This window comes from Metabacillus sp. RB-C-LZQ-3-1, assembly GCF_058315175.1.
Window position 1 is genome coordinate 1 of the sequence record NZ_JBZFLI010000025.1, and the last position, 53473, is coordinate 53473.

Annotated in this window: 49 protein-coding genes and 1 other annotated feature; of the genes, 14 read left to right on the top strand and 35 right to left on the bottom strand. The window is 36.5% G+C overall.

From position 1 onward, the window contains the following. Positions 1–108: 108 nt before the first annotated feature. The 5 genes from pepF to mecA form a co-directional block, all read right to left on the bottom strand. Entirely contained in the window at positions 109–1935 is a 1827-nt protein-coding gene (gene pepF, locus AC4GZ8_RS23605) for an oligoendopeptidase F (protein ID WP_491084374.1), read from the bottom strand. Positions 1936–2075: 140 nt separating this feature from the next. Beyond that, positions 2076–2246 carry a hypothetical protein gene (locus AC4GZ8_RS23610; protein WP_491084331.1) on the bottom strand — a complete coding sequence of 57 codons (171 nt, stop codon included), beginning with the start codon at positions 2244–2246 and terminating at the stop codon, positions 2076–2078. A gap of 72 nt (positions 2247–2318) precedes the next feature. Then, a complete protein-coding gene (locus AC4GZ8_RS23615; RefSeq protein ID WP_491084332.1) occupies positions 2319–3503 on the bottom strand; it encodes a competence protein CoiA in 1185 nt (394 codons plus the stop codon). 138 nt (positions 3504–3641) lie between these two features. Continuing rightward, complete coding sequence (cls, locus tag AC4GZ8_RS23620; RefSeq protein WP_491084333.1) at positions 3642–5153, bottom strand: cardiolipin synthase; 1512 nt, start codon at positions 5151–5153, stop codon at positions 3642–3644. A 361-nt stretch (positions 5154–5514) separates the two neighbouring features. After that, positions 5515–6186 carry an adaptor protein MecA gene (mecA, locus tag AC4GZ8_RS23625; protein ID WP_491084334.1) on the bottom strand — a complete coding sequence of 224 codons (672 nt, stop codon included), beginning with the start codon at positions 6184–6186 and terminating at the stop codon, positions 5515–5517. A gap of 540 nt (positions 6187–6726) precedes the next feature. Here mecA and AC4GZ8_RS23630 point away from each other — a divergent pair. After that, positions 6727–7395, top strand: a complete 669-nt coding sequence (locus AC4GZ8_RS23630; RefSeq protein WP_491084335.1) for a TerC family protein — start codon at positions 6727–6729, stop codon at positions 7393–7395. Positions 7396–7618: 223 nt separating this feature from the next. On the opposite strand, the gene spxA is transcribed toward AC4GZ8_RS23630, so the two are convergent. From spxA to AC4GZ8_RS23665, 7 genes are all read right to left on the bottom strand, one after another. Then, positions 7619–8014 (bottom strand): transcriptional regulator SpxA, encoded by a 396-nt coding sequence (gene spxA / locus AC4GZ8_RS23635; protein ID WP_491084336.1) that lies wholly within the window; start codon positions 8012–8014, stop codon positions 7619–7621. Positions 8015–8261: 247 nt separating this feature from the next. Further along, complete coding sequence (locus AC4GZ8_RS23640; RefSeq protein ID WP_491084337.1) at positions 8262–8840, bottom strand: GNAT family N-acetyltransferase; 579 nt, start codon at positions 8838–8840, stop codon at positions 8262–8264. Positions 8841–9186: 346 nt separating this feature from the next. Continuing rightward, on the bottom strand, positions 9187–10125 hold the full coding sequence (locus AC4GZ8_RS23645; RefSeq protein ID WP_491084338.1) for an ABC transporter ATP-binding protein: 939 nt from the start codon (positions 10123–10125) through the stop codon (positions 9187–9189). A 1-nt stretch (position 10126) separates the two neighbouring features. Beyond that, on the bottom strand, positions 10127–11170 hold the full coding sequence (locus AC4GZ8_RS23650; RefSeq protein WP_491084339.1) for an ABC transporter ATP-binding protein: 1044 nt from the start codon (positions 11168–11170) through the stop codon (positions 10127–10129). A gap of 21 nt (positions 11171–11191) precedes the next feature. Continuing rightward, entirely contained in the window at positions 11192–12214 is a 1023-nt protein-coding gene (opp3C, locus tag AC4GZ8_RS23655; protein ID WP_491084340.1) for an oligopeptide ABC transporter permease, read from the bottom strand. Next, positions 12214–13143, bottom strand: coding sequence for an oligopeptide ABC transporter permease (gene opp3b / locus AC4GZ8_RS23660; RefSeq protein WP_491084341.1), 930 nt, complete (start codon positions 13141–13143; stop codon positions 12214–12216). The genes opp3C and opp3b overlap by 1 nt, the downstream gene beginning before the upstream one ends. A 146-nt stretch (positions 13144–13289) precedes the next feature. Continuing rightward, positions 13290–14978: a peptide ABC transporter substrate-binding protein gene (locus tag AC4GZ8_RS23665; RefSeq protein WP_491084342.1), complete on the bottom strand. Its 1689-nt coding sequence runs from the start codon at positions 14976–14978 to the stop codon at positions 13290–13292. 405 nt (positions 14979–15383) lie between these two features. On the opposite strand from AC4GZ8_RS23665, the gene AC4GZ8_RS23670 reads away from it, so the two are divergent. Together AC4GZ8_RS23670 and trpS are read left to right on the top strand one after the other, a co-directional pair. Continuing rightward, the gene (locus AC4GZ8_RS23670) at positions 15384–15746 is read left to right on the top strand and encodes a DUF3899 domain-containing protein (RefSeq protein ID WP_491084343.1); all 363 of its coding nucleotides are present in this window, start codon (positions 15384–15386) and stop codon (positions 15744–15746) included. A 49-nt stretch (positions 15747–15795) separates the two neighbouring features. Continuing rightward, positions 15796–15999, top strand: a binding site (T-box leader). Positions 16000–16058: 59 nt separating this feature from the next. Further along, positions 16059–17051, top strand: a complete 993-nt coding sequence (gene trpS / locus AC4GZ8_RS23675) for a tryptophan--tRNA ligase (protein WP_491084344.1) — start codon at positions 16059–16061, stop codon at positions 17049–17051. A 146-nt stretch (positions 17052–17197) separates the two neighbouring features. Here trpS and AC4GZ8_RS23680 read toward each other — a convergent pair whose 3' ends face one another. The 4 genes from AC4GZ8_RS23680 to AC4GZ8_RS23695 all read right to left on the bottom strand — a co-directional run bounded on the left by AC4GZ8_RS23680 (position 17198) and on the right by AC4GZ8_RS23695 (position 21314). After that, positions 17198–17950: a YjbA family protein gene (locus AC4GZ8_RS23680; protein ID WP_491084345.1), complete on the bottom strand. Its 753-nt coding sequence runs from the start codon at positions 17948–17950 to the stop codon at positions 17198–17200. A 144-nt stretch (positions 17951–18094) separates the two neighbouring features. Then, a complete protein-coding gene (locus AC4GZ8_RS23685) occupies positions 18095–18889 on the bottom strand; it encodes a DUF2268 domain-containing putative Zn-dependent protease (protein ID WP_491084346.1) in 795 nt (264 codons plus the stop codon). A 103-nt stretch (positions 18890–18992) separates the two neighbouring features. Then, entirely contained in the window at positions 18993–20234 is a 1242-nt protein-coding gene (gene fabF / locus AC4GZ8_RS23690) for a beta-ketoacyl-ACP synthase II (RefSeq protein ID WP_491084347.1), read from the bottom strand. A gap of 147 nt (positions 20235–20381) precedes the next feature. Beyond that, positions 20382–21314 (bottom strand): beta-ketoacyl-ACP synthase III, encoded by a 933-nt coding sequence (locus AC4GZ8_RS23695; RefSeq protein ID WP_491084348.1) that lies wholly within the window; start codon positions 21312–21314, stop codon positions 20382–20384. Between the two features lie 238 nt (positions 21315–21552). Between AC4GZ8_RS23695 and AC4GZ8_RS23700 the strand changes: the two genes are divergently transcribed. After that, the gene (locus AC4GZ8_RS23700; protein ID WP_491084349.1) at positions 21553–21870 is read left to right on the top strand and encodes a hypothetical protein; all 318 of its coding nucleotides are present in this window, start codon (positions 21553–21555) and stop codon (positions 21868–21870) included. Between the two features lie 244 nt (positions 21871–22114). Here AC4GZ8_RS23700 and AC4GZ8_RS23705 read toward each other — a convergent pair whose 3' ends face one another. From AC4GZ8_RS23705 to AC4GZ8_RS23720, 4 genes are all read right to left on the bottom strand, one after another. After that, positions 22115–22297: a ComZ family protein gene (locus AC4GZ8_RS23705; RefSeq protein WP_098798711.1), complete on the bottom strand. Its 183-nt coding sequence runs from the start codon at positions 22295–22297 to the stop codon at positions 22115–22117. A 211-nt stretch (positions 22298–22508) separates the two neighbouring features. After that, positions 22509–23462, bottom strand: coding sequence for a BMP family ABC transporter substrate-binding protein (locus AC4GZ8_RS23710; protein WP_491084350.1), 954 nt, complete (start codon positions 23460–23462; stop codon positions 22509–22511). A 78-nt stretch (positions 23463–23540) separates the two neighbouring features. Next, positions 23541–24290: a hypothetical protein gene (locus AC4GZ8_RS23715; RefSeq protein WP_491084351.1), complete on the bottom strand. Its 750-nt coding sequence runs from the start codon at positions 24288–24290 to the stop codon at positions 23541–23543. 116 nt (positions 24291–24406) lie between these two features. Beyond that, the gene (locus tag AC4GZ8_RS23720) at positions 24407–25141 is read right to left on the bottom strand and encodes an alpha/beta fold hydrolase (RefSeq protein ID WP_491084352.1); all 735 of its coding nucleotides are present in this window, start codon (positions 25139–25141) and stop codon (positions 24407–24409) included. 285 nt (positions 25142–25426) lie between these two features. Here AC4GZ8_RS23720 and AC4GZ8_RS23725 point away from each other — a divergent pair, with 285 nt between their 5' ends. After that, entirely contained in the window at positions 25427–25627 is a 201-nt protein-coding gene (locus tag AC4GZ8_RS23725; protein WP_491084353.1) for a YjzD family protein, read from the top strand. A gap of 234 nt (positions 25628–25861) precedes the next feature. Here AC4GZ8_RS23725 and AC4GZ8_RS23730 read toward each other — a convergent pair whose 3' ends face one another. Further along, positions 25862–26041 carry a YjzC family protein gene (locus AC4GZ8_RS23730; protein ID WP_026561040.1) on the bottom strand — a complete coding sequence of 60 codons (180 nt, stop codon included), beginning with the start codon at positions 26039–26041 and terminating at the stop codon, positions 25862–25864. Between the two features lie 165 nt (positions 26042–26206). Between AC4GZ8_RS23730 and AC4GZ8_RS23735 the strand changes: the two genes are divergently transcribed. Then, the gene (locus tag AC4GZ8_RS23735) at positions 26207–26989 is read left to right on the top strand and encodes an undecaprenyl-diphosphate phosphatase (RefSeq protein ID WP_491084375.1); all 783 of its coding nucleotides are present in this window, start codon (positions 26207–26209) and stop codon (positions 26987–26989) included. Between the two features lie 61 nt (positions 26990–27050). On the opposite strand, the gene argF is transcribed toward AC4GZ8_RS23735, so the two are convergent. From argF to AC4GZ8_RS23780, 9 genes are all read right to left on the bottom strand, one after another. After that, positions 27051–27986, bottom strand: a complete 936-nt coding sequence (argF, locus tag AC4GZ8_RS23740) for an ornithine carbamoyltransferase (RefSeq protein ID WP_491084376.1) — start codon at positions 27984–27986, stop codon at positions 27051–27053. Positions 27987–28023: 37 nt separating this feature from the next. Beyond that, the gene (carB, locus tag AC4GZ8_RS23745; RefSeq protein WP_491084354.1) at positions 28024–31113 is read right to left on the bottom strand and encodes a carbamoyl-phosphate synthase (glutamine-hydrolyzing) large subunit; all 3090 of its coding nucleotides are present in this window, start codon (positions 31111–31113) and stop codon (positions 28024–28026) included. Beyond that, positions 31106–32176 carry a carbamoyl phosphate synthase small subunit gene (locus AC4GZ8_RS23750; protein ID WP_491084355.1) on the bottom strand — a complete coding sequence of 357 codons (1071 nt, stop codon included), beginning with the start codon at positions 32174–32176 and terminating at the stop codon, positions 31106–31108. Before AC4GZ8_RS23750 ends, carB begins: the two co-directional genes overlap by 8 nt. Positions 32177–32278: 102 nt before the next feature. Continuing rightward, positions 32279–33439 (bottom strand): acetylornithine transaminase, encoded by a 1161-nt coding sequence (gene argD, locus AC4GZ8_RS23755; RefSeq protein ID WP_491084356.1) that lies wholly within the window; start codon positions 33437–33439, stop codon positions 32279–32281. Next, complete coding sequence (argB, locus tag AC4GZ8_RS23760) at positions 33436–34218, bottom strand: acetylglutamate kinase (protein WP_491084357.1); 783 nt, start codon at positions 34216–34218, stop codon at positions 33436–33438. Before argB ends, argD begins: the two co-directional genes overlap by 4 nt. An 11-nt stretch (positions 34219–34229) precedes the next feature. Next, positions 34230–35462: a bifunctional ornithine acetyltransferase/N-acetylglutamate synthase gene (gene argJ, locus AC4GZ8_RS23765; RefSeq protein WP_491084358.1), complete on the bottom strand. Its 1233-nt coding sequence runs from the start codon at positions 35460–35462 to the stop codon at positions 34230–34232. A 106-nt stretch (positions 35463–35568) separates the two neighbouring features. Next, the gene (gene argC / locus AC4GZ8_RS23770; protein ID WP_491084359.1) at positions 35569–36606 is read right to left on the bottom strand and encodes an N-acetyl-gamma-glutamyl-phosphate reductase; all 1038 of its coding nucleotides are present in this window, start codon (positions 36604–36606) and stop codon (positions 35569–35571) included. Positions 36607–36930: 324 nt separating this feature from the next. Further along, the gene (locus AC4GZ8_RS23775; RefSeq protein WP_491084360.1) at positions 36931–37239 is read right to left on the bottom strand and encodes a metal-sulfur cluster assembly factor; all 309 of its coding nucleotides are present in this window, start codon (positions 37237–37239) and stop codon (positions 36931–36933) included. Between the two features lie 93 nt (positions 37240–37332). Next, on the bottom strand, positions 37333–38100 hold the full coding sequence (locus AC4GZ8_RS23780) for an alpha/beta fold hydrolase (RefSeq protein WP_491084361.1): 768 nt from the start codon (positions 38098–38100) through the stop codon (positions 37333–37335). A gap of 409 nt (positions 38101–38509) precedes the next feature. Between AC4GZ8_RS23780 and AC4GZ8_RS23785 the strand changes: the two genes are divergently transcribed. The 3 genes from AC4GZ8_RS23785 to AC4GZ8_RS23795 all read left to right on the top strand — a co-directional run bounded on the left by AC4GZ8_RS23785 (position 38510) and on the right by AC4GZ8_RS23795 (position 39786). Then, entirely contained in the window at positions 38510–39322 is an 813-nt protein-coding gene (locus tag AC4GZ8_RS23785) for a Cof-type HAD-IIB family hydrolase (RefSeq protein WP_491084362.1), read from the top strand. Positions 39323–39441: 119 nt separating this feature from the next. Next, positions 39442–39591 (top strand): hypothetical protein, encoded by a 150-nt coding sequence (locus tag AC4GZ8_RS23790; protein WP_491084363.1) that lies wholly within the window; start codon positions 39442–39444, stop codon positions 39589–39591. Then, on the top strand, positions 39592–39786 hold the full coding sequence (locus AC4GZ8_RS23795) for a DUF3813 domain-containing protein (RefSeq protein WP_491084364.1): 195 nt from the start codon (positions 39592–39594) through the stop codon (positions 39784–39786). Between the two features lie 29 nt (positions 39787–39815). Here the strand turns inward: AC4GZ8_RS23795 and AC4GZ8_RS23800 are convergent, their stop codons facing one another. Continuing rightward, the gene (locus AC4GZ8_RS23800; protein WP_491084365.1) at positions 39816–40292 is read right to left on the bottom strand and encodes a BsuPI-related putative proteinase inhibitor; all 477 of its coding nucleotides are present in this window, start codon (positions 40290–40292) and stop codon (positions 39816–39818) included. A 7-nt stretch (positions 40293–40299) separates the two neighbouring features. Then, complete coding sequence (locus AC4GZ8_RS23805) at positions 40300–41142, bottom strand: YitT family protein (protein ID WP_491084366.1); 843 nt, start codon at positions 41140–41142, stop codon at positions 40300–40302. Positions 41143–41533: 391 nt separating this feature from the next. Between AC4GZ8_RS23805 and AC4GZ8_RS23810 the strand changes: the two genes are divergently transcribed. Both AC4GZ8_RS23810 and AC4GZ8_RS23815 read left to right on the top strand, forming a co-directional pair. Next, a complete protein-coding gene (locus AC4GZ8_RS23810; protein ID WP_491084367.1) occupies positions 41534–42391 on the top strand; it encodes a DegV family protein in 858 nt (285 codons plus the stop codon). Positions 42392–42452: 61 nt separating this feature from the next. Then, entirely contained in the window at positions 42453–42584 is a 132-nt protein-coding gene (locus AC4GZ8_RS23815; protein ID WP_491084368.1) for a DUF3941 domain-containing protein, read from the top strand. A 169-nt stretch (positions 42585–42753) separates the two neighbouring features. On the opposite strand, the gene AC4GZ8_RS23820 is transcribed toward AC4GZ8_RS23815, so the two are convergent. The 3 genes from AC4GZ8_RS23820 to AC4GZ8_RS23830 all read right to left on the bottom strand — a co-directional run bounded on the left by AC4GZ8_RS23820 (position 42754) and on the right by AC4GZ8_RS23830 (position 46375). Then, positions 42754–44406, bottom strand: a complete 1653-nt coding sequence (locus tag AC4GZ8_RS23820; protein ID WP_491084369.1) for a methyl-accepting chemotaxis protein — start codon at positions 44404–44406, stop codon at positions 42754–42756. Between the two features lie 9 nt (positions 44407–44415). Next, positions 44416–45378 (bottom strand): BMP family lipoprotein, encoded by a 963-nt coding sequence (locus tag AC4GZ8_RS23825; RefSeq protein ID WP_491084377.1) that lies wholly within the window; start codon positions 45376–45378, stop codon positions 44416–44418. A 133-nt stretch (positions 45379–45511) separates the two neighbouring features. Continuing rightward, positions 45512–46375 carry a CvfB family protein gene (locus tag AC4GZ8_RS23830; protein ID WP_491084370.1) on the bottom strand — a complete coding sequence of 288 codons (864 nt, stop codon included), beginning with the start codon at positions 46373–46375 and terminating at the stop codon, positions 45512–45514. Between the two features lie 550 nt (positions 46376–46925). On the opposite strand from AC4GZ8_RS23830, the gene AC4GZ8_RS23835 reads away from it, so the two are divergent. The 3 genes from AC4GZ8_RS23835 to metH all read left to right on the top strand — a co-directional run bounded on the left by AC4GZ8_RS23835 (position 46926) and on the right by metH (position 53466). Then, positions 46926–47417 (top strand): YajQ family cyclic di-GMP-binding protein, encoded by a 492-nt coding sequence (locus tag AC4GZ8_RS23835; RefSeq protein WP_491084371.1) that lies wholly within the window; start codon positions 46926–46928, stop codon positions 47415–47417. 780 nt (positions 47418–48197) lie between these two features. After that, positions 48198–50051, top strand: a complete 1854-nt coding sequence (locus AC4GZ8_RS23840; protein ID WP_491084372.1) for a bifunctional homocysteine S-methyltransferase/methylenetetrahydrofolate reductase — start codon at positions 48198–48200, stop codon at positions 50049–50051. After that, positions 50044–53466, top strand: a complete 3423-nt coding sequence (gene metH, locus AC4GZ8_RS23845) for a methionine synthase (RefSeq protein ID WP_491084373.1) — start codon at positions 50044–50046, stop codon at positions 53464–53466. Before AC4GZ8_RS23840 ends, metH begins: the two co-directional genes overlap by 8 nt. Positions 53467–53473: the final 7 nt, after the last annotated feature.

The following is a 53473-nucleotide window of genomic DNA, read 5'->3' on the forward strand; positions in this document are numbered from 1 at the left end:
TTCTGCCTTCACAGTTCGGGACTCTCACCCTATAGATTGCACCCATGCCAGGCGCACGAAAAAAGGAATGTGCGTTATGTGCACATTCCTTTTTGAGTGTTATCTTTCTTAACTATTCACCTTAGCTAATAGCTCTTCCATTTCATTTAATTTTTCTTCAAACACTTTACATGCTTCTTCAATTGGTGCTGATGAGGTCATATCAACACCTGCTTTTTTAAGGACTTCAATTGGATAATCTGAGCTTCCTGCTTTTAAGAACTCTAAATAGCGGTCTACTGCAGGCTGGCCTTCCTCAAGTATTTGATTGCTTAATGCTGTTGCTGCACTATAGCCTGTTGCATATTGATAGACATAGTAGTTGTAATAAAAGTGAGGAATTCTTGCCCATTCTAAGCCAATTTCCTCATCAACCACAATATCTTCACCAAAGTATTTTTTATTTAAGTCATAGTATGTTTTCGTTAATAATTCAGGTGTTAAAGGCTCTCCAGCCTGTGCTTTTTGGTGAATAATATGTTCAAACTCAGCAAACATTGTTTGACGGAAAACAGTCCCTCTAAATCCTTCTAGGAAGTGATTTAGTAAGTAAAGACGTTTCTTTTCGTCATCGATTGTATTTAATAAATAATGATTTAACAAGGCTTCATTACAAGTTGAAGCTACTTCTGCAACAAAAATTGAGTAGTTTCCATATGGATACGGTTGAGTTTTACGTGTGTAATAACTGTGTACTGAATGTCCAAACTCATGAGCAAGAGTAAATAAGTTGTTTACATTATCCTGCCAATTCATTAAAATATAAGGATTTGTTCCATATGCACCTGAAGAATAGGCACCACTGCGCTTTCCTTTATTTTCGTGAACATCCACCCAACGGTTTTCAAAGCCTTCTTCTAGGATTGAAATATAATCCTCACCTAACGGTTCAAGACCTTTTAAAATATAATCCTTTGCTTCATCATATGTTACTTCCATTTTTACATCTTTAATGAGCGGAGTGTAGAGGTCATACATATGAACTTCATCAAGCTTTAATACTTCTTTGCGAAGTTTCACATAGCGTTGAAGCAAATCCAAATGATTATGAATCGTATTAACTAAGTTTTCGTACACTTCCTCTGGAATATTGTCACTGCTAAGTGCTGCTTGTCTCGCTGATTCGTAGTTTCTTACCTTTGCACTAAAGTTATCCTTTTTGACTGTTCCACTTAGTGTACTAGCAAATGTGTTCTTAAACTCATCATATTTGCTATAAACTGCTTTAAATGCTTCTTCGCGTACTCTTCGGTCCTCACTTTCTAAAAAGCGGATATAACGACCGTGTGTGATTTCAACTTCTTCTCCATTTTCATCTTTAATAGTTGGAAAAGTTAAATCCGCATTATTCAGCATGCCAAATGTATTGCTTGAAGAATCTAAAACCTCTGAAGCTTCTGCTAATAATTCTTCCTTTTCCGCAGATAAAACATGTGGACGTTGGCGATTAATTTCATCTAATGCATGCTCATAAAGCTTAAGCTCTTCTTTCTCTTCTAAAAATTGCTTAATTTTTGCTTCGTCAATTGAAAGAATTTCCGGTACAATATATGAGCTAATACTTGAAGCCTGTGTGTATAAATTTCGAGCACGATCATTTAGCGCCTGATATTTTGAGTTTGTTGTATCCTGATCATATCTCATGTGTGCATATGTATAAAGTTTTCCTAACCGCTCCATTACTTCATCTTGATAAGAAAGTGCTTCATAAAGAGAAGTAGCACTCTCACCTAGCTTTCCTTTAAAATCAGCTAATTTAGGCAGTGCTTTTTGCACTTCATTATACTCTTTCTCCCATGCATCATCTGTAGGAAAAATATCCTCTAATCTCCAAGTATCTTCTACTTTGATGTCATTTCTAGAAGGTAATTTTTTTACCGCTGCTTGCTCTGACATATCATTTCCCCCTTTAACGTTAATAGCCAATGCGGAGCTCGTGTTCATCGAACACATAAGTATTATAGCTGCTAGTAGATTTAAGAATTTGCACTTGTTCATTTCCAACCCTCCCAAAGACCTTTCTCCGCAGAAGCCAATTAAAATTCATTCCTAATATAGTCGAAAGGAGTTTCGGTTGGATTAAATACCTTACTATTTCTATCTTCACCCCGTATAGCTTCTTTTGTCAAATAGTAAGTAGCTGCTCCAACACCTAACATTGAAGCCATCAATACTACTGGATTACTTTTTCTTTTCATATTAAACATATGCCCACCTCTTTATGTTAATATCCTCCTTTTAATTTGTTCAAAAAATAAATTACTATTCATATTCGCCCTTTATAGGGAATTTATTATTTTTGCATCTTCTTTAAGTAACTCCTCGATTTGATTTGTCCATCTTATTTCTTTTACTTTTCTTAGATTTTCTTTTTCTTCAAACACAATAATAGATAAATCAGCCAGCTTCATAAGATATGTATCAATTGCAGAAATAAAGGAAACTGAATTAGTTAGCGAACGCGTCGTAATGAAGCCCTCGTTCATTTTCATCGAAAAATCGTGATATACATTGTGAATACTAAATAAAGTTTGTAAAGGGAGAGAATGAATAAATAAGAGGATCCATCCCTGCCACACATAGACAGGAGAATCAAAAATGTAATTATCAACTAAAGGAAGGAATGCATAGGAAGGTAAATATGATAGCGGAAGCTTTTGTGTCTGATAAAGATAGGTATGAAATCGAGAGGTTTGTTTCGATTGAAAGCCAGGTGCACTGAGACGAAATTTTCTTATTTTTTGAATCCACTCCTTTTGCCAAATGGTTTTATTTTGTATCGGAACTTTCATTACCTCCTGAAGGGATGTTGAAGGTAATGCGTAGTGTTTATGTTCAGAAATAACAAATCGTGAGGAAAATGGAAGGATATTATATAAAACGATCATCGTCCTTGCATCAGGACAATATGAAAATAGATATGGAGCTGTATTTTCTTTTTTTATAATAAAATTCCATTGGAAAGGAGATAGTTGATAGGAACGTGCTCCTACTCTAGTTAAGGTCTTGGCCCCTAAAATCCATAAATAAGGAATTCCCTCCTGTTGGTACTGCTTGGACCTATTTTTCAAGGATCTTGCATCAATTGTTGAACATTGATATTCAATGGCGATTCTTTTTTGATGGTACTCAATTAATAGATCCGGACGCTGCTTTGTTTGTTGTAAATATGGCTCAAGTTTCACTGACTCAATCACGTGCTGTCTTTGAAACCATTGATACAAATCAAGCTTTCCCCTCATATGATAGTCACTTTCATGACTTCCTTTGACTGTAGGACATTCCCCATATTTTTTATGAGCAAAATGTGCTGAAATAATGGTACCGATTCTTAGTTCTAATTCTTGCTTACAAGCCGGGCAGATAAAACTTGTTTCCTCCCTTAGCTTTATTAACCTCTGCCTAGACCACTTTTTTTCGGCTACATTTATCATGATTCCTTTTTGATCAATCGCGACAAACAAATTTTCCCCTCCTTTTTCTTTTCATTATCCACAAGAAAATGGAATTGACAAATCACTAAAATTTAATTTTCTAGTGATGCTTAAAAAATAAACACCTATTTTAGACAACCAGTTTTCACTGATCGTTTAAATTAGGTGTTATAAAAGTGGTGACATAAGCCTTGCTCCAGATTCAAAAAGCTTTACAGGGAGTGAGCGCTTTGAAAACTGTTCTAAAATAATCTCTCTAGAATGGTTAATATCATTCATATATGCATCTACAAGTTTTTGTGTACTACCTGTTCGATAAAGAAAAGCATTTACTTCAAAGTTTAAGTGAAAACTTCTCATATCCATATTTGCTGTACCGATCGATGCTAGTTCATAATCAACAATGATTATTTTACTATGTAAAAATCCTTTTTCGTATTCATACACTTTTACTCCTGCTTCTAATAGTTCGGGAAAATATGACCTTGAGGCATAATAAACAACTTTTTTATCTGGCCGTTTAGGGACAAGAAGTCTTACGTCAATTCCACTCAATGCAGCAACTTTTAATGCAGTAAGGATATCTTCATCAGGAACAAAATAAGGAGATGCGATCCAAATTGATTCTTTTGCAGAAATAATCATCGAAAAAAATAAGTTTTTAATAACATCCCATTTATTATCTGGACCACTCGCGATTAACTGCACTCCGCCAGTTTCCTCCAGTGTCTCTGGTTTTGATGATAAATACATATGTGGCAAAAGCCTTTTGTCCGTCATATAGTACCAATCTTGCAAAAAAATCATTTGTAACGTTCGGACTGCTTCACCTTTTATAAGCAGATGTGTATCACGCCAATATCCAAAATAGGAATTCTTCCCTAAATATTCGTCTCCTACATTTAAGCCCCCAACAAAGCCGACTTCTCCATCAATTACAACGATCTTTCTATGGTTGCGAAAATTAATTTTATTGTTTAAAAACGGAATTCGGACCGGTAAAAACGGAACCATTTCAATTCTTGATTTTCCTAATTCTTTAATATATTCTTTCGATAATTTCCAACATCCAACAGCATCATAAAGAAATCTAATCTCTACTCCTTCTTTTGCCTTTTCAATTAGAACATTCTTTAATTCCTGCCCAACCTGATCATCTCTCACAATGTAATATTCAAGATGGATATGATGTTTTGCTTTTTTTATTTCTTGAAAAATATGTTCAAAGGTCTCAATTCCATCTGTTAATGCTTTCGTTTTCGTAGAAAATGAAATCGGACTATGTCCCAATCGATGAGCAAGCTTAAACAATAATTGCTGATGGTCTCCCATATGATCAATCTTTTCTTGATATGTACTTTGATTCCCTTCTATTTCTAAAAATGCTTTTTCATCTAAAAGTGCTTTTTTTTCAAACAAACGTCTCTTTTTAATATTTCTGCCAAAGAGTAAATAAAAAAAGAATCCTATTAACGGAAACCCTCCAAGTACAACAAGCCATGTGATCGTATGTGAGGGATGTCTATTCTCTAAGAAAATAACAATACAGATAAAAATTATAGACAATGTAAAAAGGACACTGACAGAGCCAACAATCCAATCTCCCCAAAAGTTTTTTGTAATAAGGATAATGGAAGCAATTAGTGTGATAAATAGTAGTAATCGGAATGTAAATTTCATTGACTTTCACCTGTCTTATTTTTTATCTTACTTCCCTTTCATTAAGAAAACGAAACCTTTATCTATGTTACTGTCTGTCATCCCCTTTACAGTTCTCACTATTTTATTACTTAACTTCATTTTTTAACCCTTAAAATCGAAAATAAATAAGAAAAGCGCAAGCGCCTTGGTCAGCCTCGGGCAAAAGACGATTTAGAATAGAAGGTGTTCTTTGCCTTCAATTCTAAATTGGCAGACCCTAGAGGCAGTCTAAAATCGCGACGTCAATCTCCACGATTGCATTTGCACGTCCTGGGCTTCGGGGCTGGACGATAAAAAAAACCGATTCATAAAAATCGGTTTTTTCTTATTAATGATCTATTTAGGAGAAATGCTTTCTTATCACAGTTAAAGCATGATCTTTTGCAATGTTTTGGCCATATTCCTCAAGTCGATGAATCGTCACTCGGGATTCTTGTCCATATTCAAGTAGAATACTTAAAGTGTTCTCAATTTCTTCATCACTTACCTCATCATCAAACTCGATATATAAATAATACTGTTGGTCGAGCGTGTATAAATGATTCGTCATTCCATTTAATAGCGAATATTTAGACAAGGAAATGATATGTTCAAGATCACTAAATTTTAATACAAACTGAAGCTGTTGCTCCATCTCTTCCATGTGATCATCTTGTGAATCACTTGATTTATTAAAATGCTGATCCAATAAGGATTCTATATTTTCATCTATTGGTAATTCTTTAAGCTTTTCATCGGAAATTGGGAGTTCAAGCTTTTGTCCGTCTTTTGACACTTGCGCTTTCGTCACAATGACTTCTAACCCTTTATCAAGTGCCTGAACTTGAATCCAAAGAGGACCTTCAACCATAAACTCTTCTTCTTCATGGACTTCATCCATCATTTCCCAAAAAAGCTCTTCACTTCGATCACGATTATACCATATTTCGTCACGATCAAAACCACGCTCTTCTATATCCAAATACGAAATATAAAATTTTACAGTATTCTCGTTAATGCGTTCGATTTCCATTACTCAACCTTCCCTTCTATATAAGATGTTGAAGGGACAACCCCCCTCAGGGTAGTTGTACTTTACTACACTTTGCCCAAAATTTCAACTATTTAACCGTAAGCAAAGTAAAGTGCCTTTATTCTCCATTGAAAGAGAGATATTTAACACTTATGTTCAAAACCTTCAATATTGAAAGAATCTTGTACTCCTATTTTATGATAAAAAGTCTTTAAAGGAAATAAAAAAACTCTGAATTTACAAAAACAGTTATTTTACCTATATGAATCTTCAAGCATATCTTATGAATGCCTTCATATAATTGTACGAGCACTTAAAAGCGCAACACCTTGATCAGCCTAGGGCAAATAAACGATTTGGAATAGATGACGTTTTTTCCTTCAATTCCAAATTGGCTTGTAACTCGAGGCAGTCTAAAATCGGGAATTCCTGTCGTTCAGACTGCACTTGCACATCCTAACCATCGGAGCTAGACACTAAACTAAGTAAAAACTTTTATACAATTTTAAATTCCAAAAAGCTGAAAAGAGGGTATAAAAGATGGAACAAGATTTTCTGTTATCACTTCTCATGATCATAGGAATTGACCTAGTACTTGGAGCAGACAACGCTGTTGTTATTGCTATGGCATGTCGCAACCTGCCCGATATTCAGCGTAACAAAGCCATTATCATGGGAACCATGCTTGCAATTGTCTTTCGAATTTTTATTACTTTCATTGCCGTCTATTTATTAAAAATACCATTCCTACAGCTTATAGGCGGTGTTTTCCTTCTCTATATTGCTTACCATCTCATTGTCGGGAAAGAAGAAGACACAACAAAAATCAAAAGTCATCATTCATTATGGAAAGCAATTAAGACAATTGTTATAGCTGATTTATTAATGGGATTTGATAATGTCCTTGCAGTAGCTGGAGCAGCACAGGGGCATATGATATTAGTAGCGCTAGGACTGCTTATATCTATACCTATTATCATTTGGGGAAGTAAAATCATACTTGTATTACTTACGAAGTATCCATTTTTGATCTATCTTGGCGGCGGATTACTGGCCTTTACATCAGGAAAAATGATCATCGAAGAACCTAATTTACAAAACCTGTATAGCTCTTATCCTATGATAGAGCAAAGTATCCCGTACTTAACGGTATCTTTTATTTTGCTAGCAGGTCTTATTTATCAGCAATTTTTTTTAAGAAAAGAATAGCTATAAAGTCAAACTTCCATTAGTGGGGGGTTCTTCATCCCTCACTAATGGTTAGTTGAAACAATTCGGACCTTTAAGGGAAGGTACCCTCCCCCACCTTCTATAACTCAGAAGCTTGAGGCGGGGTCTTATTGCCCGTTAAAAGCGGATAAAATAAACAAAGAGGTATTTCTAAAAGATTCAAATGATTAGGATCTTAAATAGAAATTACCTCTTCTTATATTTAATTAACTAAACGTTGTGCTTCTTGTAATTGATACGTTCGAACACGACGTGGAAGGAAACGTCGAATTTCATCTTCATTGTAGCCTACCTGCAGTCTTTTCTCGTCAATGATAATAGGACGACGAAGCAGACCAGGATTTTCTCGAATGAGAGTATATAGATCTTGCAATGGCAATGTTTCCAAGTTAATATTTAACTTTTGGAAAATTTTAGAGCGCGTTGAAATAATTTCATCTGTTCCATCTTCCGTCATTCGAAGGATCTCTTTAATTTCTTGAATGGTTAAAGGCTCAGAAAAAATATTTCTTTCAACATATGCAATATCATGTTCCTCTAACCATGCTTTAGCTTTACGACAAGAAGTACAACTTGGTGATGTATACAATGTAACCATTGACTTTCACTCCTCTAAATATAGAATGAGTAACAAATTTATATCTTTCTAAAATTAAAATTAATTTAATTAAGAACCAATAAATTGATTATACTATAAAAAAGTAAGTATGCATATAGAAAATACATTAAAAGTATGACAAAACCATTACAATCTTGAAAACTCTAGAATGTATATGTAAACAGTGACTTTTTTCGGATTAAGATTCATCTTATTCATCAAAAAAAGTCACTGTCCTGATTCTCAATTAAGTTAACTCATCGAAAATATTTTGGTTGCTTTTATCATTATTCATTATTAAAACTTCATGAACAGGCTGATAGGATTCACCATATAGTTCCTTGTCTTTAAATGTATGAATAAGGGTATAAGTTTGCTGCATTGCCTCAAAAATTTCCTCTTCGGATTCATTATTGGGAGCCCAATATAATATCTCCAGCTTGTTTACTTCATTTGTTGCAAGAGAACGTCTCTCATACCCAATTGATTCAGCATGTATAAATCCTTGTTTTTGATAAAATTTCAAGCGTTTCTCTGAATCAGAATCTTCATAATTGACAGGCTCAACCTCAAGAATAATTGGTTTGTTTTTATCTTTTAGCTTGTTTATTAATTTGCTGCCTAGTCCTTCTCCCCGAGCATCCTTCGAAACAAAGAGGTAATCAATAAAGATAAAATCAGGAAGTTCTGCGTACATTAATACATGATTTTTCCCTTCATCCTTATGATAGATATCTTTCTTTTCTTGAAGCAATGCTTCCATATGCTCCTTTGACTTCATTTCTTCAATGGGAAAATACTGATTTAATTTCTCATACCAGTTCATTCATCTGCTCCTATCACAATTTAATAACTTCTCCCATGCTTATATATACCCTTTTAAACAATTATTAAACATTCTCCCTACAGGAACATTTGTTCTTATTCTATTCTAACACAAAATGCTTAGTCTTGTCTTGAAGTATTAATAAAAATACTCTTCTCTAAAATGTTTGTTGTTTTTAAATAGGTTCTTTGTACACAAACTTTTCGGTTGATTACGGCGGAAAGTGAACATCCTGGAGCGGAAATTAACTAATTTCGAATACTAGTTACAAAACAAAAAAGTTTATAAATAATCAACCAAAATAAAAAGAGACTACACAACGGTAATCTCTTTTTATTTTGGTTGATTAAACATATTCTTTTTTATATTTCTCAAATTCCGCTTGAGAACACATAACAAAATGTCCTGGTTTTACTTCTCTGAATTCAACTTCTTCATCCGGTTGATAATTATGCTGACTAGGATTATAAGTTTTTCTTACACGAGTACGCTCATAATCCGGGTCCGGAAGTGGAATAGCTGATAATAATGATTGTGTATATGGATGAATTGGGTTGTTGTAGAGCTCTTCCGCACTAGCTAATTCTACAAGCTTACCAAAGTACATAACTCCGATACGATCACTAATATATTTCACCATTGATAAATCATGGGCAATAAATAAGTATGTTAAACCTTTTTCCTTTTGAAGCTTTTTCATTAGGTTAACAACCTGTGCTTGAATCGATACATCTAATGCTGAGATTGGTTCATCAGCGATAATAAACTCAGGGTCAACGGCAAGTGCACGAGCAATTCCAATACGTTGTCGCTGTCCGCCACTAAATTCATGAGGATAACGGTTTGCGTGCTCTTTATTTAAACCAACAGTTTCAAGTAATTCAATTACTCTGTCCATTCGTTCTTTTTTCGATTTTGCAAGCCCATGAATGTCAATACCTTCAGCAATAATATCTGAAACCTTCATTCTTGGGTTTAAAGAAGCTTGTGGATCCTGAAAGATCATTTGCATTTTTCGGTTAAATTCCTTTAATTGCGCACGGGACTTTTTGCCATGCACATTTACTCCATTGAATAAAACCTCACCATCAGTAGCATCATACAATCGGATAATTGTTCGACCAGTTGTCGATTTCCCACAACCTGATTCTCCAACCAGTCCTAATGTTTCCCCTTTAAATATATCAAAAGTAACATTGTCTACTGCTTTTACTTCATTAGGCTTGCCAATGTTAAAATATTGTTTTAAGTTCTTAATTTCTAATAATTTTTCTGTCGTTCCCATTTTAGTTTCCCCCTTTTCCATCAGGGAATTGACGTTGGCGTCGTTTTACTGCTAAAGGCGGTTCAACCTTTGGCGCATCTGGATGAAGTAACCATGTGGCAGCATAATGTGTATCAGACACTTTAAACATAGGAGGTTGCTCCTCCAGGTCAATTTGCATCGCATACTCATTACGTGGCGCAAATGCATCACCCTTTGGCGGGTGTAATAAATCAGGTGGTGTACCTGGAATCGCGTATAGTTCCTCTTCATCAGTATCAAGACTTGGCATTGAACTAATTAACCCCCAAGTGTATGGATGCTGTGGATTGTAAAAAACTTCATCAACTGTTCCCGTTTCAACAATTTTTCCACCATACATAACAGCCACACGATCAGCAACATTTGCCACAACACCTAAGTCATGAGTGATAAAAATAATGGATGTATTAATTTTTTGCTGTAATTCCTTCATTAATTCCAGAATTTGAGCTTGTATTGTAACATCTAATGCAGTAGTAGGCTCATCAGCGATCAGAACCTTCGGATTACATGCAAGAGCAATCGCGATGACGACCCTTTGTCTCATTCCCCCAGAGAATTGATGTGGGTATTGATTAAAGCGTTCTTCAGGTCTAGGTATCCCAACAAGCCTTAAAATATCAATTGCACGTTCCTTCGCTGCTGCTTTACTTAGTTTTTGATGCTTAATAATCGGTTCCATAATCTGTTTTCCAATTTTCATTGTTGGATTCAACGATGTCATTGGATCCTGGAAAATCATCGAAATATCTTTCCCGCGAATTTTTTGCATATTTTTATTTGATTCTTTTGCTAAATCTTTACCTTCAAAAAGAATCTCACCTTGTTTAATATCGGAATTTGCTTCAGGAAGCAAACGCATAATCGCTTTGGTTGTAACTGATTTTCCTGAACCAGATTCACCTACGATTGCTAATGTCTCCCCTTTATACAAATCAAAGTTAACTCCACGAATTGCCTGCACTTCTCCAGCAAACGTATGGAATGAAATGTGCAAGTCTTTCACTTCTAAGATTTTATCCATTTTCGGGTTCACCTACCTTTTCTAGTCACGCATTTTCGGATCTAAAGCATCACGCAGTCCATCCGCAATCATATTAAAACAAATCATAATTAAACTGATAACTATTGCTGGTATGATCATCTGATAAGGATATAGCTGAAGAACTTTAAATCCATCATCAATGAGTGTACCTAATGAAGCCAATGGCGGCTGTAACCCCAATCCAATGAAACTTAAAAAGGCTTCAAAAAAGATCGCACTTGGAATTGTAAACATTGTGTTGATAATAATAACACCAGCTAAATTTGGTAATAGATGCTTCGAGATAATCTTTCCATTTGAAAGTCCTAATGTTCTAGCTGCTAAAACATATTCCTGTTGTTTTAATTTCATTACCTGAGCACGAACAACCCTCGCCATACCGACCCAACCTGTTATGGTTAAGGCGATTGTAATCGATAAAATCCCTGGATCCAACACAATAATCATGAGGATAACAACAACAAGGTTAGGAATACCTACTAATATTTCTGTAATACGCTGCATAACATTATCTGTGCGGCCGCCAACAAATCCGGAAATAGCTCCGTATAATACACCAATGACCATATCAATAACAGCTGCTAATACTGCAATATATAAAGATACTTGTGTACCTTTCCATACACGTGTAAATAAATCACGACCAAGACTATCTGTACCTAACCAGTAATATTCGTCTACATTTTTTTGCTCATATGCATTATAAACATCACCGTTTTTTCTAGTTAAAGTTCCATCAAATGGTAACCAACTGACATTCTCTAAACCTTGAATTCTTGGAGGCAGGTTTGAATGTTTAAGATTTTGTTCATCAATGCCATACCCATTTAAATGTGGACCAACAAGAGCCATAATAGTTAGTATAGCTAAAACAATTAAGCTAACAATTGCTCCTTTATTTTTCCTAACTCTTAACCATGCATCTTGCCAATAATTAAGGCTTGGCTTGGAAATCTCTTCACTTTTCGCCGAATCAATATGAGCGGGTTTAAACCTATCTTTTGAAATTTTTTCATGAGCCATTATTTTTTACCTCCCGCTAAACGAATCCGCGGATCAATGATTCCATACAGTAAATCTACAATTAAGATAACGACAACAAATAGAACTGCAAATAGGATTGTTGTACCCATAATAACAGGATAGTCGTTTACTGTAATTGATTTTACGAATTGCTCACCTAATCCCGGGATACCAAATATTTTTTCAATAACCAGGGAACCAGTCATTAAACTTACAACTAATGGTCCTAATACTGTTACTACTGGAATTAACGCATTCCTTAGCGCGTGCTTAAATGCAATTTCAAACCAGCTTGCACCTTTAGCTTTAGCAAGAGTAATATAATCTGATTCTAAAACCTCTACCATTTCAGTTCTAACAAACCTTGCCGCTGTTGCAATCGGGAACATTGCTAACGCAACTGTAGGCAAAACTGTGTATTCTGGTCCTTTCCAGAAAGCAACTGGAAACCATCCCAATTTAACAGCAATGTAATATTGCAAAAGTCCCGCAAAAACAAATGAAGGGATTGACTTACCAAGTACAGCTAAAAATGTTGCACTATAATCAACCCACGTATTTTGTCGTAATGCTGCAATTACGCCTAAAATAATACCAAAAAATGTTCCGAAAAGAATTGCCTGAAATCCAAGTGTTGCTGACGGACCGATGCTATCCATTAAAATTTCAGTAACTCCTACGTTATTGAATTGAAAGGAAACACCTAAATCACCTTTCAGCAAATTCACCATATAGTTCATATATTGCACCGGAACCGGTTCATCAAGACCATATTTGTCTTTCATAATTGTAAGCTGTGTCTCTGATAATTTACCAGCATTTGTAAAAGGCGTACCTGGGATTATTTTCATGAGGAAAAAAGTAAACGTGGCAATTAAAAAGAGTGTAATGACCATATAAATAACACGCTGAGTTAAGTATTTCGCCATATGACTGCACCTCCTAAATAAATTAAATATTCTACAAAGTTCGACAATTTCCCAACAAGGGAAAAGAGAGAGTATATCAACATTCAATATACTCTCTCTTTACATCAACTATCACTATAATCAAAAAGCACAAATTAAATCAATACTTATTTTACAGATGCCCATTTGTAGCTATATTCTGGTCCTACTAAGTGGTAAGTAAATCCTTCAACATTCTCGTTTACTAACACGTTAGAAGAACGTTGATACATAGGTGCAATCGCAGCATCTTCTTCAAGTAAGATTCTTTCAGCTTCAGCAAGAGCTTCATAACGCTCTACAGGTTTTTGTGCTAAAGTTGTTTGAGCATCTTTTATTAACTGATCATACTTTTCATTAGAGTAATCCATTTTGTTGTTTCCTCCGCCAGTTAACCATAGGTCAGAGAAAGTCATTGGGTCTAAATAGTCAGGACCCCAACCAGCCATTTGGATATCATAATCCTGAGAATTTTCACGATCTAAACGAACGCTAAATGGCACACTTTCAACTTTCAGTGTAAGTCCAGGAAGATTTGTTTCTAATTGGTTTTTAACATATTCAGCAATTTTCTTAGCGTTTTCAGTATCATCACCTAAGTATCTGATTTCAACTTTATCTGTACCAAGTGTTGCTAAACCTTTTTCCCATGATGCTTTTGCTGCATCTACATCATATGGCAACAATTCGTTTCCATTAATTTCACGGAAATCTTTTCCAGTTTCTTCATTCTTAACAAATTCTTGAGGAACAGCATAGTTTGCAACAATTGAACCGTTGTTTAATACGCTGTTAACAAAATCTTCTTTGTTAACTGCTTGTGCAATTGCTTTACGAATATCTGGGTTTTTTAGAGCATCATTTTCTTTTTGGTTAAATTTCAACCAGAAGATTGTAGGCTCTAACCATTTAACCATTCTATCATCGCCTTCATATTGAGGAACGATGTCAGAAGAAAGTTTTCCTGTTATATCTGCTTCACCAGTTTCAAATGCGTTTGCAGCTGCTTGAGAGTCTTTTAATACATTCCATTGAACTGTTTCTAGCTTAACAGTGTCTGCATCCCAATAATCTTTGTTTTTAGTGTAAGTCCATTCAGATGCAGTGCTTCCGCCCCAGTCAGATAAAACGAATGGTCCGTTATATACCAGGTTTTCAGCTGTTTTTGCGTAGTTTTCACCTTGTTCTTCAACAAATTTTTGGTTTTGTGGATAGAACGTTGGGAACGCCATTAATGATTTGAAATATGGAATTGGTCTTTCTAATGTTACTTCAAGTGTTTTATCATCGATTGCTTTAACACCTAATGTGTTAAGATCGTATTCTTTTTTCTCAGCACCAGCTGCAGAGATTTCAGCAGCTCCTTTGATCTTGCCATCCATCATATATGGACCATACGGTGATGCGTTTGCAGGATCAATTGCACGTTGCCATGCATAAACGAAATCATGTGCAGTAACCGGGTCACCATTAGACCATTTTGCATCTCTGATTTTAAATGTATAAACTGTACCATCTTCACTAACTTCTGGTTCACCCTCTGCCATACCTTCAACAACTTCTTGGTTTGGGTCTAGACGGTATAAACCTTCCATTACGTTATTCATTGTAGTGAAACTTACAGTATCTTGAGCCATTACACTATCCATTGAAGGAATTGCTTGTGACTCAAGTGCAGTAATTTTTTGCTCTGCTGCACCTTCATCTCCGCCTGCTTCTGTCTCTTTACCAGTATCTCCGCCGCCATTACATGCAGCTAAGAACATACTTAGTACAAGCGTTAATGCTAAAAGTAGAAAATATTTCGACTTTTTCACAAATTTGACCTCCCTTTTTTTTTGAACAAGTTTTCTTTACACGGATTATTATACAAGTATTCAGTAAATTGTGCATTTATTTTTTTAATAAAGTTTACACAAATGCAATAATATTAAAGAAATCTATACAAAAAATAGGTAAAAAGACCTATGTATTTCATTAGAATCTTCATAATCTTTCCACTAGTTTTTTTCATAATACTTTAACGCGTTGAATTGGAAAGGGTTACAAAATCTTACATGGTTTTTTTGTAAAAAGTGTAGAAAATTGACGAATCAACCTATATATTCTATACATTTTTAACGAATAAATATTTCTACAATAACTTCACTTCTTTTTTTCCTCATCCTTTCATCTGATATAATAGATGTTAATGAATTTTAACAAGAAAAGAGTGAAAGAATTTGAGCAATAAACGATCTGTTACACTTATTATTGTGTCTCTATGTTTAACAATCTTACTTTCTTTTATCATTTACCAAAAATTAACTATTTTATCATTTGTAAATATTTCATTCTTTTTTGCCATTGGTCTATTGTTTATTTCCTTCTTTACCATCACAGTAAAAGGTGGATTTTTTGATGGAATAACATATGGATTTAGAAGAATGTTCGTCTCTAAAGGAAAAGAGCTCTCAAAACAAGAGGTTGAAGAAATGATTCCAGTATCAGAGCTGTTAACATTTGATCATTCGCCTTTTTTATCTAGTGGATTAATCATGACAGCTATTGTTGTAATTGGAACCTTTCTTTATTATCTATTTTGATCTATAAAGATTTGCAAATGCCTTCATGATTTCATATAATAAGAAAAAATAGTCGGCTATGATGAAGAGTAGTACATATATGGCGCATTTTTTAGAGAGCCTGTGGATGGTGGAAACAGGTAATGACCGATATGGAATGGACTTCTGAGCTTCTGTGCAGAAATTAGTACGTGCAGACGTAATCTTGCGTTAAAGATCTAAGTGATTTCTTCTGGAAATAATTAGGGTGGCACCGCGGTCCATCGTCCCTACTTTTGGGACGAGTGGGCCTTTTTGCGTTTATTTAAATAAATTACTTACTTTTAGGAGGACATGATGAAAACAATTTTTTCAGGAATACAACCAAGCGGTTCAGTTACATTAGGAAATTATATTGGAGCATTAAAGCAGTTTGTCGATTTACAAGATGAGTACAATTGCTATTTTTGTATCGTTGACCAACATGCTATTACGGTTCCTCAAGATCGCTTAGCATTAAGAAAAAATATTAGAAGTCTTGCAGCCTTATATCTAGCTGTAGGATTAGATCCTGAGAAGGTAACATTGTTCATTCAATCAGAGGTACCTGCACACGCACAAGCAGGATGGATGTTACAATGTGTTTCTTATATCGGAGAATTAGAAAGAATGACCCAGTTCAAGGATAAATCACATGGAAAAGAAGCTGTTTCTGCGGGGTTACTCACATATCCGCCGCTAATGGCAGCTGATATCCTCCTTTATAACACGGACCTGGTACCAGTAGGTGAAGATCAAAAGCAACATTTAGAGTTAACAAGGGATTTAGCGGAACGTTTTAATAAAAAATATAACGATGTTCTAACGATACCTGAGGTTCGTATTCCAAAGGTTGGAGCACGAATAATGTCTCTTGTAGATCCTACAAAAAAAATGAGTAAATCTGATGCCAATCAAAAAGCATTTATTACGCTTTTAGATGAACCTAAGCAAATTGAAAAGAAAATCAAAAGTGCTGTAACAGATTCTGAAGGAATTGTGAAATATGACAAGGAAAATAAACCCGGAATTTCAAACTTGCTATCCATATATTCCATCTTAACAAATGAACCGGTCGACCAAATTGAAGCTAGGTACGAGGGAAAAGGATACGGCGAATTCAAAACTGATGTGGCTGATGTTGTTGTAAATGCCCTAAAACCAATCCAAGAAAAGTACTATCAGCTAATGGAGTCAGATGAGTTAGATCAAATCCTTGATAAAGGTGCAGAAAAAGCGAATGCAGTCGCAAGCAGAACATTAAAGAAAATGGAAAACGCGATGGGACTCGGCCGTAAGCGTAAATAACACGCTCCTGATTAGTCACTTCTGAGCTGCTTCCGTGCTCGAGTTTGCAAGTTGGATATTATTTTTGCAAATCTGTCCGTTTTTTTGCAAACCAAAACGATGTGCTAAATGCACATCGTTTTGGTTTACTAAGTAGCTTGTCCAAATCAATTAACCTTTGATTCATGCTCCATGTCCCAAAGCTTTTCAAAAAAAGGTTGTCCTTTTATAAGGCGTTCACATAACTGAACATGCTTTGGCGACCAGCCGTCCAACGTTTCTTCATAAAGTTGCTTCCACACTTCATCAAATTCTCTTTGTTGAATATCCTCATACTTTGTAGGGTTCCATTCTGTATACCAATACTTAACTTCAGCAGCATTCTTCGTTGCCAGCAACTGATCGAGGGCCATAAATAAAAGTTGCTTTAATTGACGTTCTTTTCTTGTTAGGCCTCTCATATATTGTGGTGCTAAAGACAAAATATGATATTCCTTATTTGTTTCTTCACTCAATACTTCTGTGGAATACTTTTCTGGCTCAATTTCTTTTACCATTTCAAACACTAATTGCTCTTGCCTTGGAATAATTCGACTTTTCCGAATTGGAATCGTATAGCCGATTGTATCAACTGCAAGAATTCCAATTCCATCTGTCACAACAAAACAATAATCAAGCTGGATTCTCTCATGATTCTTACGAATATAAGCCTTTTGAAAAATATCTTTTAATAGACCAGGTGGTAACTCCGATAAGTTGTTTTCTATGTAGTCGAATAGCATGGAATCTACCTTTAATAAAGGAACCTGATCAAGGAGTTCAACACTGTCATCCTTTCTCCATTCATGAAAATGACAGACATTGTATCCATTCTCTTCACCTTCAAACCAATTTACCCAAACATCATGAAGAAATAACATATAAAAACCCCTCACTTCAGTACCATTTGTCAAACAGTATAGGCAAATTTTAGAGAATTTATTCCAATCCAAGAAGAATATGCATTGTTTTTTCTAAGGTTTTTTGAGTATGTCCTACCACATTTTATGAATGATCATTATAGATTATGAAGTATTCTTTTTCCCCTGATAATGTTTCATTATTTTCTCTGTTGACATACCTAATAACTGCTTTGTCTTTATTCCTGTATCGTCCATAATAGTTTTCACAATATGGTACCCTACAGAATAACCAAGCATATTGGGATAAAAACCGGTTCCAAACATTAATTGGGTAAACTTTGCATGTTCTCTTTTCATCTCTTTTTGAGGCAAAATGATACGCTGATAGAACCTTTCACATTGATCCGCTCCATATAACTTCGTCCAATTCGACACAGCCTCCTCTCCAAGAAGTTCCCGGACCGCATTCTCGGCCAAACCTTCCATAATGATTGTATCTATAATCGTGAATTCTTCTTCAGATTTTGTAACGGCTGCTAGACGGCAAACATGATGATACTCATGTAAAAATAAAGACTTAATATCGTCTTTATCTACATTTTTGGAAAGAAACAGAAATAACTTATTATGAAACGCAATACCAGATCTCCCCCGGTATTCTCTCTCAATTTTTCGGTTGGTTTGATCAATTGGAAAAATAAAGATTGGTACATCTGGACCTTTCCATTCGAGCTTGAATTTCTTTTCTAGTTTACTGATATAGCTAAATATTTGGCTATTTATCATGTATTCGATCCACTGATCGACATTCGATAAATGTTTGTACATTCCAAATGAATGAAGATAGGAGGCAATTTCTCTTTTACTCATTTTGTGGAAATAAGGAATCAATTTTTCGCAAATTTTTAATTGATCCGGTGTTTTCTTTAACCAATCAATTGTATTAATTAAACTCATGTTCTCATCTCTCCTTCATATGTAGTCTATGATTTGAAGAAGGAACTGTTCTTCATGAGAGACGAAAAATAAAAACCCGACATAAACATGTCGGGTCCCTTAATTAAGCATCAAACTTCTTGAAAATAATTGTTGCATTATGCCCGCCAAATCCTAGAGAGTTACTTAATGCAGCTCTTACTTCTTGCTTACGAGCTTTATTTGGTACATAGTCTAAGTCACATTCTGGATCTGGAGTTTGCAAATTAATCGTTGGCGGTATGATTCCTTCCTTAATAGCTAAAACACTAAAAATAGCTTCTACTCCGCCAGCTGCACCTAATAGATGCCCTGTCATAGATTTAGTAGAACTTATCGCCAATTTATGCGCATGTTCACCGAATACTTCTTTTATTGCTAGAGTTTCGAACTTATCATTATAAGGAGTACTTGTACCATGAGCATTAATATAATCAATATCAGCAACAGTAAGGCCGCTTCGTTCAACAGCTTGCTTCATTGCTCTTGATCCGCCTTCACCATTTGGTGCAGGTGCTGTAATATGATAAGCATCACCTGTTGCACCATATCCAACGATTTCAGCATATATTTTTGCTCCACGAGCTAAAGCATGCTCTAATTCTTCAAGAACAAGAATTCCAGCTCCCTCTCCCATTACAAATCCGTCACGATCCTGGTCAAATGGACGGCTAGCTGTTTTAGGGTCCGGATTTGTTGATAATGCTTTATTTGCTGTAAATCCTGCAAATGACATTTCTGTTAAAGGCGCTTCTGCTCCACCGGTAATCATGACATCCGCTTCTCCTCGTTCAATAACACGATAAGCATCACCAATTGAGTTTGTTCCTGTTGCACAAGCTGTTACCGTACAAGAGTTAAAGCCCTTTGCTCCTAAAGCAATAGATACCTGACCTGTTGCCATATCTGGAATAAGCATTGGTACAAAGAATGGACTTACTCTTCTTGGACCTTTTTCTAGAAGGGTTTTATATTGTTGTTCGAATGTCTCCATTCCCCCAATACCAGAACCGATCCAAACTCCAACACGAGGAGCGATTTCATCAGTAATTTCCAGATTTGCATCTTTCACAGCCATGAAAGATGCTGCAACCGCATATTGTGTGAAGCGGTCCATCTTTCTTGCTTCCTTTTTATCCATAAATTGCTCAACATCAAAGTCTTTAAGCTCTGCAGCTACTTTTGCGGCATACGGCTCTGAATCAATTCTAGTAATTGGCCCAACACCTGATACCCCGTTTATCGCATTTTGCCAAGTTGTTTCAACATCATTTCCAATCGGAGTTAATGCACCCAATCCTGTTACTACCACTCGCTTTTTTTCCATGATGATTCACCTCATTCTGTTAGATTATCTGAATTTATATAATTATTAGTTTGTGTGTCCAGTACAAACGCCTAGCCTCGGAGGGATTAGACAATTTAGAATTGGAAGATAGAGACCACCTTATTTCCCGTCTGATCAAGTCTAAGATTATCGACCCCAACGAAGAGCAATAGCTCCCCAAGTTAGGCCACCGCCAAAACCGACCATAACAATTAAGTCACCATCTTTAATCTTTCCTGCTTCTACTTCTTCTACTAAAGAAATCGGAATCGATGCTGCGGATGTATTTCCGTATTTATGAACTGTTTTAGACATTTTTTCAACTGGCAGCTCTAAACGCTCTCTTGCAGCTTCCATGATTCGAATGTTTGCTTGGTGCGGAATTAAGAAGTCCACATCTTCTTTTGTTAAGCCAGCCTTTTCTAGCACATTCACACTGGATTCTCCCATTTGTCTAACAGCAAACTTAAACACTTCACGTCCATTCATGATGATGTATTCGTCCTGATACAGATGCTTTCCACCTGTACCGTCTGCTCCTAGTTCAAAGGATAAAATTCCTTTTCCTTCACTTACAGGACCAATCACAGCTGCTCCAGCACCGTCTCCAAAAAGAACAGCGGTATTACGATCATCCCAGTCAGTAATTTTTGAAAGCTTCTCAACACCAACTACTAAAACATTTTTGTAAGCGCCAGTCTCAACAAATTGTTTAGCTGTGATCATTCCATACATAAACCCTGCACATGCTGCGCTAATATCCATTGCAGCTGCTTTTTTTGCCCCTAATTTTTCTTGCAGCATACATGAAACAGAAGGGAACGGCTGATCTGGAGTAACCGTTGCGACTAAAATTAAATCCAAGTCCTCAGCAGCAATGCCTGCATCCTTTAGAGCTTTTTCTGAAGCAAAAACAGCCATATGTGATGTATCGATTGAATCATCTGCTATGCGGCGCTCTTCTATTCCAGTTCTCGTTCTAATCCATTCATCAGATGTATCCATGATTTTTTCTAAATCTTTATTTGTGACAACTTTTTCAGGTGTATAACGACCAATACCTATAATTCCAGCGTTCATTTATACAGCTCCTTTTTATATACTTATAATCCACTCAATTTGCCGTCTATTGAATTATTTATGATTCATTGTATTTTTTATATCAATTATTATGACTTGGTACTAATTTTATCTTATTCACTTTTTTTTTTCAATATTAATGTTTTAGTACACATGTCTAGAACTTGCTGCCCTTACATTCATAAACTAGTGATAGATATGTATCGCCTGATATCTTTCTTTAAAGGAGGTGTAAAATATGACGTCTCATGAAAAAGAAAATGAAGAACAGATCGAAATAGAGGCACAAGCAGATGATACGGAAAAAGAAATTGAAACTAATGCTCCTTCATACGACCGTTTTACACAGCTCATGTTCGGAAATAGGGTTCCCCAAAGATATAGAGAACAAAACAATTTGCAAGAAAAACAAGCGGAAGAACAAAGCAATGAGGTGAATTACTTTACATTAATGGAGCAGATTGACGATATTATGGCTTCATTAGAAAATCTTAAACCTGTTTTAAAAGAATTCGGACCTATTGTTGATTATATTAAGAAGAAAATTAAATCATGAACAAAAGTGCAAGTACCATGAACAGCCTAGGGCAAAAAAGATGATTTAGAATAGAAGGCGTTCTTTGCCTTCAATTCTAAATTGCTAGACCCTAGAGACAGTTACAAACGCGACGTCCTGTCGCAGTAACTGCACTTGCACGTCCTGTGCTTCGAAGCTGGATGCCGACCACTTATCTACGGTACAAGAATTTATCAATTCCTAAGCAACAAAAAAGCTACCAAATGGTAGCTTTGGTAGCTTTTTATTGTGCATCTTTCTTCCCTAGCTCATATGCTTCACCCATTACTTTTGTAAATAGTTCAAGCATTGGTTGGATTGTTTCCATTGATAGATCAATTCCAGATCCTTCTAGCTTTTGCTTTGCTTCAGGTAAATATTTCATAGCAATTTGCATAAATTCCATTGTTTTGGGATGTTGTTCCATTTCACTCACTCCTGCTTTTTAATAAGTTATTTTTGTCGCAAACTTTGTTACTTTACAGTTGATTTACGCACAAGGATGCTCGCTCTCCGTAAGCAGGCAGTGAGATCCTTTGTACTCAGCACCTGCGAATCTCAATTGTCCCGCTCTTCCTCAGAAGTCTAGCATATCCGTTCTACTCAACAAAAACAGTTTTTGCAGCTTAATAAGGTCATTATAACTGATTAGGTAAAAGCCCGCTTTCTTTATACTCTTCGATGGAATTCTTAATCTTTGATTGGAATTCTTTATCGACAAGGGGACTGAATTTTCCTAATGAGATCACTCCATCTTTAAAATCATAATAGAGTTCTCCATTTTCTAATTTGCCCTTATTAAAATCCTTTGCGACAACTTCGTATAATGTGTCAACATGTTGAACAGTACTTGTTAACACCGTGCCTTTTCCCAGGTCGGATTGATCGGACACAAAGCCGATCGCATATAACCCTTCTTCTTTTAACTTTTCAATAACAGCTATATTATATCCATCACCTGCTACATAGACAATGTCTACTCCATCTGCAATCATTTCATTAAGTAGAGATAAGGCAATCTCCGTATTATTCCAATCTTGTACATATTGGATATCTACTTCCACGTTTTCATTTTGATAATAAGCACCCTCAAAAAAACCATCAACTTCAGGCTGCCATTCAAAAGCCGCTAAAACCGCAACCTTATTAGTAGTTGTCATTTCTCCAGCTACCATCCCGCCAAAAAAACCCATTGCATTAGAATCAAAATTCAAACTTGTGACATTTTCACCATTGGCTTTCCCATTAAAAAGAACAAAATGAATGTCCGGGTATTCACTACTTATCTCATTAAAATAATTTGCATATTCACTTCCATGTCCAAAAATGAGATTTACACCATTGTTATCAAATTCTTCGATTGCTTCACGTATACTTGTTTCATCATTCATCCCTTCTTTATAATATACGTCAACATCTAATTCCGATTGAATTTTTAACAATCCTTTGTAGCCTTTCGTTCCCCAAACCTTATCATTAATTGTTTCTGGAACAAGTAAACCAACCTTTTCGAGCTTCCCCGAAGTGACAGGTTGTCCACAACCAAAAAGCGAAAGAAGAATAATAAGAACAAAACCTAGCTTTAAGTACATGGGCAACCACTTCCTTGTATGCTTTTTCCTTCGCTTTTATTTTAGCCTTTCCTGATTTATTTGTTCAAGCAATAATCATCAAAGTCCATAAATCTCCCGGTATGCTTTTATACAGGAAAACTGCTCGAATAACCCTTTCTCGATCGTTGTTTGATTCGTAATCGAGTGTCTAATCGACTTATCATTTGCTTTTTCTATCGCATTCATTTTTAACTCAACTGAAAATGATTCAATCTTCTCTTTCTTCAGTTCACTTAGAAACGAATACACTTTTCCATGGTCGGAATTTGTAATTAATTTAGCCAATGTTTCTACAGCATCCTTAATGAATATGATTGGTTCCTCAATGATCAGAGTTCTTTTCTCACCTGTTAAAAAAGAGGCTAAATGCTGATGGATTGGTTCTTCGGGTGGCTGAAACGGCCCAAAAAGTCTTGGAAGCTTAAAAATAGAATAAAGTTTCAATGTTTTAAGATGCTGATGATCATCATCTAGTTGATTTGCCGCGGAAGTTACATAAAAATAATGAGTCTCCGTTTCAGCTGCCTTCTCAACCGATTTCTCAAAGCAACATTGATCTTGAATATGACCAGCTTCTTTACAATAAATCACATGGGTATATTCTTCATTTCTCCACTCATCTTCGAGAGAAAATTCTTGAAATAGAGCATTTCTACCAATAAGCATCATTCTTTCCTCAAGAAGAAGTTCGCTCATTTTCGTTGAAGGTTTTAAAAAGATTGCTCCTACCTCTATTCCCTCTTCAAGAAACTTTTCACAAAGCGCAAACCCAATATGTGACTGTGCCCCAAACACCATCACGCGCATATTTTGATTTCCCTCCTTTTGGACGATATCATACAATATGCAAATAAACCTTAAATTAGTATAAAAAAGCCTAGGTTGCTAATTTCTCCTTACCTGGCAACCTAAGCCTTATCACATTATAGGACCTTTTCATTTTCTTTATAAAACCTTATGATGGATTGATTTATTCGATACGGATTCTCACCTAGATGATAAATTAATTGAACAGGATGACCAGCTTTATTTCGTAGTTCCTCATATTTTTTACTATGATCTTCAGGAGCATAGGATGTGTTATTCATTCTTTGCCATATTCTCACAGGCAAGTAGGAACTTTCATTGTAAAGTGTAGGAAGGTTTAAAGATGGTACGATTTTTTGATCAACACCATATGCTAACGAGATCTCCTTTATTAATCTCTTATAAAAGAATTTATGCTCTTTTTCATTTTCAAGATGGGCTTGGAGGTCAAGGCAAGGATTCATCATGGCGACAGAACGTATCTTTTCAGGTATTTGTTGCATTAATTGTAACCCTGTTAACCCACCCATTCCATCGACTAAAAGGTGGATACGCTGATTTAAAATTTCTTTTTTCATAACTAAGTGATAAAGCTGTTTTGCCATTGTGACTGAATAAGGACTCCCCCAATGGTTTCCATAAAGATTAGAATGAAAGAGTGTATATCCCTGCTTCATTAAATCTGATATAAGCTGATTTCTTCCATAATGTTGATGCCAAAAGCTGGAGTTTTCATCAACAAAGTCAGATCGATCACCAATGATTAATATTCCAAACCCATTCGGTTTAAATGGTAAATGAATTACATTCCATTCTGTCTCAATCTGAAAAAAGCGTTCCGTAATCGTCATCACTTGCCCACCACCTTTCTCTACTGTGTCATTTTATTTCTATATAATGTATGTCTAACTTTTTAAAAAGAATGGGACTGTATCACGTTTCTTGTAAATATAGACACATCTAAGTGAAAGATTTCTTTCTTTTTCCCAATATTTAACTTAAATAATCACCTTAAAATTCCTTTAGTTTTATTATTTCATGCTGGATATGGAGAGTTTATGAACAATTTAAAAAGGTTCTTTTAATCCTGAAATATTTTGTGATAATATATAATAAGAATTCGTCTGGAAATTGAGGTGAATGGTTTGCGTTTCTTTTGGACATTTTTTTGGGGATTTTTATTAATTCATATGGCGTCATATGTTATTAATAATATGACAGGTGGTCATTACGACTTTATGGCTTCTACCGTTTTATCTGTGATTGCAATCGTTGTCATTTTTCTTATTGCTGAGGCTATTCCTAATGAGCCTGCTGCAAAGCACGATCATCATTAGAAAAGCGTAAACGTCTGCTAGGGCAAATAAGACGATTGGAATAGAAGGTGTTCTTTGCCTTCTATTCTAAATTGGCTAGATCCTAGAGTCAGTCAGCGCTGGAGCTAAGACTTTTTAAAAACAGGATCATTTTTCCCATACATTCTCAATAAATTTGATGATAGTATTAAAATGATTCGACTAAAAAACAAAAAAACCTACTTTTAACAGTAGGTTTTTTTGTTTCATCATCTATTATGGCTTACGCTTATATGTCCATTGACGGTTATGATTTGCTGTTTCTGGGAAACGGTCTCCTGCTTTTAATTTAATTTGACCTGGATTTTTAACATTATCCCCAGTTTCACCTATTTCTACATAAATTCCATTATTCGGTGCTTTTTGTCCTACACGAAAACGATGTTGTTGTCCCATTGTTAACCTCCTCTCATTACATTACTATTAGTATCTCCAGACGGACTATTTTCATGACTGTTTTTAAGGTCTTTACAGGATACCAATCGTATAGTTAAATGGAAAAGGGTTGTAAAAATACATACGGAGGATGAAATATTGGATATTTATTTAATTGTAAAATATATGATTTTAGGGCTTTTTCAAGGATTTACAGAACCAATTCCAATCTCTTCAAGTGGCCATTTAGTATTTGCTCAGCATTTTCTTGGGTTAGAAATTGAGGGGCTATCCTTTGAGTTGCTTGTTAATGCTGCATCACTAATTGCCGTATTAATCATTTATCGAAAAGATTTGGTTCGATTAACTGTTAACGGAGTTCGCTATATTTCTACAAAAGATAAACAATCAAAGAGCGATTTTCGATTTATTATTTATCTCATTATTGCTACAATTCCGGCAGGTGTCATTGGTGTACTGTTCGACGATATCATTTCAGAGCACCTTAAACATATCCGAGTAACGGCCATCACCCTCATTATTACCGGTCTCGCATTATGGATGATTCGTAACCTGCGCGGTCGTAAAAATGATGGGGATTTAACAATAAAAGATGCACTCATCGTTGGGTTTGCCCAAGCAGTAGCGTTAATCCCTGGAATTAGCCGTTCTGGTGCAACAATTGTTGCTGCGATGGCACTAGGAATGAAGCAAGAAACAGCTTTAAGATTCTCGTTTCTTTTATTTATTCCAGTAAGCTTTGGCGGGATGATTTTAAGCATCACTGACTTAATGAGTGATCCTAACATGGACACACTGCTCATTCCATATATTATTGCTTTTATTGCCTCACTCATTACCTCGTATTTTTCTTTAAAATGGTTTATGAATATTATGGCAAAAGGAAATTTAAAATATTTCTCTTTTTACTGTTTTATCGTTGGGATCTTAGTGTTTCTTTTTGCTTAAAACGGAACGCGGGGACAGGTTCCTCGTCCCAATGGGACAGGGAACCTGTCCCCGCGTCTCTTTATGAAAGTAATTTTTTTAGTAATGCCTTTTGAACATGAAGTCTGTTTTCTGCTTGTTCAAAAACAGCTGAGTGTTCACCGTCAATAATCGATGCTGTTACTTCCTCTTCACGATGAGCAGGTAAGCAGTGTAAGAAATGATAATCATCTTTAGCATGTTGTACAAGTTGGTCATTCACTTGAAAATCTTTAAATGCAACCAAACGCTCTTGCTGTTCACTTTCTTGCCCCATGCTTGCCCAAACATCTGTATAGATGATATCAGCATCTTTAACTGCCTCAATTGGATCATAAGTAATTGTTATCATTGCACCTGTTTCTTCTGCAAGCTTTTGAGCTTTTGCTACAACCTCCGCATTCGGTTCATAGCCCTTTGGACATCCTAATGAGAAGTCCATTCCTACTTTTGCTGCTGCAATCATTAATGAATGTGCAACATTATTTCCATCTCCTAAGTATGCCGTTTTCACACCTTCAAACGTTCCTTTTAGACGATAAATGGTCTTTAAGTCTGCAAGTGCCTGACATGGATGGAAGAGATCAGTTAATCCATTGATAACAGGGATGCTTGCATGTTTAGCTAATTCTTCAATTTTATCATGACCAAATGTACGAATCATAATAGCATCAACATAACCAGACAATACTTTAGCTGTATCTGATACAGGTTCACCTCTACCTAATTGTAGATCTTGACTACTTAAAAATAGGGCATGACCTCCTAATTGAAGCATTCCTGTTTCAAAAGATACACGTGTTCTTGTAGACGATTTTTCAAAAATCATCGCAAGTGTTTTTCCTTGTAGTACAGGTTGAAGTGGATTTTCTTCTAAATCAAAAGCTTCTTTTATTATTGCAAGAATTTCCTCCTTGCTATAATCAAGAAGGGTTAAAAAATCACGTTTTTTAACAGCCGTTTTATTTTTCACATTAATACTCATCCCAATCACTACCTTCCCTAGCTCATCAATCTTATTGGTTCTTCACCAATGATTTCGTATATTCCTGAATTGAGGATACCTTATCATCAGCTGATGAAACAGCCTCTAAACAAGCGTAAAATGTTGCAAGATTTGTAAATAATAGCATGCCTTTTTCAATCGCCTGTTGACGTGCTAATTTCGCTTCATTGCTGTCAATTAATGAAACGAAAATACCTTTTTCACCCTCAACCCATGCTTCAAAATGATCTGTTACAACGTCAAGTCCTGCTTCTTTAGTTGTTTTTTCTGCTTTTTCATTTTTCACATCGAAAAAGACACTACATACATTTTCTAGATCCTTCTTGAAAATTTTTCGGTAAACAGTCTCTAAACTATTGCCAACACACATCCCTTCACCAGTAGCCTTCATTTCAGGCCCTAGTGTAATATCGACATCATGTAAAGCATGGCTAGAGAACACTGGGTATTTCACAGCAACCATATTATTAGGCTCAGAAGGTGTGATGTCTAGTTCCGTAATTTTTTTACCACACAATAAGTGAGTAGCATGCTTAATAATAGAGATTCCTGTTACTTTACTAATGATTGGCGCTGTTCTACTTGCCCGCGGATTTACTTCAAGAATATAAATGGTGCCGCCATTCACTAAAAATTGAATATTCATGATCCCACGGTAATTTAGTCTTTTCACTAATGAGCGTGCATACTTTGCAATTACCTGTTTATTTTCATCTGTCAGGTGCTGAGAAGGAAGAATGGCTAAGCTATCTCCTGAATGAACACCGGCAGGCTCAACATGCTCAATATAAGTTGGAATAAATGCATCGTGGCCGTCTGAGATAAGATCAATTTCTCCCTCAAGCCCTTGAACGAACTGATCAATCAGAACCGGATAGATCATATTTGTATTTTCTGCAAGCAACTTCTCTAATGTTTCTTCATTATGAACAACGACCATGCCTTTTCCACCGATTACGTATGATGGTCTTAGCAGCATTGGGAAACCTATTTCTTTTGCCCCTTTTAATGCTTCCTCTGCATTGTTCGCTGTTAATCCAGCTGCATGAGGGATCGATAATTCATCTAATAAGTGATAGAACTTGTCACGATCCTCTAGCCAATCCAGTGTCTCAGTATCTGTTCCTAGCAGTTTTACACCAGCAGATTCTAATTGTTCAGCTAGATTAATGGCTGTCTGTCCACCATATTGGACAATGACAGAATCAATTCCCTCGGAATCAACGATATTTAATACATGTTCAAGTGTGATTGGCTCAAAGTACAGTCTGTCTGCTGTTTCAAAGTCAGTACTAACTGTTTCCGGGTTATTATTAATCATAATGGCTTCATAGCCTAATTGCTTTAGTGCCTTAATTCCATGGACAGCACTATAGTCGAATTCAATTCCTTGACCGATACGAATTGGTCCTGACCCAATAATTAGGATTTTCTTGTTGTCCGATAATTCCGGCTGCTCATTTTCTCCAAAGTATGTTGAGTAAAAATAGTTTGTACGAGCTTCAAATTCAGCTGCACATGTATCAACATATTTATAGGAAGCTTTTACGCCTGCATTAAGTCTTGCTTTTCTCACTTCTGCTTCAGGTGCATGTAGTAAGAATGCAATTGTTTTATCTGAAAATCCTTTTTCCTTTACCTTCACAATAAATTCATCATCAAGTGTTGAGAGGTTTTTTTCTTGAATTTGCTTTTCTAAATCAATGATATGTTGGAAGATCGAAAGGAAATAAATATCCATTTCTGTTTGATGATGGATTTCCTGAATCGAAACCCCTTTTCTTAGCAGCTCCATCACAGCAAAGAAGCGACGATCATCTGTTTTATTCATTAACGTCTTTAACTCATCAAGAGATAAAGCTTTTAGTTCTGGTAAATGTGTGCCGATATTGTCTAGCTCTAATGAGTCACAAGCCTTTTGAATAGCCGCTTCAAGATTTCGTTCGATCGCCATAACTTCGCCTGTTGCCTTCATTTTTGTTCCAAGCTTACGATCTGCTTTATTAAACTTGTCAAAAGGCCATCTTGGGAATTTGACGACAACATAATCAAGAGCTGGCTCAAAGCTGGCATACGTACTCATCGTTAACGGATTTTTTAGTTCCTCTAATGTATATCCTACTGCAAGCTTTGCAGCAATTTTAGCAATTGGATAACCAGTAGCCTTTGATGCTAAAGCAGATGATCTGCTGACCCGTGGATTTACTTCAATTACGTAGTATTGCTTGCTTTTTGGATCTAAAGCTAACTGAATGTTACATCCACCGATCACACCAAGAGCTGAAACGATCTTAACTGCTGCGCTTCTTAGCATATGGTAATCCTGGTCTGTTAACGTTTGTGATGGCGCAACAACGATTGAGTCTCCTGTATGAACCCCAACCGGGTCAATGTTTTCCATATTACATACAGAAATACAAGTCCCTTTATGATCTCGAATCATTTCATATTCTACTTCTTTAAATCCTGCAATGCTTTTTTCAATCAAACATTGGGTAATCGGACTTGCTTGCAGCCCACTTCTTACAAGCTTTTTAAACTCTTCAAGATTTGAGGCAATTCCTCCGCCTTTCCCTCCCAGTGTATAGGCAGGTCGTATAATGATTGGAAAACCTATTTTCTTAGAAAATTCAAGTGCTTCCTCTAATGTGGTGACAATTGAACTCTCTGGAATTGGTTCATTTAAATCATACATCAATTGGCGGAATTCGTTACGGTCTTCTCCTTTACGGATCGATTCGATTGAAGTTCCAAGCAATTGAACACCATATTTTTCTAAAACACCTGCTTCATGAAGCTCCATTGCCAGGTTAAGCCCTGTTTGGCCACCCAAAGATGCGAGTAAGCCATCTGGTTTTTCTTTGTCGATAATCTTTGTTAAACTTTCAACTGTCAAAGGTTCAAAATACAAAACATCTGAAAACTCCTCATCCGTCATGATGGTTGCCGGATTGTTATTAACAAGAACAACTTGATAACCTTCTTCTTTTAAGGCAAGGCAGCCTTGTGTTCCTGCATAATCAAATTCTGCAGCCTGCCCAATCACGATTGGACCGGAACCGATGACAACGATTTTCTTGATAGATTGATTTTTAGGCATAAAGTATATCTCCTTTTGCAACTGCGACTAACTCTAAAAATTCATCGAAGATCCATTCACTATCAGAAGGTCCTGGATGTGCCTCAGGATGAAATTGTGCTGTTAAAATTGGTAAACTCACGTGGGATAACCCTTCAATAGAATCATCATTTATATGATAAAAACGCATAGACAAGTCTGTGTTGTTTAAACTCTCTTTTATAACAACATAGCTATGGTTTTGAGAAGTCATGAATACTTTGTTTGTTTTTGTATCAAAAACAGGCTGGTTTGCTCCTCTATGTCCAAATAGCAATTTTGTCGTTTTGGCACCGAAAGAAAGAGCAATCAATTGATGTCCTAAACAAATCCCTAATGTTGGGTAAGCAGATACAATCTCTTTAATTTGAGTAAAGTAGCTTGATAATTGTTCAGGATCTCCAGGTCCATTTGATAATAAGACACCGTCAGGATTTAACTTAGCTACTTGGTCCATCATTTTAAAAGGGACGGTTGTTACTTTGCAGCCTCTATTTAATAAAGATGTAAGAATTGATTTCTTATATCCAAAGTCTACTAAAGCAATATGCTTCTCCCCATTTCCATAGGTTTCAAGCTTATCTGACACCACTTCAAATACTCCGTCCTCGAAAATGGCACATGGCTTGTGATCTAAAGTTGATTTTTCTGTGATCGTAGCAGCCATAGATCCATGTTTTCGGATTTTTTTCACGACTGCACGTGTATCGATGTGATGAATAATTGGAATGTTCCATTTTTGTAAATATTCTTTAAAGCTGTACTGTGCCTCATAATGAGAGTATTGTGATGTACACTCATATATCACAACCGCTTTAACCTGCGGCTTTTTACTTTCATCATCACTTATATTTACACCGTAATTCCCAATTAATGGGTACGTAAATACAACAATTTGGTTTTTATAAGAAGGATCAGTTAACACTTCCTGATATCCTGTCATTCCTGTAAAGAATACGATCTCTCCGTTTATATTCTCAGAAGACCCGTGCTCTAATTCTCCTGTATAGACTGAACCATCCTCTAAATGGAGATATCCTTTCATCTGCTTACACCTCGTTTGTCTTTAATTCTTCTTTATTCATCAATGGATAATTATTAAATAACAAGTATTTTTATTCAATCATTTGTAAAAAAAATGCTCAAATTAATGAGCTCCTACTGAATAGTCCACCGCTTGAAAAACTTCTTCAATCGTTTTAACAGCTGTATCAATCTCTTCATAAGACACTGTTAATGGCGGGAGTAAACGGATGACATTAGGACCAGCTGGCAGAACAAGCAGCTTGTGATTCCTTAGTTGATCAATTAATTGAGAGACTTGTTCTTTACATTCAATCCCAATTAACAATCCCTTTCCGCGAACTTCATTTACTAGTGGATGCTTTCCTACTAAACTATTCAGCTTCCCTATTAAATAGTTACTTTTTTCTTCAACTTCTTTTAAAAATTCTTCCTCTAAAATTGTCTCTAATGTAACTTTTGCTGCAGCCATTGCAATTGGATTACCTCCAAAGGTAGACCCATGGCTTCCAGCTTGAAATGTTTTAATGAGAGATTTTTGACCAATCATCGCTCCAACTGGTAACCCGCTGCCAAGACCTTTAGCAGACGTAATAATGTCAGGCTTAACTTTATAATGTTGATAACCAAATGGTTTTCCGGTTCTCCCGATTCCTGTTTGAACTTCATCTATAATAAGTAATGCACCGATCTTCTTACATGTTTCTGTTATTTTTTGAATAAATTCCTTCTCAGCCGGAATGACGCCGCCTTCACCTTGAACAACTTCAAGCATAATTGCTGCTACATCATTTCCTAGCTCATCTAATGCTTCAACATTATTATATGGCAGGTATTGAAACTTCTCGAGTAAAGGTCCAAAGCCTTGTTGAATTTTTTCCTGCCCAGTTGCTGACATTGTTGCAAAAGTTCTGCCATGGAATGATTGTAAAAACGTAACAATCTTTGTTTTACCAGTATGCTTCCTCGCCAGCTTAATGGCTGCTTCATTCGCTTCAGCTCCACTATTACAGAAAAATACTGCATCTCCGTCACTTGTTTCTACGAGAAGCTTTGCCACTTCTTCTTGAATTGGCTGATGAAATAAATTGGACATATGCCAAAATTTTGTTAGTTGTTCCTGAACAGCATTTGTCACTTCCTCATTTGCATGACCAAGGTTACAAACCGCAATTCCAGAAATAAAGTCTAAATACTTTATATCATTTACATCGGTAACCCAAGAACCCTTTGCTTCTTTAATTGTTACGTCCCAGCGGGCATATGTTGGAAATAAATAACTCATGATGACAGGACCTCCTTTTCACTCACAATTTTGGTTCCCTTAAAAGCATCATTTTCAATAAATGCTTGTTGTCCACTTACAATCATAACTTCCTGGCAAATATCTGAAAGAGTTGCTAAAGCTGATTCAACCTTTGGTATCATTCCGCCTGTAATGACTTCACTTTTGATCAGTTCGTTGATTTGAATCGGTGTTACGGTCTCAATGACTTGCTTTTCTTGATCTAAAATACCTGGTACATCTGTTACAAATAGAAATTTTTCTGCTCCTACAGCATTCGCGATAGCTGCAGCTGCTAAATCGGCATTCACGTTAAGGGTTTGGTGTGTGACAGTGCTCGCAAGTGGCGCTACAACTGGGATATAGCCATTATCCATTAACAAATCTACAGCAGCAGTGTTAACAGATGTTACTTTTCCAACCATCCCCAGGTGTTCCTGGTCCAAGAAGTCCGCTTGCAAAAGATGATCATCAGTTCCGGACAATCCAATAGATTTTAATCCCTTTTGCTTTAATAGGTTTGTTAGTTGCTTGTTTATTTTCCCTGCTAACACCATTTCCGCAACCTCAAGTACCTCTTCCGTTGTTTTACGTTGACCATTGTAGAATTCTGTTTCAATTTTTAAAGCCTTTAGCATATTTGTGATATCCGGTCCGCCACCGTGGACGATCATCACTTTCCAATTTGAAGAAATCAATGCTTTCAAACTATGAAAAAATGACTCTGACAATTGATGAACAGTACTTCCGCCACATTTCAATACAACTGTTTTCGACATAACAATCTCCCTTACGTTCTATAGCTTGCGTTGATTTTCACGTAATCATATGTTAAATCACAGCCCCAGGCTTTTCCTGTTTCATCTCCAACACCGAGGTTAACTGTAATTTTCACCTGTTCCTGCTTTAAGTAAGTTGAGGCCGCTTCCTCTGAGAATGATTGTGGACGATTATCGGTAAATAAACAAATATCCTCTAAGTAAATATCAATTTTCTCAGGCTCCACCTGTGCTTCACTATATCCTACTGCACAAATAATTCTTCCCCAGTTTGCATCAGCTCCGTAAACAGCTGTTTTAACCAGGCTTGATCCCACAATCTTCTTCGCAACAATATTCGCTTCTTGTTTTGTTTTCGCTCCCGTTACTTCTACTTCGATTAGTTTTGTTGCTCCTTCACCATCTTTAGCAATTTGCTTTGCTAACTCTTCGCTAACTAGTTGAAATGCTGCTTTAAAATCATTCCATCCAGGATGATTTTCATTTAACAGCTCATTTTCAGCCTGGCCATTTGCCATTACTAAAACCATATCATTTGTTGAGGTATCACCATCAACTGTAATTTGATTATACGTTTTATCTGTTGTTTTACTTAAAAGTGCTTGAAGTGATGCAGAATCAATTTTTGCATCTGTTGTAACAAAAGAAAGCATCGTTGCCATGTTTGGATGAATCATCCCGGAACCTTTCGCCGCCCCGCCAATGGTAACAGTTTTCCCATCAATTTCAACTTGATAGCACGATGTTTTCATGACCAAATCTGTCGTTAAAATTGCCGTTTGAAAGGCTTCAGCCGCTTCATGTGTTGCTTTAGGTTTTAGCTGCTCAATTCCAGCCCGGATTTTATCCATTTTCAAAAATTCCCCGATCACACCTGTTGAAGCAACCGCCACATATTGAGGTTTTATATTAAACAAACCTGCAGTTCTTTCTCTCATCTCATATGCATCTTTTAAACCTTGTTCTCCTGTACACGCATTAGCATTCGCACTATTAACAACAATCGCTTGAAGCAATCCTTCTTGGGCAATGCTTTCTTGCGTTACTTTTAGTGGAGCTGCTTGGAAATGACTTTGAGTATAAACCGCTGCACAATTTGCTGGTACCTCACTATAAATGACACCTAAGTCATTTCTTGAATACCTTAGTCCAGCATGAACACCGTCAGCGGAAAATCCCTTTGGTGTCACAACAGATCCATTTTCAATTTTCGTAATGGCAGATGTTTCTTTTGCTTGTAGCACTTCTTTTTCCTCCCTGGTTGTCATGATCAAAACTCTTTTACAATGACGTTGGCTTAGTCAATCTGTCCTCTAGCCTGACCATTCCATTTCATCTGCAAAGTAGTCTTTATGGATAAATAGGTGCAAAATACAAGCCGGTTGTTTCCTCATATCCGTTCATTAGGTTGAAATTTTGGACCGCTTGACCTGCTGCACCTTTCATTAAATTATCAATCACTGAAACAATTGTGATTCTGCCTGTTCGTTCATCAAGTTTTAAACCGATATCACAAAAATTGGAACCGTACACTTCCTTCGTTGAAGGAAATACATTTTGCTCTCGGATACGAACAAAAGGCGATTCAGCATAAAAGCTTTTATATAAATCTAGTAATTTTTCTGTTGTATATGATTTTTCTACACTTGCATAAATTGTTGCCATTATTCCACGTGTCATTGGAATTAAATGAGTTGAGAATGAAATAGCACCAACAGCTTCATTTAAAGAGTGAAGTGCTTGCTCAACTTCCGGAACATGCTGATGTTCATGAACCTTATATATTTTCATATTTTCATTTACTTCAGAAAAATGTGTAGTTTGTGATGCATTGCGCCCTGCACCGGATACTCCAGTTTTAGCATCTACAATAATCGATTGCACATCGACGACTTTGTTTTGGACAACAGGAGCCAGACCTAAAATTGTAGCTGTTGGAAAGCAGCCTGGATTTGCAAGAATATTTGCGTTCACAATTTCTTCTTTATTAAGTTCAGACAGCCCGTATACAGCATTTTCTAAAACATCATCAGATACACAAGGTCGTTTATACCAGTGCTCATAAGCTAATCTATCTTTTAATCGCAAGTCACCTGAAAGATCAATAATCCTAACATTTGATCCGAGAAATTGAGGTGTTAAGTTCCTCGAAACTCCTGGCGGTGTTGCAAGAAACAAAAACTGGATTTCATTTTTTATTTCATCAATATTGATATCTCTTAATAGATGATCGCTTAATTGATGGAGATGCGGGAACGAGTTGCTATATGGAACATCCATTTCTGAAGATGAATAAAGGATACATTCTTCTACATGTGGATGATTGGATAATATACGATATAATTCGACTCCACCATATCCTGTGGCTCCGATAATTCCGACTTTCACCAAATCACCTTCTCTTAAATTACTAAATTATTTCTCAATTATAAATATGTATAAAAATAAAATCAAGTGTATAAATACTATTTTTGCAAATTTTTCAAAAAAATCTTGATAACGAAAGAGAAATCAGGCAACAACAGGGATGACCATGACATTATATATATACATTTAATTGCATAAAAAATTTGAAAATTGAATAGTGATAACAAAATGCTGGATTTTAGTATCTAAGGACAATAAAAAAGAGTAACTCCTTATACATTGATACTTCCCTATAACCTCCAGGTTGATTTGTATCATTTGTATATGAGTTACTCTTACTTGTTTTTATTGAATACCTAATGCGATTTTTGCAATTCTTGACATTCTATCTTTTGACCACGGCGGACTCCACACGATATTTACTTCTGAACTTTTCACTTCTGGTATATCTTGAAGAGCTACTTTGATTTGTTCAACAATCGTCGCTGCAAGAGGACATCCCATTGAAGTAAGGGTCATCGTTACAATTGTATGTCCCTCTTCATCCATTTCCACATCGTAAACTAAACCAAGATTGACAATGTCTACACCAAGTTCCGGGTCGACAACCGTTTCTAATGCGCCATAAATATTATCTTTTAATAATTCATCCATTTCTTAAACACTCCTTTCCTTATTTAAGTTATTTCGTACTTTGAGTATAGTAAATGTATCCTGTCAAAGAAAGTATTCTGCTTTTCTTATCCATTATAGATACTTTTCAAACCACTCAACTAATGCTAAAACACCTTCTCTTGATACTTTATGATCTGCTAATTGATCTACAATAAACCGAAGTTTTTCTGGCTCATTTTCATACATTGGGACAATATCCTTATAAAATTGATACGTTGGAGCAAACGGGACAACTTGGTCGCGCTCACCATGCCAAAAAAGCAATGGTCGATGATGAAGCTTTTCTTTTTGAAGACTTAAATCATAGGACGCTAGTAATGAGAGCTGCTCCTCAATCTCTTCAGGAGAAAGTGGTATTTCCACACCACTTTGCTTTAATGCATCAAGCTGCCTGTTCAATAATTCTGTATAACAAGGACTTCCCATTAAGCTAACAGCTGCTTTTATCCAATCGTATTGGGTAAGTGAACCTAGAGTCGTTATCCCACCCATTGACGTCCCGGCAAGGCCAATTCGCTTTGAATCAATCCATTGTTTTTGCTCAAAGTACTCCTTAATTTTATTTACTTCGCTTATTTCATTTAAAACGATTTTCCAAAATCGAAATGATAATTCTTTCTTAGTATGTTGCTCACTTCTTTCACCATGATACAACGCCTCTGGTAATGCAACCCTAAAGCCTTTTTCAGCTAAATAATAGGCAAAATGAAGATTATTTTCCTTGGCACTCGTAAAACCGTGAATAAACATGACGAAAGGTGTTTTTATATCTCTTAACGACTCTTTCACAACATGTAATGTCGGAATTCCCTCTATATGTAATTTTTCTACAATAATCAAACAAAAGCGCCTCCCTAGTTATTTTCCCACTAAATTAGTGTAACATGTAGACATAAAACTTGGAAAAAAGATACACTAATAAAGAAAAGCGGAAGCGACCGGTTAGCGACGTATGAACTGGAGCACTCCGTATGAGATAAAGCGAGACTACCATTAGAGACGCTCTTTCCTCTAATGGATAGCGAGACTTATCCGACTTTTTAGGTCGGGAAAAGGAAACACGAAGAGCGCAAGCGTCGATGTTGACTTATCGTAAGGAGGAGTGTGAAGTTCACTAGGCGCTGGTCGCTGGAGCTAGACACCACACTTGGTTAGAACAGTTTTGCTTCTTACTCCATAGAAAAGCGGAAGCGACCGGTTAGCGACGTATGAACTAAAGCAACAAAATTTTTTGTAAAAAGGAGACGTTATGGATACAAAACCTTATTTAATCGCTTTAGATTTAGATGGGACACTTTTAAAAGATGATAAGACCATTTCAGCTTATAACAAAGACATTATTAAAAAAGCTAAGGAAGCTGGTCATATTGTTTGTATCGCAACAGGAAGACCATTCCGTTCAAGCTCCATTTACTATGAAGAATTAGAATTAACTACACCAATCGTTAACTTTAATGGTGCATATGTTCATCATCCTAAAGACCAAGATTGGGGAACTTATCATACTACACTTGATTTAGAAGTAGTGAAAGAAATTATTAATGTCGCCGAAGAGCATAATCTACATAATGTATTAGCTGAGATTGTTGATGATGTGTACTTCCATTATCATGATGAAAAGCTAATTGATGTTTTTAGCATGGGACATCCAGATATAAAGATTGGAGATTTACGTAAAAACCTAGGTGAAGACGTAACAAGTATCCTCATTCATGCAGCTGAAGAAGATGTTGAAAAAATAAGAACTTATTTATCAGATGTTCATGCTGAAGTCGTCGACCATAGAAGATGGGCTGCACCTTGGCATGTGATTGAGATTATTCGAGCAGGTATGAATAAAGCGATTGGATTACAAAAAATTGCTTCCTACTATAATATCCCCCAAGATCGTATTATCGCCTTTGGTGATGAAGATAATGATCTAGAAATGCTCCAATACGCAGGGCATGGAGTTGCAATGGGAAATGCAATTGATGAGCTAAAAAAAGTAGCAAATAAAAAAACAAAAACAAATGAAGAAGATGGTATCGCTCATTACTTAAAAGAAGTTTTATCCCTTTAAAGTGACCAAAATCTCAAACAAAATAGATACATATTGCCATTTATATTATTTGTTGTATCGCACAAAATAATCTTGACGTAAGCAAAATAGCGTCAACATCCTAAAGGGGGGCTTTTTCAATGGGTAAACGTAACAAATCAAAACGTTTTGTACAACAAGGCAAAGATACAGTTACTAAGCACGATGAGAGGTTCCCTTACCATTCAACACTATCTGAATCAGAACAAAAGATGAGTAAAACTGACGACAGCATGCTTGGAGGTTTTTAAATGAGCAACCAATTATTCCAACAAGCACGTGAAGCTGTCGCCTATGCAAATTCAGTTGCTTCAGGCTCAGTGCAGGGTGATAAAAATAATGCAGTTATGAAAGCAAAAAACGCCCTATCATCAGCATTTACAAATAGTACAGATGCTGAGAGAGCGCAATTAAGAGAGTTTCAACAAATGATTGACTCTATATAAGCTTCAGTTTATATGGACTGACCTTCATTCTAATTGTCTGAAGGGACAGTCCATTCCTTTTCTATTGTGAGATTTTCGGACTTATGAGATAAAATAGAAACCTTTGCCTTATATTGTCCGGGAGGCAAGTTTTCATGCTGCCATGTTTCTTCCCACTCCATACTTTCCCCAGCCTTGATTAAGGCCGATTCGAGTGCTTGTGAAAACATCTTTCCCTTTGAATAGGTATACACTTCCTCATCTTTATCATTCGTTACGATAATTTCATATTTTTGACCGCTATGGAATTCCAGCTTCTTCAACTGATCTGATTGATTTGTTAAGGAAATGACAAATTGGGTTTCTTTTGTTAATGGCATAACATAAAAATCTAACTTCAACTCATTACTCATGACTTCTTGCACCTCCACCTCTTGATCTATCTCTTCTGCATTGCCTTTGTTTTCAACAGAACAACCAGAAAGAACCGACAATATCAACATAAAAAACATGAATGAATATCTCATTTCATACCTATTCCTTTCTAAAGAAGCCAAAAATCCCTGTTGTTTGAACAATATTAGTAAATGCATTCGGATCTTCTTCCTTAATAATTTTTTCAAGGTCATATAGTTCATATCTTGTAATAACAATAATAAGCATATCTTTTGGTTCATTCGTAAATGCACCCTTTGCAGGGATCATCGTTATCCCTCTAACCAAACGAGAATGAATGGCTTTTTTTAATGAATCAGCCTTTTTTGTAACGATCATAGCCGTTAATTTCGCATGTCTTGTATGAATGGCATCAATGACCCTTGTTGACACATAAAGAGCTACAAGTGTATACAACGCTTTTTCCCATCCATATAATAAACCAGCTGTAAGAATGATGATCGAATTAAATAAAAAGAAATATGTCCCAACCGGCTTATCTTTCATTCTGGAAAGGATCATGGCAATAATATCCAAACCACCTGTTGAGGCTCCATATTTCAAGGTAATACCAACCCCAACAGCAACAATTACACCGCCAAACACAGCATTTAATAAAATATCCTCTGAAAATGAATGCAAAGGAACAATTCCTAAAAAAAACGTTGTTGCTGCAACACTTAAGAAGCTATATAGAGTAAAGGACTTACCTACTTTTAACCATCCTAAAATGGCAACGGGTATATTCAAGAGTAATAATAACACACCAGTAGAAATAAAAAATGGTGAATACTCCTCTAGTATACTGGAAAGAAGCTGCGCTATTCCTGTAAAACCACTTGCATATACATTTGCAGGAATTAAAAACATATTCAATCCAACAGCATTTAAAAAAGCACCAATGATGACAACGATGATCTTCATCGTTTCATTTTTAAGCATCTATTTTCCTCCTATTTGTATGTGTCTCTAATTACTGATCTAAAAAACAGAAAGAACATAATTATCTACTTGCTCTAGTTTTTCCCAACTTTGCAGCATTTGAATACAAAGATTGTTTTTTACCCCTGGAATGATAAAGCGAGACTTTCATCAGTGGGTTTTATCTTTATACCCCACTGATGGTGTGCTGAGACTTATCACGCTCAAAACGCCACATCCTGTCCTTCGTCGAATCTTGACGGGCAGTTATCCCCCACCTATCTTCTTTGTTTTTCTAGAATCTTGAGATAGGGTTTTACTGCCCGTTAAGAATGGGATAAACTAAACATAAATAGCCTGTTTTACACATAACGGCAATTGACCCATATTTTGAGTTTAATGAGGTGTTAAAATGAATGTTCACATTTTAGCTGACAGTGCTTCAGATTTACCAATTGAGTTTTTCGAAGATCATTCTGTGACATTTCTCCCTTTAAGTGTTGATATCGAAGGGAAACAGCTAGAGGATCAAAAGGAAATTAAGCCAAAAGAAATCTATGATTCCATGCGAGCTGGAACAGTAGTGAAGACCTCACAAATTTCACCTTCTTTATTTAAAGATGTATTTACAGACCTTGCTAAAAAAGGGACTCCTAGCTTATATGTTTGTTTTTCTTCAGAGCTTTCTGGAACGTTTCAAACGGCCATGATGATTCGAAATGAAGTTTTAGAGGAATTTCCGGATTTTGAATTATCTATTATCGATTCAAAATGTGCCTCATTAGGTTGCGGTTTAGCAGTCAAATACGCAGTTGACCTCGCTGGCAGCGGAAAACCACTTTCTGAAATAGAATCAGCTGTAAGAAATTATTGCCAAAAGGTTGAGCATATTTTTACTGTTGATAACTTAGACTACTTAGCCCGTGGCGGGAGAATAAGCAAAACATCTGCATTTGTCGGTGGTTTATTAAATATCAAGCCTCTCCTCCATGTTGAAGATGGAAAACTTGTTCCGCTGGAAAAGATCAGAGGTCGTAAAAAAGTATACAGAAGAATCATTGAAATCATGAAGGAACGCGGTGTGAACCTCGAAAATCAAACAATCGCCATTAGCCATGGTGATGATGTGGAAGCAGCAAATGAAATAAAGGCAATGATTCAAGAGGCATTTTCACCAAAAGAGGTTTATGTGAATCTTGTTGGTGCAGTAATTGGCGCCCATTCCGGACCCGGAACACTCGCGATTTTCTTTTTAAATGATGAGGTATAACACATAGGAGTATTTTTGTTTGGGAATGATAAGCTTACATTCGTTTGAAAGGAGCTTCATCATGCCACATACTAGTGATAATGATAAAAAGGCAAAAGACAACAATGCTAAGCGCCATGAGAAAAATATGATGCGTGAAAAAAATCGCCAAAAGGGCGAAAGACAATATTCTAAAAAAACTGATCATATCTAATAGTGCAAGGCGCTAAGCATTCGCCTGGAGCTAGACACCGAAACTAAGTACAAAACTTATAAATGCTGTGCTAGCGCCTTTGGATGCCGAAGCGCTTACCACAGTTCTTACAATTTATAGTTTTCCAAACAGGTAAAAAAGGGTGATTCTTAGAACCGCCCTTTTTGTCTTATTTTAATTTAAAATAATTCATCGTTGACTGCAGGTCATCTGTAAGCTTTCTTAAAGTTTCAACCTTATCGACGATTTTTTCAAAAGCAGAAAGCTGCTCTGTCGTAGAGGCGGAAATTTCTTCATTTCCTGCTGCTGTTTCTTCCACCACCGCACTAATACTTTCCACACTATTTAAAACCTGTTCACCAAACTGTTTAGAGATATTCATTCCATCTACTAAAGAAGCAAGTCTTGTCATCATTTCATCTACTCGATTTTCGATCTTTCTAAATGCTTCAGTTGTTGTATTCATAGACTGTTGCTGATCATTTGCAATAGATACCCCAGTTTGAACGGCTTGTCTAATATCAGAGATGCCTTCTTTAATTTTAGCAACCATATCAAAGATATGCTTTGTTGAATTAGTTGCTTCCTCAGCTAATTTTCGAACCTCGTCTGCTACAACCGCAAATCCTTTTCCAGCCTCTCCAGCTCGTGCGGCTTCAATCGCTGCGTTTAGGGCTAACAAGTTTGTTTGATCAGCTATGCCAGAAACGGTTTTGGCCATATCCTCAATTTCAGTTGTATATTCCGCAAATGTCTTCGTTGCTGCATCTATTTGTTGACTTGTTTGCTGATTTTTCACCATCAATGTACGCTGAACTTCAATGGCCCCTTGTCCATCAGTAATTACTGATACAACCTCTGTTCCAAATGAAACCGATTCTTCCGATGTACGCACATTTTCCTTAAATTTATTGTCCATTTTTTCAATTAATGTCACAGCATCTTGTAAATCATTAGATATGCTTTGCGTACCAATTGACATTTCATTTGTAGAAATCGCAACTTGGTTTGTTATCGCTGTTAACCCCTTATTTTCTGCTTCTAAATCTTTTGCGAAGCTTTCCACATTTTTACTCGCTGTTTCAATTGAGAATAATAATTCTTTTAATTGCTCTACCATTTGAGTAAAGGAGATATTTAATGATCCTAATTCATCTTTGCCTTTATATGCAATAGTTTCAACAATAAGATTACCTGAAGCAATTTGTTTTGCATTGTTAGATAGTTGCTTTAGCGGACGAGTAATTGAGTTTGTGATCTTTATTGTGATGAACGTTGATAATCCGATTAAAACAATAATCCCGACAATAGATGAAATGATCACAAACGAAATTTGATTTGCTAATTTTTTTTGTAAAATCGAATATTGTTCATTCGCATATTCGTTTAATAGATGAATATCATTCATTACTCCATTCAAGCGGATAGACTGTCGCTTCGCTTCTGGACCAGCCTTGTCTTCTAACGCAGAATTTGCTTCAATTTCCCACTGCTCATATTTTGATGTAGCCTTTTTTAATGCTTCTACACTTTTTTCATGTATGACTTCCTTTTCAATTTCCGAAAAAAGAGTATGACTTTTCGTTATATTTAATAAAACTTCTTCTTTTTGCGCATCTGTTCCTGTCACAGAAAAGTTGTCTAACCCCTGTTTTGTTGCATTCAACTCAGCTTGAAGCTTTTGAATATTTAATAAAGTGGTGACCTCACCTTGGTTAGATGATTGAATGGAAAGCATATTAAAAATAATGAACGCAATCATAAAAATAGCAATGATCAGTACACTAATTGAGTTAAATAGTATTTTTTTCTTAATCGTCATGTTATCCTCCTAGCTGCCACTTGATAGTTTCGTTTTCCATTCTTCAATTATGTCTTGTTGTTCTTGAGTATATGGAAGTACTCTTAGAGGAGCTAGTCCTATTCCATTGTCCTCTATCCCTAACTCAATATGTCCTGTTTGCACTTTCCCATCTTTCATAAGCTGCTCTGCTAATTGATACATAGCCACATCAACATTTTTTAACATCGAAGTCACAACTGCCTTTTCTGCGTAAAAGTATTGATCACTGTCGACCCCAATTGCGAATACTTTGTTAGCTTGAGCTTCTTTTAACACACCAACACCAGTAAACCCGGCTGCAGCATATAATACATCAGCATCGTTCTGAATCATTTCGCGAGCTAACTTAGCTCCTAATTGATCATTCCCAAAGTCACCTGCATATTTAACATCAACATTTATTGATGGATTAATTGATTTAGCACCTTCTACAAACCCGTTTTCGAATTTATTAATGAGAGGGACATCATCACCGCCAATAAACCCTAATTTATTGGATTTAGTCGTTAATGCAGCAACAACTCCAGCTAAAAAGCTGCCTTGATCTTCCTTGAAGGTAATGGATGTAACATTTTTAAGCTCTGAAACTGCATCTATTAAAATAAATTGCTGCTCCGGATATTTTTGTGCAACCTTTTCAAGATCTTCCTGCACCATAAAACCAAGACCGACAATGATATCGTGATCCGCTTCTACCAGCTCTGTTAAACCATTTTCATAAGTTTCTGATTCCTTTAATTCCCGATAATCAAATCTTATTCCAAGTTCATCTCTCGCTTTTATTAGTCCATTAAATGCTGCATCACTAAAAGATTGATCCCCTAGACCGACATCAGACAGCATAATGCCAATCTTCACCTTTTCATCCACCGCACTAGCTGCTTCTTCCTGTGAGCAACCGGCTAAAATGAGAATAAATAAAAACACCGCCATCGTTGCTATTTTCTTGATGATCATATTAAAACCTCGCTTTAAAACAATTTTTATGCCATTACTTGTATCGACAATAAAAGGTGATTTTTAAGGGATTTTACATAAAAAAAATGGTTTTCACATTTTGAAAATGTGAAAACCATTCCATTCGTTATTCGTTGTTTCCCTCTTTTTTAAAGTACGTCCAACCTTCTTTTTGGTATACACGGTCATTTTTCATCAAAAGACCTAAAGCCCTTTTAAAAGCACCCTTACTTAAATTGAACCGCTCTTTAATATCCTCAGGATCGCTTTTGTCCGTGTAAGGCATTGCACCATTTCTCTGTTGCATATAAGCATAAATTCTCTCGGCATCACTACTTTGTGCCTCATGTTTTCGAGGAAGAAGAGAAACATTAATTGTTCCGTCCTCTTTCACATCAATGACTCTTCCGGTAACAGTCTCACCTAATCTTGGCTCAACCTCACGTTGTGAAGAATGGATAAACCCTTTATATCCCTCTTCTGTTAAAATAAATGATCCTGCTACAATCATTCGGTAAACCGTTCCTTGTACCTCTTTATTAAATAAAGAGCTGTCTGCCTTTTTCATAAGAGGCTCAACAATTTCTTCTGTTGCTAATCGGGCAAAAAATTTCCCGTTTTTCGATACCTTTAATGTGCAATAAAGCTTGTCCCCTACATTCGGCCAAACCTCTCTTAAAAAAGGAAGATGATCTTTCGCAACTAGAGCATCTTTACTTAGCCCAATGTTCACAAACGCTCCCATATCTTCGACAATGTCAACAACCTCTACCCAAGCATATGTATCTTCTGTAATGTATGGTTTTTTCATTGTTGCATAAAGTCGATCTTGAGCATCAACTCCGAAGAAGACCTCAACTTCTTCTCCCTCTTCCACTTCACCGATCACTTCATTATTATGCAAAAGCACTCTCTCTTTTCCATCTGTAAGAAAATAACCGAAATCCACCTTTTCATCTATTGTTAATGTTGCAAATGTACCTGGGATCATAAATGTATCCTCTCTTTCTTTAAAAAATAGGGTTCCCCCACTAACTTTTTCGCTATTTAACAAGTATTAAGGTGGTTGATTTCCGCTACAGGATGCTCATCTTAAGTGGGCGTGCAGTGAGAATCCTCATTGCAAAGCGCCTGTGGAGTCTCACCTGTCACGCTACTCCCCTGATTTGCTCCAGCGCCTAGCCCCGAAGCACAGGACGTGCAAGTGCAGTTACAGCGACAGGACGTCGCGTAAGTAACTGCCTCGAGGTCATAAGCCACTCTTGAATGAAAGACAAAGGAACGTCTTCTATTTAAGAGCGTCTTATTTGCCCTATGCTAAACAGGCCCTTCCGCATTTCTAAACAGGAGTCTCGCACCTTTCGCTCCAATCAACCTAAACGTTTTTGTTTAAATAACTACTGAAAACAACAACCTTATAGAATGAAACCTAAAAGTCTAGAAAACCTTTCAAGATTTCATACTTTGTCACTTCAAAAGTTGTGATCGTTGTTTTATTTTACTATAATCAACCTATATTATATACGTAATGGAGGATAAATATGGCGAAAGATAGTTCATTTGATATTGTATCAAAGATTGAGTTTCCAGAAGTGACGAATGCGATTAACATCGCAATGAAGGAAATCGCTACAAGATATGACTTTAAAGGCAGCAAAAGCACGATCTCATTAGAAAAAGAAGAGCTTGTTCTTGTTTCTGATGATGAGTATAAGCTTGAACAATTAAAGGATGTTCTTATTTCAAAACTAATTAAACGAAATGTTCCAATCAAAAATATTTCTTATAAAAAGGTTGAGAACGCTTCAGGCGGAACTGTTCGTCAAAGAGCTGAACTCGTTTCAGGCATTGATAAAGACAATGCTAAGAAGATTAATAGCATTATTAAGGACAGGGGCTTAAAAGTAAAAACGCAAATCCAAGACGATCAAATTCGTGTAACAGGTAAAAGTCGTGACGATCTACAAAAGGTTATTGCAGCAATAAGAGAAGCTGACCTACCAATTGATGTTCAATTTATTAATTATCGATAACTTTAATAGCAGGGCTAGTCCTTTCAAGTCCAGCCCTGCTCATTGATCCAACCAAATATCCACATGTATAAATTCCTTTTCCATTCATATTTTTATAAAGTGAAACGATCATCAGGAGAGTCTTACTGCCCGTAAAGAGCGGGATAAAGGTTCCGATACACTAAATACTTCCAGTTCATCCAATTAAAAATACACCTCATACAAGTGAAATTTGCCAAATTGCTATTTTACTATTGATATTTTTCGCAATATTAGATAAATTAGTTGTAATACTTTTTAATGCGTTAAAGTTCATACGATAATTTCATATCTTATCAAGAGAAGCTGAGGGACTGGCCCTATGAAGCTTCAGCAACCGGTCCATAACGAGTGAAGTCCAGTGGACATTGATTGACTAAATTAAATCGTGACCCTAAGTTATTTTCTTTTAGCACAGAAAAATAAATTAAAATGATTCGAACAAAGCTCCTTTGTTTGTTCGAGGCATTTTAACTTATTTTTCCAAGGCTTGTACTGCAAGCCCAGCAGGCGAAAGCTTGCCGTGCTAAAAGAAAATACACACCACATTTTTAGAAGTGTTTTATTCTAAAACCCGTCAATCAATTCTCCACACCCTACCAAGACTTCTGCGAGTGCCAAGGTGCTAATTCCAGCTAAGCATGTAAGATGCTTGAAAGATAAGGAGAAGCTAAAAATCATCCAGCCTTCTCTTGAGAAGGCTTTTTTTATTTTCCTTACAGAACCATATCTACCATTTATATAGATCGGAGGCTTTACTCAATGAGTTTTTTAGAAGATTTAAAAAGTAAAATTTTAATTGGCGATGGTGCGATGGGTACCATGCTTTATGCACATGGTGTTGATCGTTGTTTTGAGGAATTGAATATATCCAAGCCTGAGGATGTACTTGCTGTTCATCAAGCCTATATAGAAGCTGGCGCAAACTTGATTCAAACAAACACATATGGCGCTAATGACATAAAGCTCTCTCGATATGGATTAGAGGATGAAATTAGGCAAATTAATAAAAAAGCTGTAGAAATCGCCAAAAAAGCTGCAAATTCATCCACATATGTTTTCGGAACGATTGGCGGGGTTAGATCCTTTAAAAAGAGTGCTCATAGTATCGAAGAAATTAAACGAAACTTTAGAGAGCAGCTATACCTCCTTCTTAATGAGAATGTTGATGGCCTGCTTCTTGAAACCTATTATGATATGGAAGAAATGAAGACTGTTCTTCAAATTGCCCGCAAGGAAACAAACAAGCCAATTATTGCGAATGTTTCCCTACATGAAGCTGGCGTCTTGCAAGATGGAACATCACTAAAGGATGGATTTACGATTTTGGAGGATCTTGGAGCAAATGTTGTAGGATTAAACTGCCGCTTAGGTCCTTATCATATGATTCAATCGTTAGAAGAGGTTCCGATTCCAGAGCAAGCCTATCTATCCGTTTTTCCAAACAGCAGTTTACCTGCATTAAACGAAGGACGTCTTGTCTATGAATCTGATGAAACCTATTTCAGAGAAAGTGCTTTGAAATTTAGAGATCAAGGTGTGAGATTAATAGGCGGATGCTGCGGAACAACACCTAAGCATATTAAAGCAATGGCTGAAGCTGTTTCGAACCTAGCACCTATTACAACTAAACAGGTAAAGGTAGCTGCATCATCGCAACTAAATGTTCGTGAAAATCTTATTGATTCTCCAACACCTCTTGAGGAAATTGTTCAGGAAAGACGTTCCATTATAGTCGAATTAGATCCGCCTAAAAAACTAGGCATGGAAAAATTCCTTGAAGGTGCAGGAGCACTTCATGACGCAGGAATCGATGCATTAACTCTTGCAGATAATTCATTAGCTTCACCAAGAATCAGTAATCTGGCTGCCGGAATTTTAGCAAAAGAAAAAACTGGAGCAAGAACCTTAATTCATATTACATGTCGCGATCGAAACTTAATCGGTCTTCAATCCCATCTCATGGGCTTACACTCTTTAGGTATGTCAGATGTATTAGCCATCACAGGTGATCCATCAAAAATCGGTGATTTTCCAGGGGCAACCTCTGTTTATGATGTATCATCCTTTGATTTAATCAGTCTAATCAAACAGTTCAATAACGGTGTATCCTATTCAGGAAAACCGCTTGGACAAAAAACGAATTTCTCTGTAGCTGCCGCGTTTAACCCTAATGTTCGACACTTAGATAAAGCAGTTGTCAGACTTGAAAAGAAAATTGCTCATGGTGCTGATTATTTTATATCTCAGCCATTATATTCAAATCAGCAAATTATCGATGTATATGAAGCAACTCGCAATCTCCAAGCTCCAATCTATATCGGAATTATGCCATTAACGTCTAGCCGGAATGCCGAATTTATTCATAACGAAATCCCTGGTATTAAGCTGTCAGATTCTATTCGTGAAAAAATGGCTTCAGCAGGATCAGACAAAGAGCAGGCGCGCCAAGAAGGCCTTGCTATTGCAAAAGATTTAATTGACACAGCCTTCGATCTATTTAATGGAATTTATTTAATTACACCATTTTTACAATACGACCTTACAGTGGAGTTAACAAATTACATCCATGAAAAGGAAAAACAGCGAGCTGAAAGGAAGATTACACATGTGTAGCATCAAAAAAGAGCTAGAAAAACGAATACTTGTACTAGATGGTGCGATGGGTACAATGATTCAAGCAGCAAACCTGTCCCCCGAAGATTTTGGCGGAGAAGATTATGATGGGTGTAATGAGTATCTAACATTGACTTCACCAAAAACAATTGAAGCTATTCATGAAGCTTACCTGGAAGCTGGTTCAGATATTATTTCAACAAACACTTTTGGTGCTACAAGTCTCGTGTTAGATGAATATGATCTTGGTCGCTTGGCATTAGAATTAAATATTGAATCAGCTAAAATTGCCAAACGTGCAGCGGAAAAATATTCAACACCTGAAAAGCCTAGGTTCGTAGCCGGAGCAATGGGACCGACAACAAAAACTCTTTCTGTTACAGGTGGAACAACCTTCGATACATTAGTTGAGAACTATGAGGAACAAGCAAGAGGATTAATCATTGGAGGAGCTGATTTGCTCCTTCTTGAAACAAGCCAAGATATGTTAAATGTAAAAGCCGGCTTTTTAGGAATTCAACAAGCATTTGAAAATACAGGTAAGGAGCTTCCCCTAATGGTTTCAGGAACAATTGAACCAATGGGAACGACTTTAGCTGGGCAGGATATCGAGGCATTCTATATATCACTTGAACATATGAAGCCGATTTCTGTTGGACTAAACTGTGCAACTGGACCCGAATTTATGACAGACCATATCCGTACCCTATCAGGATTAGCTAATACGGCAGTTAGCTGCTACCCAAATGCCGGCTTACCTGATGAAGAAGGAAATTATCATGAATCACCTGAATCATTAGCTAAAAAACTAGTCGCATTTGCTGAGCAAGGCTGGCTGAACTTAGTTGGCGGGTGCTGTGGTACAACACCTGAACATATACGTGCTATTACAGAGGCTGTTTCAACCATTTCCCCTCGCAAAATCGAAGAAGTTTCAATCGGTCATACAGTCTCTGGAATCGATGCCCTTCTCTATGAAGAAGGAATGCGTCCATTATTCGTTGGAGAACGTACCAATGTTATTGGTTCACGCAAATTTAAACGTCTGATTGCAGAAGGCAAAATCGAAGAGGCATCCGAAATTGCAAGAGCACAAGTAAAAAACGGCGCCCATGTTATTGATATCTGTTTAGCTGACCCTGACAGAGATGAGCTTGAGGATATGGAAGCTTTCATTAAAGAGGTTGTAAAAAAAGTAAAGGCGCCACTTGTTATTGACTCAACAGATGAAAAAGTCATTGAACGAGCACTGAAATATTCTCAAGGTAAAGCCATTATCAACTCGATTAACCTTGAGGATGGCGAAGAACGTTTTGACGCTATTGTTCCCCTTGTTAAAAAGTACGGCGGCGCATTAGTCGTTGGAACAATTGATGAAGTTGGTATGGCCTTAACAGCTGAAAAGAAACTTGAGGTAGCGATTCGCTCTCATGACCTTCTCGTCAAAAAACATGGACTAAAAGCAAGTGATTTAATTTTTGATCCGCTTGTTTTCCCAGTTGGAACTGGAGATGAGCAATATATCGGTTCAGCAAATGAGACTGTTCGCGGTATCCAGCTTATCAAGGAAAAACTCCCTGAATGTTTAACCATTCTAGGTGTTAGTAATGTTTCGTTCGGCCTTCCTCCAGTTGGACGTGAAGTATTGAATGCTGTTTACTTGTATCACTGTACACAGGCCGGACTTGATTATGCGATTGTAAACACAGAAAAATTAGAGAGATTTGCTTCGATTCCTAAAGAAGAAATTCAAATGGCTGAAGATCTTTTATTTAATACAACAGATGAATCATTAGCCAAATTCACGGCTTTCTATCGCGGTAAGAAAAAAGAAGACAAAAAACCTGTTCAAAACCTGACCTTAGAGGAAAGGTTAGCAAACTATATCGTAGAAGGAACAAAAGAAGGTCTTATTCCAGACCTAGAGTTAGCTCTTAAGAAATATCCAGAGCCGCTTGATATCATTAATGGACCATTAATGGAGGGTATGGCAGAAGTTGGGGTTTTATTCAATGATAATCAATTAATCGTTGCAGAGGTTCTCCAAAGTGCTGAGGTCATGAAAGCTTCTGTTTCCTACCTAGAGCAGTTCATGGAAAAACGCGATGATAGCGGAAAAGGAAAAATCCTTCTTGCAACTGTTAAAGGTGATGTTCACGATATCGGTAAAAACCTTGTTGATATTATTTTAAGCAATAATGGCTATAAAGTTGTTGATCTCGGCATAAAGGTAACTCCACAAACATTAATTCAAGCTGTAAAAGACGAGAAACCAGATCTTATCGGTTTGTCCGGCTTACTTGTTAAATCAGCACAGCAAATGGTGATCACTGCCCAGGACTTACACAAAGCGAACTGTCATTTACCAATTTTAGTTGGCGGTGCTGCTTTATCCAGAAAATTCACGAGAATGAAAATTGCTCCTGAGTACAACGGACCAGTTGTCTATGCAAAGGATGCGATGGATGGATTATCTTTAGCAAATCAATTACGTACATCACCTGAATTATTTGCTGCCAAGGAAGCTGCAGTAGCTGAAGAGGCAAAACCGAAGACAGCACAAGCACAAGCTGTTACAGAATTACTAATCAAGCGCGGAAATGTGAGTGAAGCACCTATTTTTACACCGGTTGATACTAAGCGTCATATTATTAAGGATATTAACCTTACCCAAATCATTCCTTATGTAAATATGCAAATGCTTATCGGACATCATCTAGGGTTAAAAGGAAAAATTAAAGAGCTCGTACAAAAGAAGGATCCTAAAGCCGTCGAGCTTGTAGAGCTTATCCAGGAGTTATTAAAGGATGGCGCCAAGCAAAAATGGTTCAAACCAGCAGCGGTATATCAGTTCTTTCCATCCTACAGTGAAGGAAATAAACTCCATATAGTAGATCCTGAAAATACAGATCGAATTTTACAAACATTTGATTTCCCAAGACAGGAAAAGCTGCCGCATCGCTGTATTTCTGATTATGTTCGTCCAAAACAAGAAGATGGCTTCGACTATGTTGCCATGTTTGCTGTGACAGCAGGAAGTCAAATCCGTGAACTCGCTCAAGGATTTAAAGAACAAGGTGATTACTTAAAGAGTCATGCTGTTCAGGCACTAGCTTTAGAGCTTGCAGAAGGATTAGCTGAACGTACACATCAACTCATCCGTGACCGCTGGGGCTTCCCTGATGCACCAGATTTCACAATGGACCAACGATTTTCGGCAAAATACCAAGGTCAGCGCTATTCCTTTGGTTATCCGGCATGTCCTGATCTTGAAGATCAAGAAAAGCTATTTAATCTTATTCGTCCAGAGGACATCGGTATTCAATTAACAGAAGGCTTCATGATGGAGCCTGAAGCATCTGTTACAGCGATCGTTGTTGCTCATCCAGATGCAAAATATTTTAATGTCATGTAATATATGA

Excerpts from the sequence above, each read along its gene's own strand:
- carB (WP_491084354.1), bottom strand. The coding sequence starts at position 31,113 with ATGCCTAAAAATCAATCTATCAAGAAAATCGTTGTCATCGGTTCCGGT.
- AC4GZ8_RS23630 (WP_491084335.1), top strand. The coding sequence starts at position 6,727 with ATGGAACAAGATTTTCTGTTATCACTTCTCATGATCATAGGAATTGAC.
- AC4GZ8_RS23650 (WP_491084339.1), bottom strand. The coding sequence starts at position 11,170 with ATGGATAAAATCTTAGAAGTGAAAGACTTGCACATTTCATTCCATACG.
- AC4GZ8_RS23710 (WP_491084350.1), bottom strand. The coding sequence starts at position 23,462 with ATGTACTTAAAGCTAGGTTTTGTTCTTATTATTCTTCTTTCGCTTTTT.
- AC4GZ8_RS23705 (WP_098798711.1), bottom strand. The coding sequence starts at position 22,297 with ATGGAACAACATCCCAAAACAATGGAATTTATGCAAATTGCTATGAAA.
- AC4GZ8_RS23715 (WP_491084351.1), bottom strand. The coding sequence starts at position 24,290 with ATGCGCGTGATGGTGTTTGGGGCACAGTCACATATTGGGTTTGCGCTT.
- opp3C (WP_491084340.1), bottom strand. The coding sequence starts at position 12,214 with ATGGCTCATGAAAAAATTTCAAAAGATAGGTTTAAACCCGCTCATATT.
- AC4GZ8_RS23640 (WP_491084337.1), bottom strand. The coding sequence starts at position 8,840 with ATGAACTGGTATGAGAAATTAAATCAGTATTTTCCCATTGAAGAAATG.
- AC4GZ8_RS23840 (WP_491084372.1), top strand. The coding sequence starts at position 48,198 with ATGAGTTTTTTAGAAGATTTAAAAAGTAAAATTTTAATTGGCGATGGT.
- AC4GZ8_RS23795 (WP_491084364.1), top strand. The coding sequence starts at position 39,592 with ATGAGCAACCAATTATTCCAACAAGCACGTGAAGCTGTCGCCTATGCA.
- cls (WP_491084333.1), bottom strand. The coding sequence starts at position 5,153 with ATGAAATTTACATTCCGATTACTACTATTTATCACACTAATTGCTTCC.
- spxA (WP_491084336.1), bottom strand. The coding sequence starts at position 8,014 with ATGGTTACATTGTATACATCACCAAGTTGTACTTCTTGTCGTAAAGCT.
- opp3b (WP_491084341.1), bottom strand. The coding sequence starts at position 13,143 with ATGGCGAAATACTTAACTCAGCGTGTTATTTATATGGTCATTACACTC.
- AC4GZ8_RS23785 (WP_491084362.1), top strand. The coding sequence starts at position 38,510 with ATGGATACAAAACCTTATTTAATCGCTTTAGATTTAGATGGGACACTT.
- AC4GZ8_RS23700 (WP_491084349.1), top strand. The coding sequence starts at position 21,553 with ATGACGTCTCATGAAAAAGAAAATGAAGAACAGATCGAAATAGAGGCA.
- AC4GZ8_RS23720 (WP_491084352.1), bottom strand. The coding sequence starts at position 25,141 with ATGACGATTACGGAACGCTTTTTTCAGATTGAGACAGAATGGAATGTA.
- metH (WP_491084373.1), top strand. The coding sequence starts at position 50,044 with ATGTGTAGCATCAAAAAAGAGCTAGAAAAACGAATACTTGTACTAGAT.
- AC4GZ8_RS23735 (WP_491084375.1), top strand. The coding sequence starts at position 26,207 with ATGATTTTAGGGCTTTTTCAAGGATTTACAGAACCAATTCCAATCTCT.
- fabF (WP_491084347.1), bottom strand. The coding sequence starts at position 20,234 with ATGGAAAAAAAGCGAGTGGTAGTAACAGGATTGGGTGCATTAACTCCG.
- AC4GZ8_RS23820 (WP_491084369.1), bottom strand. The coding sequence starts at position 44,406 with ATGACGATTAAGAAAAAAATACTATTTAACTCAATTAGTGTACTGATC.
- argD (WP_491084356.1), bottom strand. The coding sequence starts at position 33,439 with ATGAGTTATTTATTTCCAACATATGCCCGCTGGGACGTAACAATTAAA.
- AC4GZ8_RS23645 (WP_491084338.1), bottom strand. The coding sequence starts at position 10,125 with ATGGGAACGACAGAAAAATTATTAGAAATTAAGAACTTAAAACAATAT.
- AC4GZ8_RS23835 (WP_491084371.1), top strand. The coding sequence starts at position 46,926 with ATGGCGAAAGATAGTTCATTTGATATTGTATCAAAGATTGAGTTTCCA.
- AC4GZ8_RS23805 (WP_491084366.1), bottom strand. The coding sequence starts at position 41,142 with ATGCTTAAAAATGAAACGATGAAGATCATCGTTGTCATCATTGGTGCT.
- pepF (WP_491084374.1), bottom strand. The coding sequence starts at position 1,935 with ATGTCAGAGCAAGCAGCGGTAAAAAAATTACCTTCTAGAAATGACATC.
- AC4GZ8_RS23775 (WP_491084360.1), bottom strand. The coding sequence starts at position 37,239 with ATGGATGAATTATTAAAAGATAATATTTATGGCGCATTAGAAACGGTT.
- AC4GZ8_RS23750 (WP_491084355.1), bottom strand. The coding sequence starts at position 32,176 with ATGAAAGGATATCTCCATTTAGAGGATGGTTCAGTCTATACAGGAGAA.
- trpS (WP_491084344.1), top strand. The coding sequence starts at position 16,059 with ATGATGAAAACAATTTTTTCAGGAATACAACCAAGCGGTTCAGTTACA.
- AC4GZ8_RS23680 (WP_491084345.1), bottom strand. The coding sequence starts at position 17,950 with ATGTTATTTCTTCATGATGTTTGGGTAAATTGGTTTGAAGGTGAAGAG.
- AC4GZ8_RS23610 (WP_491084331.1), bottom strand. The coding sequence starts at position 2,246 with ATGTTTAATATGAAAAGAAAAAGTAATCCAGTAGTATTGATGGCTTCA.
- argB (WP_491084357.1), bottom strand. The coding sequence starts at position 34,218 with ATGTCGAAAACAGTTGTATTGAAATGTGGCGGAAGTACTGTTCATCAA.
- AC4GZ8_RS23695 (WP_491084348.1), bottom strand. The coding sequence starts at position 21,314 with ATGAACGCTGGAATTATAGGTATTGGTCGTTATACACCTGAAAAAGTT.
- mecA (WP_491084334.1), bottom strand. The coding sequence starts at position 6,186 with ATGGAAATCGAACGCATTAACGAGAATACTGTAAAATTTTATATTTCG.
- AC4GZ8_RS23830 (WP_491084370.1), bottom strand. The coding sequence starts at position 46,375 with ATGATCCCAGGTACATTTGCAACATTAACAATAGATGAAAAGGTGGAT.
- AC4GZ8_RS23730 (WP_026561040.1), bottom strand. The coding sequence starts at position 26,041 with ATGGGACAACAACATCGTTTTCGTGTAGGACAAAAAGCACCGAATAAT.
- AC4GZ8_RS23790 (WP_491084363.1), top strand. The coding sequence starts at position 39,442 with ATGGGTAAACGTAACAAATCAAAACGTTTTGTACAACAAGGCAAAGAT.
- AC4GZ8_RS23815 (WP_491084368.1), top strand. The coding sequence starts at position 42,453 with ATGCCACATACTAGTGATAATGATAAAAAGGCAAAAGACAACAATGCT.
- AC4GZ8_RS23810 (WP_491084367.1), top strand. The coding sequence starts at position 41,534 with ATGAATGTTCACATTTTAGCTGACAGTGCTTCAGATTTACCAATTGAG.
- AC4GZ8_RS23800 (WP_491084365.1), bottom strand. The coding sequence starts at position 40,292 with ATGAGATATTCATTCATGTTTTTTATGTTGATATTGTCGGTTCTTTCT.
- AC4GZ8_RS23685 (WP_491084346.1), bottom strand. The coding sequence starts at position 18,889 with ATGAGTTTAATTAATACAATTGATTGGTTAAAGAAAACACCGGATCAA.